General features: G+C 67.2%; 55 protein-coding genes and 1 other RNA gene (2 of these 56 only partly in view). 22 read left to right on the top strand and 34 right to left on the bottom strand.

The genetic code is table 11. The features are described from left to right. Positions 1-626, bottom strand: the 5' portion of a protein-coding gene (locus tag ACQKIE_RS06465) for a murein hydrolase activator EnvC family protein (RefSeq protein ID WP_427457026.1). 547 nt of this gene lie to the left of the window's left edge; only the first 626 of its 1,173 coding nucleotides appear in the window; it begins with the start codon at positions 624-626; the stop codon falls past the left edge of the window. Positions 627-881: 255 nt separating this feature from the next. Between ACQKIE_RS06465 and gltB the strand changes: the two genes are divergently transcribed. From gltB to ACQKIE_RS06445, 4 genes are all read left to right on the top strand, one after another. Beyond that, positions 882-5,333, top strand: coding sequence for a glutamate synthase large subunit (gene gltB, locus ACQKIE_RS06460; protein ID WP_427457024.1), 4,452 nt, complete (start codon positions 882-884; stop codon positions 5,331-5,333). After that, the gene (locus ACQKIE_RS06455) at positions 5,330-6,769 is read left to right on the top strand and encodes an FAD-dependent oxidoreductase (protein WP_427457022.1); all 1,440 of its coding nucleotides are present in this window, start codon (positions 5,330-5,332) and stop codon (positions 6,767-6,769) included. Before gltB ends, ACQKIE_RS06455 begins: the two co-directional genes overlap by 4 nt. Positions 6,770-6,855: 86 nt before the next feature. Then, positions 6,856-7,614, top strand: coding sequence for an NRDE family protein (locus ACQKIE_RS06450; protein WP_427457020.1), 759 nt, complete (start codon positions 6,856-6,858; stop codon positions 7,612-7,614). 110 nt (positions 7,615-7,724) lie between these two features. Further along, positions 7,725-8,519, top strand: a complete 795-nt coding sequence (locus ACQKIE_RS06445; RefSeq protein ID WP_427457018.1) for an SDR family NAD(P)-dependent oxidoreductase — start codon at positions 7,725-7,727, stop codon at positions 8,517-8,519. 23 nt (positions 8,520-8,542) lie between these two features. Here ACQKIE_RS06445 and ACQKIE_RS06440 read toward each other — a convergent pair whose 3' ends face one another. Both ACQKIE_RS06440 and ACQKIE_RS06435 read right to left on the bottom strand, forming a co-directional pair. Then, positions 8,543-8,851, bottom strand: a complete 309-nt coding sequence (locus ACQKIE_RS06440) for a hypothetical protein (protein ID WP_427457016.1) — start codon at positions 8,849-8,851, stop codon at positions 8,543-8,545. Next, positions 8,848-9,249, bottom strand: coding sequence for a YchJ family protein (locus tag ACQKIE_RS06435; RefSeq protein ID WP_427457014.1), 402 nt, complete (start codon positions 9,247-9,249; stop codon positions 8,848-8,850). The genes ACQKIE_RS06440 and ACQKIE_RS06435 overlap by 4 nt, the downstream gene beginning before the upstream one ends. 337 nt (positions 9,250-9,586) lie before the next feature. Here ACQKIE_RS06435 and ACQKIE_RS06430 point away from each other — a divergent pair, with 337 nt between their 5' ends. Next, positions 9,587-9,811, top strand: a complete 225-nt coding sequence (locus ACQKIE_RS06430; protein WP_427457012.1) for a hypothetical protein — start codon at positions 9,587-9,589, stop codon at positions 9,809-9,811. Positions 9,812-9,872: 61 nt separating this feature from the next. After that, positions 9,873-10,283: a hypothetical protein gene (locus ACQKIE_RS06425; protein ID WP_427457010.1), complete on the top strand. Its 411-nt coding sequence runs from the start codon at positions 9,873-9,875 to the stop codon at positions 10,281-10,283. Between the two features lie 73 nt (positions 10,284-10,356). On the opposite strand, the gene ACQKIE_RS06420 is transcribed toward ACQKIE_RS06425, so the two are convergent. From ACQKIE_RS06420 to ACQKIE_RS06400, 5 genes are all read right to left on the bottom strand, one after another. Further along, positions 10,357-10,893, bottom strand: coding sequence for a lipocalin family protein (locus ACQKIE_RS06420; RefSeq protein WP_427457008.1), 537 nt, complete (start codon positions 10,891-10,893; stop codon positions 10,357-10,359). 59 nt (positions 10,894-10,952) lie between these two features. Continuing rightward, positions 10,953-11,501: a HutD/Ves family protein gene (locus tag ACQKIE_RS06415; protein WP_427457006.1), complete on the bottom strand. Its 549-nt coding sequence runs from the start codon at positions 11,499-11,501 to the stop codon at positions 10,953-10,955. Then, complete coding sequence (gene dinG / locus ACQKIE_RS06410) at positions 11,498-13,594, bottom strand: ATP-dependent DNA helicase DinG (RefSeq protein WP_427458393.1); 2,097 nt, start codon at positions 13,592-13,594, stop codon at positions 11,498-11,500. Before dinG ends, ACQKIE_RS06415 begins: the two co-directional genes overlap by 4 nt. Positions 13,595-13,661: 67 nt before the next feature. Beyond that, entirely contained in the window at positions 13,662-13,949 is a 288-nt protein-coding gene (locus tag ACQKIE_RS06405) for a DUF2188 domain-containing protein (RefSeq protein WP_427457004.1), read from the bottom strand. Between the two features lie 91 nt (positions 13,950-14,040). Continuing rightward, entirely contained in the window at positions 14,041-14,637 is a 597-nt protein-coding gene (locus ACQKIE_RS06400; protein ID WP_427457002.1) for a DNA-3-methyladenine glycosylase I, read from the bottom strand. 71 nt (positions 14,638-14,708) lie between these two features. On the opposite strand from ACQKIE_RS06400, the gene ACQKIE_RS06395 reads away from it, so the two are divergent. Next, a complete protein-coding gene (locus ACQKIE_RS06395; protein WP_427457000.1) occupies positions 14,709-15,665 on the top strand; it encodes an ABC transporter ATP-binding protein in 957 nt (318 codons plus the stop codon). Beyond that, positions 15,662-16,423 (top strand): ABC transporter permease, encoded by a 762-nt coding sequence (locus tag ACQKIE_RS06390; RefSeq protein ID WP_427456998.1) that lies wholly within the window; start codon positions 15,662-15,664, stop codon positions 16,421-16,423. The genes ACQKIE_RS06395 and ACQKIE_RS06390 overlap by 4 nt, the downstream gene beginning before the upstream one ends. 57 nt (positions 16,424-16,480) lie before the next feature. Here ACQKIE_RS06390 and ACQKIE_RS06385 read toward each other — a convergent pair whose 3' ends face one another. Further along, positions 16,481-16,987 (bottom strand): DUF1993 domain-containing protein, encoded by a 507-nt coding sequence (locus ACQKIE_RS06385; RefSeq protein ID WP_427456996.1) that lies wholly within the window; start codon positions 16,985-16,987, stop codon positions 16,481-16,483. Positions 16,988-17,098: 111 nt separating this feature from the next. Between ACQKIE_RS06385 and ACQKIE_RS06380 the strand changes: the two genes are divergently transcribed. Continuing rightward, a complete protein-coding gene (locus tag ACQKIE_RS06380; RefSeq protein WP_427458391.1) occupies positions 17,099-17,797 on the top strand; it encodes a VIT1/CCC1 transporter family protein in 699 nt (232 codons plus the stop codon). 41 nt (positions 17,798-17,838) lie between these two features. Here ACQKIE_RS06380 and ACQKIE_RS06375 read toward each other — a convergent pair whose 3' ends face one another. From ACQKIE_RS06375 to ACQKIE_RS06360, 4 genes are read right to left on the bottom strand one after another with little or no spacing between them, the layout of a single operon-like run. Beyond that, a complete protein-coding gene (locus ACQKIE_RS06375; RefSeq protein ID WP_427456994.1) occupies positions 17,839-19,200 on the bottom strand; it encodes a diguanylate cyclase in 1,362 nt (453 codons plus the stop codon). A gap of 58 nt (positions 19,201-19,258) precedes the next feature. Next, positions 19,259-20,518 carry a TCR/Tet family MFS transporter gene (locus tag ACQKIE_RS06370; RefSeq protein WP_427456992.1) on the bottom strand — a complete coding sequence of 420 codons (1,260 nt, stop codon included), beginning with the start codon at positions 20,516-20,518 and terminating at the stop codon, positions 19,259-19,261. Positions 20,519-20,557: 39 nt separating this feature from the next. Beyond that, positions 20,558-21,739: a cation:proton antiporter gene (locus ACQKIE_RS06365; RefSeq protein ID WP_427456990.1), complete on the bottom strand. Its 1,182-nt coding sequence runs from the start codon at positions 21,737-21,739 to the stop codon at positions 20,558-20,560. Between the two features lie 50 nt (positions 21,740-21,789). Continuing rightward, entirely contained in the window at positions 21,790-22,134 is a 345-nt protein-coding gene (locus ACQKIE_RS06360) for an EF-hand domain-containing protein (protein ID WP_427456988.1), read from the bottom strand. Positions 22,135-22,229: 95 nt separating this feature from the next. Here ACQKIE_RS06360 and cysK point away from each other — a divergent pair, with 95 nt between their 5' ends. From cysK to ACQKIE_RS06340, 4 genes are all read left to right on the top strand, one after another. Continuing rightward, entirely contained in the window at positions 22,230-23,186 is a 957-nt protein-coding gene (gene cysK / locus ACQKIE_RS06355) for a cysteine synthase A (protein WP_427456986.1), read from the top strand. Between the two features lie 92 nt (positions 23,187-23,278). Then, positions 23,279-23,659, top strand: coding sequence for a hypothetical protein (locus ACQKIE_RS06350; RefSeq protein ID WP_427456984.1), 381 nt, complete (start codon positions 23,279-23,281; stop codon positions 23,657-23,659). A gap of 71 nt (positions 23,660-23,730) precedes the next feature. Further along, the gene (locus ACQKIE_RS06345) at positions 23,731-24,450 is read left to right on the top strand and encodes an IclR family transcriptional regulator (RefSeq protein ID WP_427456982.1); all 720 of its coding nucleotides are present in this window, start codon (positions 23,731-23,733) and stop codon (positions 24,448-24,450) included. A gap of 74 nt (positions 24,451-24,524) precedes the next feature. After that, positions 24,525-25,796, top strand: coding sequence for an MFS transporter (locus tag ACQKIE_RS06340; RefSeq protein WP_427456980.1), 1,272 nt, complete (start codon positions 24,525-24,527; stop codon positions 25,794-25,796). Here ACQKIE_RS06340 and ACQKIE_RS06335 read toward each other — a convergent pair. Beyond that, positions 25,775-26,947: a mandelate racemase/muconate lactonizing enzyme family protein gene (locus tag ACQKIE_RS06335; protein WP_427456978.1), complete on the bottom strand. Its 1,173-nt coding sequence runs from the start codon at positions 26,945-26,947 to the stop codon at positions 25,775-25,777. The genes ACQKIE_RS06340 and ACQKIE_RS06335 overlap by 22 nt on opposite strands. Next, positions 26,944-27,876: a dihydrodipicolinate synthase family protein gene (locus ACQKIE_RS06330; RefSeq protein WP_427456976.1), complete on the bottom strand. Its 933-nt coding sequence runs from the start codon at positions 27,874-27,876 to the stop codon at positions 26,944-26,946. The genes ACQKIE_RS06335 and ACQKIE_RS06330 overlap by 4 nt, the downstream gene beginning before the upstream one ends. Positions 27,877-28,133: 257 nt before the next feature. Here ACQKIE_RS06330 and ACQKIE_RS06325 point away from each other — a divergent pair, with 257 nt between their 5' ends. The 4 genes from ACQKIE_RS06325 to ACQKIE_RS06310 are packed head-to-tail and all read left to right on the top strand — an operon-like array spanning position 28,134 to position 33,399. Continuing rightward, complete coding sequence (locus ACQKIE_RS06325) at positions 28,134-30,815, top strand: TonB-dependent receptor (RefSeq protein WP_427456974.1); 2,682 nt, start codon at positions 28,134-28,136, stop codon at positions 30,813-30,815. Between the two features lie 32 nt (positions 30,816-30,847). Beyond that, positions 30,848-31,588, top strand: coding sequence for an SDR family NAD(P)-dependent oxidoreductase (locus ACQKIE_RS06320; protein WP_427456972.1), 741 nt, complete (start codon positions 30,848-30,850; stop codon positions 31,586-31,588). Positions 31,589-31,597: 9 nt separating this feature from the next. Then, on the top strand, positions 31,598-32,509 hold the full coding sequence (locus ACQKIE_RS06315) for a 2-dehydro-3-deoxygalactonokinase (protein ID WP_427456970.1): 912 nt from the start codon (positions 31,598-31,600) through the stop codon (positions 32,507-32,509). Beyond that, entirely contained in the window at positions 32,506-33,399 is an 894-nt protein-coding gene (locus tag ACQKIE_RS06310; protein WP_427456968.1) for an SMP-30/gluconolactonase/LRE family protein, read from the top strand. Before ACQKIE_RS06315 ends, ACQKIE_RS06310 begins: the two co-directional genes overlap by 4 nt. Here ACQKIE_RS06310 and ACQKIE_RS06305 read toward each other — a convergent pair. The 11 genes from ACQKIE_RS06305 to ACQKIE_RS06255 form a co-directional block, all read right to left on the bottom strand. Next, entirely contained in the window at positions 33,364-36,156 is a 2,793-nt protein-coding gene (locus ACQKIE_RS06305; protein ID WP_427456966.1) for an AAA family ATPase, read from the bottom strand. The two genes, ACQKIE_RS06310 and ACQKIE_RS06305, sit on opposite strands and share 36 nt — an antisense overlap. Continuing rightward, the gene (locus tag ACQKIE_RS06300) at positions 36,149-36,838 is read right to left on the bottom strand and encodes a hypothetical protein (RefSeq protein ID WP_427456964.1); all 690 of its coding nucleotides are present in this window, start codon (positions 36,836-36,838) and stop codon (positions 36,149-36,151) included. The genes ACQKIE_RS06305 and ACQKIE_RS06300 overlap by 8 nt, the downstream gene beginning before the upstream one ends. Continuing rightward, positions 36,831-38,141, bottom strand: coding sequence for a hypothetical protein (locus ACQKIE_RS06295; RefSeq protein WP_427456962.1), 1,311 nt, complete (start codon positions 38,139-38,141; stop codon positions 36,831-36,833). The genes ACQKIE_RS06300 and ACQKIE_RS06295 overlap by 8 nt, the downstream gene beginning before the upstream one ends. A gap of 2 nt (positions 38,142-38,143) precedes the next feature. Further along, positions 38,144-38,740: a GTP cyclohydrolase I FolE gene (folE, locus tag ACQKIE_RS06290; protein ID WP_427456960.1), complete on the bottom strand. Its 597-nt coding sequence runs from the start codon at positions 38,738-38,740 to the stop codon at positions 38,144-38,146. Between the two features lie 91 nt (positions 38,741-38,831). Further along, positions 38,832-40,280, bottom strand: coding sequence for a DNA recombination protein RmuC (gene rmuC, locus ACQKIE_RS06285; RefSeq protein WP_427456958.1), 1,449 nt, complete (start codon positions 40,278-40,280; stop codon positions 38,832-38,834). Between the two features lie 72 nt (positions 40,281-40,352). Further along, positions 40,353-41,009, bottom strand: coding sequence for a ribose-5-phosphate isomerase RpiA (gene rpiA / locus ACQKIE_RS06280; RefSeq protein WP_427456956.1), 657 nt, complete (start codon positions 41,007-41,009; stop codon positions 40,353-40,355). Then, positions 41,006-41,449 (bottom strand): EVE domain-containing protein, encoded by a 444-nt coding sequence (locus ACQKIE_RS06275; RefSeq protein ID WP_427458389.1) that lies wholly within the window; start codon positions 41,447-41,449, stop codon positions 41,006-41,008. The genes rpiA and ACQKIE_RS06275 overlap by 4 nt, the downstream gene beginning before the upstream one ends. Before the next feature lie 11 nt (positions 41,450-41,460). Further along, the gene (locus ACQKIE_RS06270) at positions 41,461-42,072 is read right to left on the bottom strand and encodes a 5-formyltetrahydrofolate cyclo-ligase (protein ID WP_427456954.1); all 612 of its coding nucleotides are present in this window, start codon (positions 42,070-42,072) and stop codon (positions 41,461-41,463) included. A 107-nt stretch (positions 42,073-42,179) separates the two neighbouring features. After that, positions 42,180-42,362: non-coding RNA, 6S RNA (ssrS, locus tag ACQKIE_RS06265), on the bottom strand. An 8-nt stretch (positions 42,363-42,370) separates the two neighbouring features. Further along, the gene (locus tag ACQKIE_RS06260) at positions 42,371-42,679 is read right to left on the bottom strand and encodes a cell division protein ZapA (protein ID WP_427456952.1); all 309 of its coding nucleotides are present in this window, start codon (positions 42,677-42,679) and stop codon (positions 42,371-42,373) included. Between the two features lie 8 nt (positions 42,680-42,687). Then, positions 42,688-42,912, bottom strand: a complete 225-nt coding sequence (locus tag ACQKIE_RS06255; protein ID WP_427456950.1) for a TIGR02449 family protein — start codon at positions 42,910-42,912, stop codon at positions 42,688-42,690. Positions 42,913-43,005: 93 nt separating this feature from the next. Between ACQKIE_RS06255 and ACQKIE_RS06250 the strand changes: the two genes are divergently transcribed. Then, a complete protein-coding gene (locus tag ACQKIE_RS06250) occupies positions 43,006-43,572 on the top strand; it encodes a UPF0149 family protein (RefSeq protein WP_427456948.1) in 567 nt (188 codons plus the stop codon). Beyond that, positions 43,569-44,861: an aminopeptidase P N-terminal domain-containing protein gene (locus ACQKIE_RS06245; protein WP_427456946.1), complete on the top strand. Its 1,293-nt coding sequence runs from the start codon at positions 43,569-43,571 to the stop codon at positions 44,859-44,861. The genes ACQKIE_RS06250 and ACQKIE_RS06245 overlap by 4 nt, the downstream gene beginning before the upstream one ends. A gap of 1 nt (position 44,862) precedes the next feature. Here the strand turns inward: ACQKIE_RS06245 and pepQ are convergent, their stop codons facing one another. The 8 genes from pepQ to rph all read right to left on the bottom strand — a co-directional run bounded on the left by pepQ (position 44,863) and on the right by rph (position 52,594). Beyond that, a complete protein-coding gene (gene pepQ, locus ACQKIE_RS06240) occupies positions 44,863-46,185 on the bottom strand; it encodes a Xaa-Pro dipeptidase (protein WP_427456944.1) in 1,323 nt (440 codons plus the stop codon). A gap of 80 nt (positions 46,186-46,265) precedes the next feature. Then, positions 46,266-46,919 (bottom strand): hypothetical protein, encoded by a 654-nt coding sequence (locus tag ACQKIE_RS06235; protein ID WP_427456942.1) that lies wholly within the window; start codon positions 46,917-46,919, stop codon positions 46,266-46,268. 16 nt (positions 46,920-46,935) lie between these two features. Next, positions 46,936-47,286, bottom strand: coding sequence for a PilZ domain-containing protein (locus tag ACQKIE_RS06230; RefSeq protein ID WP_427456940.1), 351 nt, complete (start codon positions 47,284-47,286; stop codon positions 46,936-46,938). After that, positions 47,283-49,493 carry a DUF1631 family protein gene (locus ACQKIE_RS06225; RefSeq protein WP_427456938.1) on the bottom strand — a complete coding sequence of 737 codons (2,211 nt, stop codon included), beginning with the start codon at positions 49,491-49,493 and terminating at the stop codon, positions 47,283-47,285. Before ACQKIE_RS06225 ends, ACQKIE_RS06230 begins: the two co-directional genes overlap by 4 nt. A gap of 112 nt (positions 49,494-49,605) precedes the next feature. Beyond that, positions 49,606-50,763 carry a radical SAM family heme chaperone HemW gene (gene hemW / locus ACQKIE_RS06220; protein ID WP_427456936.1) on the bottom strand — a complete coding sequence of 386 codons (1,158 nt, stop codon included), beginning with the start codon at positions 50,761-50,763 and terminating at the stop codon, positions 49,606-49,608. Beyond that, the gene (rdgB, locus tag ACQKIE_RS06215; RefSeq protein ID WP_427456934.1) at positions 50,760-51,353 is read right to left on the bottom strand and encodes an RdgB/HAM1 family non-canonical purine NTP pyrophosphatase; all 594 of its coding nucleotides are present in this window, start codon (positions 51,351-51,353) and stop codon (positions 50,760-50,762) included. Before rdgB ends, hemW begins: the two co-directional genes overlap by 4 nt. A 3-nt stretch (positions 51,354-51,356) precedes the next feature. After that, on the bottom strand, positions 51,357-51,866 hold the full coding sequence (locus ACQKIE_RS06210) for a GNAT family N-acetyltransferase (protein ID WP_427456932.1): 510 nt from the start codon (positions 51,864-51,866) through the stop codon (positions 51,357-51,359). After that, complete coding sequence (gene rph / locus ACQKIE_RS06205) at positions 51,863-52,594, bottom strand: ribonuclease PH (protein ID WP_427456930.1); 732 nt, start codon at positions 52,592-52,594, stop codon at positions 51,863-51,865. Before rph ends, ACQKIE_RS06210 begins: the two co-directional genes overlap by 4 nt. A 78-nt stretch (positions 52,595-52,672) precedes the next feature. Here rph and ACQKIE_RS06200 point away from each other — a divergent pair, with 78 nt between their 5' ends. The 3 genes in view from ACQKIE_RS06200 to ACQKIE_RS06190 are tightly spaced (at most 53 nt apart) and all read left to right on the top strand, a layout consistent with a single transcriptional unit that may run on beyond the window. Next, on the top strand, positions 52,673-53,536 hold the full coding sequence (locus ACQKIE_RS06200) for a YicC/YloC family endoribonuclease (protein ID WP_427456928.1): 864 nt from the start codon (positions 52,673-52,675) through the stop codon (positions 53,534-53,536). 23 nt (positions 53,537-53,559) lie between these two features. Beyond that, the gene (gene argS, locus ACQKIE_RS06195; RefSeq protein ID WP_427456926.1) at positions 53,560-55,314 is read left to right on the top strand and encodes an arginine--tRNA ligase; all 1,755 of its coding nucleotides are present in this window, start codon (positions 53,560-53,562) and stop codon (positions 55,312-55,314) included. A 53-nt stretch (positions 55,315-55,367) separates the two neighbouring features. Next, positions 55,368-55,723, top strand: the 5' portion of a protein-coding gene (locus ACQKIE_RS06190; RefSeq protein ID WP_427456924.1) for a M14 family metallopeptidase. 571 nt of this gene lie beyond the right edge of the window; 356 of the gene's 927 nt are visible here — the first part of the coding sequence; it begins with the start codon at positions 55,368-55,370; its stop codon lies beyond the right edge, outside the window.

Raw genomic sequence — 55,723 nt, 5'->3', positions numbered from 1 at the left:
CCACGCTGCTTTTCCAGCTCCGCGGCGCGCTTCTCCCGCTCGGCGCGGCTGGCCTCGAGCTTCTGCTGTTCGGCCGTGATGGCGGCTTCGACCTCCTGCAGGCGGGAAAGATCCGCGAGCAGCCCCCGAATACGCTCCACCCGGTTCTCCTGGAAGTAGCGGGAGTAGGCGAGGGCGCGGGAAATGCGGTTCACGTCCTCGTCGCCCAGCAGCAACTGGAGGTCCGAGCCGCGTCCCAAGGTGTAGGTGGCGCGGAGGAGGTCGCCGAGGGCGCCCTTCTGCTTGTCGAGTCCGGCCTGCATGTCGGCCCGCTGGGCATTCAGTTGCTCGAGGTCGTGCCGGCGCTGCTCCAGTTCGGCCTCGGTGTCCCGAACGGCCTTCGCCGCCGCGGATACCTGCTCGGCCTGCTTCGCCAGCGCGGCGTTGGCGCTGTCCCGGGTGTTGGCGGTCTCGCGCTGCTCGCGGGTCAAGGCCTCGATGTCCTTGCGCACGCCTTCCAGCTTCTGCCGCGCCTCCTGTTGCTCCGCCCGGGTCTTCCCGTCCTGCGCGGCCCGGGCCGGCGGGAGGTTGGCGAAACCGAGGAGCGTGAGGGCGAGGGCGAGCGGGAGACGTGGGAGTAGGCGCATGCCGCGATTATTACCTACCCGGGTGCCTTCTCGCTGGTATGCCCCCGGACCGCCGTCCCATCCCCTTTGCCGCAAGTGGTCTTTTCCTAGGCCTCGTAAGAATTCCGTTTAGACGTCCAAATGCTTTGACGCAGCGCGTCAATTGTGCCAAGAATGGGTCCGCATGTTCCACGCGTGTACGTGAAGGTCGGCCGTTCCAGGCCGCGGGGCCCCGTGCACGCGCTACCCAGCGAAACCCATGCCACGAGGAGGCGGATGGTGAAGCAAGGCATTCCGCGCCTCTACGACGAGGCGTTCGAACACGACAGTTGCGGCTTCGGCCTGGTGGCGCAAATAGACGGCCATGCCAGCGCGGCGCTGGTCGACACGGCGTTCGCCGCGCTCGCGAAACTCTCCCACCGCGGCGGCGTGAACGCCGACGGCATCAGCGGCGACGGCTGCGGCGTGCTCCTGCGCCGCCCGGTGGAATGGCTGCGCGCGCTGGCGAAGGAGGCGGGGCTCACGCTCGCCACGCACTTTGCCAGCGGTCTCGTCTTTCTCGATCCGGACGGCGACGATGCCGCCGCCCGCGTGCTGGAAGCCGAGCTCGCCCGGATGAACCTCCCCGTGGCGGGGTGGCGCGACGTGGATGTCGACCCATCCGCGTGCGGCCCGCTTGCCGCGTCGTCGATGCCGCGCGTGCGCCAGGTCTTCGTCGATTCGCCGGCGGATCTCGCGCCGGCCGCGTTCGAAGCGGCACTGTTCCGCGCCCGCCGCCGCGCCGAACTCGCGCTGTCCCACGACGCGCATTTCTACGTGGTCTCGCTCTCCGGCGAGGTCGTGGGCTACAAGGCCATGGCCGCGCCCGGGCACCTGCGCGACGTCTACCGCGACCTCAGGCATCCGGCGCTCGTCGCCGACGCCGTCGTCTTCCACCAGCGCTTCTCCACGAACACCTCGCCGCAGTGGCGCCTGGCCCAGCCGTTCCGCTTCCTCGCGCATAACGGCGAGATCAACACGATCCGCGCCAATCGTCGCTGGATGCAGGCGCGCACGTCGGTGCTGCGCTCCGAGCGCGTCGAACTCTCCGACATCGGCCCGCTCGTGCGACAGAAAGGCTCCGACTCCGAGAGCCTCGACAACGCGCTGGAAGTGTTGCTCATGGGCGGCATGGACCTGCTTGCCGCCATGCGCGTGCTGGTGCCGCCGGCCTACGCCGCGCGCGAGGACATCGACGAAGACCTTGCCGCGTTCTACGAGTACTACGCGCTGCACAGCGAGCCGTGGGACGGTCCCGCGGGCCTGGTGATGTGCGACGGCCGGTATGCGGCCTGCACGCTCGACAGGAACGGCCTGCGTCCGGCGCGCTGGTCGCTGTCCGACGACAACCACCTCATCGTCGCCTCCGAGACCGGTCTCTGGGATGTGCCGTCGTCGCGTATCGTGGCGAAAGGCCGTCTTGCTCCCGGCGAAATGATCGCGGTGGACTTCCGCGAGCATCGCCTGCTCCGCGACGACGACATCGATGCGATCAACCGCGCCCGCGCGCCCTTCCGCGACTGGCTGCGCCGCGGCGTCACCTATCTCGAGTCCGACCTGATCGACCCGACCCTCGCGGCCGAGCCCCTGCCCGCGGAAGAGCTCCGCCGGTACCAGAAGCTCTACGGCCTCTCGCGCGAGGAATGCGAATCCGTGCTGAAGGTGCTCGCCGAAACCGAGGCCGAAGCCACCGGTTCGATGGGCGACGACACCCCCATGGCCGTGCTGTCGCGGCAGATCCGTCCGCTCTTCGACCGCTTCCGCCAGGGCTTCGCGCAGGTGACGAATCCGCCGATCGATCCGCTGCGCGAGCGGCTCGTGATGTCGCTGGTGACGCAGATCGGGCAGGAGCGCAACATCTTCGACCTGGGGCCGGAGAACGCGAAACAAATCCTGCTGAATTCGCCCATCCTGTCGCAGCGGAAGCTGCGCCAGATCCTCGCCACGCCCGCGTATGCCGACACGCCGCGTATCGACCTCATGTACGGCGCGGACGAAACGCTGGAACAGGCACTGCGGCGCATCTGCGACGACGTCGAAGCGGCGGTCCGCCGTGGCGTGCAGATCGTCTTCCTCAGCGACCGCTACCCACGCCGTGACCTCCTGCCGATCCACGCGCTGCTCGCCACCGGCGCGGTGCACGCACGCCTCGTCGATACTGGCCTGCGCTGCCAGTGCAACATCATGGTAGAGACGGCCACGCCGCGCGATCCGCACCACTTCGCGTGCCTGCTCGGCTTCGGCGCCACGGCGATCTACCCATGGCTCGCGTACCAGAGCCTCTTCGACATGGGCCGCAGCGGACACATCCGCAATGGCGAAGGCGCGCCGCGCGAGATCGGCCGCAATTACCGCCGCGGTATTCGCAAGGGCCTCCTGAAGATCCTCTCGAAGATGGGTATCTCCACGGTCGCGGGTTATCGCGGTGCGCAGCTCTTCGAGATCGTGGGACTCGCCCCTGACGTAGTGGCGCTGTGTTTCCCGGGCACGCCGTCGCGCATTGGTGGCTCCGGTTTCGCGGACCTCGAGCACGAGCAGCGCCTGCTCGCCGCCGAGGCCTGGGACGAGGCGCAGGCATTGCGCGCGGGCGGGCTCTACAAGTACGTGCATGGCGGCGAGTTCCACATGTACAACCCGGACGTCATCGCCAGCCTGCAGGTGGCCGTGCGTACCGGCGATTGGGCCGATTACGAAACCTACGCCCGATACGTCGACACGCGCCCGCCGTCGGCGCTGCGTGACCTGCTCGTGCCGCGCGCGGGGACGCCGATTCCCCTGGACGAGGTCGAGCCGGTCGAGGACATCCTCCGGCGCTTCGATTCCGCGGGCATGTCACTGGGCGCGCTCTCGCCCGAGGCGCACGAGGCGCTCGCGATCGCGATGAACCGCCTCGGCGCCCGCAGCAATTCCGGCGAGGGCGGTGAAGATCCGTCACGCTACGGCACCGACCGCGCATCGAAGATCAAGCAGGTGGCGTCGGGCCGGTTCGGCGTGACGCCCGCGTACCTGGTCAACGCCGAGGTACTGCAGATCAAGATCGCGCAGGGTGCGAAGCCCGGCGAGGGCGGGCAGTTGCCCGGCCACAAGGTGGACGCCACCATCGCGCGCTTGCGCTACGCGAAGCCCGGGATCGGACTCATCTCGCCGCCACCGCACCACGACATCTATTCCATCGAGGACCTGGCGCAGCTCATCCACGACCTCAAGGAAGTGAATCCGCAGGCGCTGGTGTCGGTGAAGCTCGTATCGCACGCGGGCGTCGGCACCGTTGCCGCCGGCGTGGTCAAGGCGGGCGCGGACCTCATCACCGTGTCCGGCCACGACGGCGGTACTGGCGCAAGCCCGCTGACGTCGATCAAGTACGCAGGCACGCCATGGGAACTGGGTCTTGCCGAGACGCAGCAGACCCTGCGCCTCAACGACCTGCGCGGGCGCGTTCGCCTGCAGACCGACGGCGGCCTGAAGACGGGCCTCGACGTGATCAAGGCGGCCATGCTCGGCGCGGAGAGTTTCGGTTTCGGCACGGGGCCGATGGTGGCGCTGGGCTGCAAGTACCTGCGCATCTGTCACCTCAACAACTGCGCCACTGGCGTCGCCACGCAGCACCCGGTGCTGCGCCAGAAGCACTTCCTCGGCCTGCCGGACATGGTGATGAACTACTTCCGCTTCGTCGCGGAAGACGTGCGGCGGCACCTCGCGCGCCTCGGGGTGCGCTCACTGGCGGAACTGATCGGACAGTCCGAACGACTGGAACAGCGGGACGGCGTCACCCCTGTGCAGGAGCGTCTGGACCTCTCGCCGTTGATCGGCGAGGACGGCCTGGGCACCGAGGTGGACTTCGCTTGCACCTCGACGCGCAATCCCATGCGTGACGCAGCCACACTCGCGAACCGCATCGCTGCCGACACCCGGCTCGCCGTCACGGACGGTCTTGGTGGCACCTTCCGCTATCCCATCGTCAATACCGATCGCGCCATCGGTGCGCGACTGTCTGGCGATGTGGCGCGTCGCTGGGGCGACGCCGGCATGGCCGACAGGCCGCTCAACCTGCACCTGACGGGTGCGGCGGGGCAGAGCCTCGGTGCGTGGAATGCCGGCGGCGTGCATATCGACCTCACCGGCGAAGCCAACGACGGCGTCGGCAAGGGCATGGCCGGTGGCCGGCTCGTCATCCGTCCGCCGGCCGACTCGTCGTTTGCCAGCCAGGATGCGTCCATCATCGGGAACACGTGCCTCTATGGCGCCACCGGCGGCGAACTCTTCGCGGCGGGGCAGGCGGGCGAGCGCTTCGCGGTGCGCAATTCGGGCGCCCTGGCCGTGGTGGAAGGCGCGGGCGACCACTGCTGCGAATACATGACCGGCGGTGTCGTCGCGGTGCTTGGCCGCACGGGTCTCAACTTCGGCGCGGGCATGACCGGTGGCTTCGCCTACGTGCTCGACGTCGAGCGCAGCTTCGTCGATTGCTACAACCACGAACTGGTCGACATCGTGCGCATCTCGCACGAAGGCATGGAACATTACATGCAACACCTGCGACGGCTCATCGCCCGCCACGCGGAACTCACCGGCAGTGCCTGGGGTGCCCAGGTCCTCGGCGACTTCCGTGGCTTGCTGCAGCGCTTCTGGCTCGTGAAGCCCAAGGCGGCCAGCCTCGACGCGTTGGCTGAAGAACTGCGGAGTGCGGCATGAGCGCGAAGGATTTCCGCTTCCTCGACATCCCACGGCAGACGCCTCGCACGGTGCCCGTCGCGGTGCGCGTGCTCGGTTACGGCGAGATCTCCGGCGATTTCGCGCCGCCGGATGCGGCTGCCCAGTCGGGGCGCTGCATCGACTGCGGCAACCCGTACTGCGAACATGCGTGTCCCGTGCACAACTACATCCCGAACTGGCTCAAGCTGGTGCAGGACGGCCGCCTCTTCGAGGCCGCCACGTTGATGCACGAAACCAACCCGCTCCCGGAGATCTGCGGCCGCGTCTGTCCGCAGGATCGTCTCTGCGAAGGCGCATGCACGCTGGAGCAGGGCGACTTCGGCGCGGTGACGATCGGCAGCGTCGAACGTTGGGTCACCGACGAAGCCATCCGCCAGGGCTGGCGCCCGGACCTGTCCCGCGTGCGTGACACCGGCGCCCGTGTCGCGATCGTCGGTGCCGGCCCCGCGGGCCTCGCCTGCGCGGATCGCCTGCGTCGCGCGGGCATCGCCGCGGACGTCTTCGACCGCCAGCATGAGATCGGCGGTCTCCTCACCTTCGGCATTCCGCCGTTCAAGCTCGACAAGACCGTCGTGCGCACGCGCCGCATGGTCCTCGAAGGCATGGGCGTCCGCTTCCACCTCGGCGTGGAAATCGGCCGCGACATCGGCTTCGACGAATTGCTTGCGGACTACGATGCCGTCTTCGTCGGCACCGGTGCCTACACCTACGTGGACGGCAGGCTGGAAGGGCGCGAGCTGCGCGGTGTACACGATGCCTTGCCGTTCCTCATCGCCAATACCGAGCGGCTCCTGCGCGATGAGCCGCCGGCCCCCGACTACGACCTCGCCGGCAAGCACGTAGTGGTGCTGGGCGGCGGCGATACCGGCATGGACTGCAATCGCACGGCGATTCGCCTCGGCGCGGCGTCGGTCACCTGCGTGTATCGCCGCGACGAACCGAGCATGCCCGGCTCGCGGCGAGAAGTCGGCTACAGCCGGGAGGAAGGCGTGCGCTTCCTCTTCCAGCGGCAGCCGGTGCGGCTTGTCGACGGCGGCGATGGCCGCGTGCAGGCCGTCCGCGTGGTAGAGACGCAACTCGTCGAAGATCGCCATGGGCGGCCGTATCCGCAAAACGTCGAGGGCAGCGAAACCGACCTCCGCGCAGACGTGGTGATCCAGGCCTTCGGCTTCCAGCCCAGCCCGCCGGACTGGTGCGACGCCTTCGGCATCGACCGCGACCGTAGCGGCCGTATCCTCGTCGGCGACGAGGGCAGGCTGCCGTTGCAGACCAGCCACCCGCGTGTCTTCGCCGGCGGCGACAACGTCCGTGGCGCGGACCTCGTCGTGCGCGCCGTCTACGATGGGCGCGAAGCGGCGGCATCGATCGCGCGGATGCTGGCGGCGAAGAAGCTGGACAGCACCGTCGCCGCCTGAGCCGGACGGGAACCACCGACCCCGGCTCTTGGCTTCGCTCCTCCCGGCACCCACAATGCGTTCATGCTCTCCCGGGCCACCACCCCATGTGCCTGATCGCGTTCGCCTGGCAAGCCCATCCGCGCTGGCGCCTCGCCCTCGTCGGCAACCGCGATGAGTTCCATGCGCGTCCCACGGCAGCGCTGGCATCCTGGGACGAGTCACCGCAGGTCGTCGCCGGGCGCGATCTCGAGGCGGGCGGCACGTGGGCCGGCGTCGGGGCGCACGGGCGCGCCAGCGTCATCACCAACGTGCGCGACCTCACCGCGGACCACAGCGGCATGTCGCGCGGCCTCCTGGTGGCCGACTTCCTCGGCTCGACGGTGTCGGCACGCGAGCACGCGATCGAACTGATGGGCAGCGCGGGCCAATACCGGCCCTTCAACCTGCTCACCTTCGACCGCGACGACGCCTACTACCTCGGCAACCATCCGCACGCGCGGGCGCAACCCGTCGAGCCCGGCGTGCACGGGTTGAGCAATGCGGACTTCAACGCCCCCTGGCCGAAGACACGCGCACTCGTGCAACGCCTCGAATCATGGCTCGCGGCGGGCGGCGATGATGACACCGACGCCCTCTTCGCGATGCTCTCCGACCAGGGCCGCTGGCCCGACGACCTGCTCCTGGACACGGGCATCGGGATCGAACGCGAGCGCTTTCTCTCCAGCGCCTTCATCGTGGGCGAGCATTACGGCACGCGAGCCAGCACCCTCATCCTCGTCGATCACGACGACCGCACCACCATCGTCGAACGCCGCTTCGGCCCCCACGGCGTCCCCGAGGGCGAGACCCGCCTGGACGTCTAGCGGATTCCCCCGTTGCCGGGCCAAAGCCTTTTGCCCCAGGCGCAATTGAATCACCCCCCTCACGCCCCGACGATCAAGAGGGCATTCCTTTCCCTGTTACGGAGCTCCTCATGCACATCGACCTCAGCAAGCGCAGCGCCATCGTCACCGGTTCCACCGCAGGCATCGGCCTGGCCATCGCCACCGGCCTCGCGAAGGCAGGTGCGTCGGTCGTCATTACCGGCCGCACCCAGGCCCGCGTGGACGAGGCCATCGCCAGCGTGAAGAAGGCCGCGCCGAACGCGAAGGTCACGGGTGTCGCCGCCGACCTCGGCACCAGCGAAGGCGCTGCCGCGCTGATCAAGGCGGTCCCCGATACAGACATCCTCGTGAACAACCTCGGCATCTTCGAACCGAAAGACTTCTTCGAGATCGACGACGCCGAGTGGAGCCGCTACTTCGACGTGAACGTGATCTCCGGCGTGCGCCTGTCGCGTCATTACGCCAAGCGCATGGCCGAGCGCGGCTGGGGCCGCGTGCAGTTCATCTCCAGCGAGTCGAGCATCCAGCCGCCGCCGGAGATGGTGCATTACGGCGTGACCAAGACGGCACAGCTCGGCGTGTCGCGTGGCCTTGCGGAAGTGCTCGCCGGCACCGGCGTCACGGTCAACGCCGTCCTCCCCGGCCCGACCTTGTCCGAAGGCGTGAGTGAATTCTTCGGCAAGATCGCGAAGAACGACGGCAAGACGCAGGAGGAAGTGGAGCGCGACTTCATCCAGACCCACCGCCCGACGTCGCTCATCAAGCGCCTTCTGAGCGTCGACGAAGTGGCGAATGTCTCCGTCTTCCTCGCGTCCGAAGAAGCCTCCGGCACCACGGGCGCATCCTTCCGCGTCGACGGCGGCGTTGCCCGCCTGATTCTCTGACCGCGCGCGGCTCCTGCCTTTCCTCAATCCCCAACCTGGCAAACGATGCGCGCAAACGCTCCATCGCCCCGTTGAAACTCCGGCCGGGGCGAATGGAACTGCCGATCGCTCAGGGTGACCGACGTCACCTTGTCCATGCGAAAGAACTTCCATCCTTCCGACGCGCCGGACGCGCTGGCACCCGCGACCTGATATGCGCTAAGCAAGCGATCTCCCGCATGGTCGTCGCCATACACATAAGGTTGCACCAGCCGCTCCGCTCCACCGTAATCGACGACAAGTAACCGCATCGAATGGATCGCTTCGCAGATGGTTTCCTCGAAGCGACTCACGATAGGTCGCCGTCGACGTAATACCATCGTCCGTCCTCACGCACGAAGCGGCTGACTTCGTGCATGCGCTCGGCGCTCCCGCCGCCCATGCGCAAACGGGCGACGAATTCGACGATGGCCGTGCCGGGCGTGGCGTTCTCGTGCCGTTTCACGGCGAGGCCCAACCAGGTCGGCTTCGGGGACTGCGTCGAGAGACCGAGCGATACCGGACGTGTCGTGGGATGCCATGTGGCGAGGAGGTAATCCTCCAGACCGAGGACATAGGCGCTGTAGCGGGAGCGCATGAGCGCCTCGGCGGTGGGTGCCGCGAAGCTGTCATGCCATTGGCCGCAACACGCGGCGTACGAGGTCTTGCCGCCACATGGGCACGATGGGGAGGGAGAGCGGCTCGTTGTCACATTCGGATAGGAGGCGTTATCGGACGTAGGTAAGGGATTTACTCGACGCGCACTTAATGCGCTTGGGGAGAGCCTAGCATCCTCGGCCAAAAGGAGCATTGACAATTGTAAATCCGGCACTTAAGTTCTGGGTATCTTCGGCGCAAGGCCGACGGATACAGAGGGAAAAGGATTGTTCGATCATCAGTCGTCGGCAGCTGCCGCGTGCAGCTTGCTGTCTGCAGGATGCCTTCCCCTGCGCCGTGAGTCGAGCCGTTCTGGGTAGTGGCGACCGGCACCTGACGTACGTCGCCGCGCCGCGGACGACGGAGGCTTTCAGCTCGCTTGGGATTTTGATATGTCGAAGACGAACGGTCGTCGTCGCGGATATGTGCGCGTTCTATTTGCCTTGGTCGTGATGCTGTTCGCCTACCAAGGATGGGCCCAGACCGCAGCGAATCCAGAAGACGAGTACAAGAAGCGTGTCAAGGTGGATGAGGAGATGTCGCCCCTTGGTGACAATCCATTCGATTCAAACAAGTCGATGATAAAGCGCCACATCTACAAACCGCTTGGGGACTAATGATATGCGCCCTAGAAATCTTGCGTTCTTAGTCTCTCTGTCTATGATTGGTCCGGCAGCCGTGAAAGCAGATGAATCACCCTCACTATTTATCAGCCAGAAAGATGGTGCTGTATATGTTGTGCTTTCGAATCTTGGAAATCAAAGCATAAAGGTGCGCCGAGACTATCTTCTTGATCGCCTATTCGGGAACTTGCTCTTCGACATCCGGCGCAAGGGCAAGACGTTTCCGGAAACAGCACATATCAATCCGGAGATGCCTACTGAAAGTACTTACCTAGTGCTTGCGCCGGGTCAGATTGGTGGTCACGTTGTTGATCAGTGGCTCATCAAAGCTGCCTATTCGCTTTCCAGCGGATGCTATACCGTCTCCGCCGTCTATCGGGACAGCATGGCAAAGGATTTCTCGGCGTTTGATGGCGAATTGAGGTCCAATTCCATTGAGCTCTGCTTCAAGGACGCAAATATGTAGATAGAAGCTCATTGCAGCCGAGATGCCAGCATTTTTTTGGGGAGACGTTGTCGCATTGATTGCTAAAAAGAGCTCAGTTGACCTCGCCTGACATCACCAGCGGGGTCAGGTCATAGCCCATGGCGACAGCCCTATCCTTAAGCGACGCAAAAATTTTCCCCTCTATCGACGCTGTGCGGGACAGGATCCACAGGTACTTTTGCCCTGGCTGGCCGACCATGGCCCATTGGTAGTCCTCGTCGAGCGCGATGACCCAATAGTCAGCCCACACCAGTGGCAGCCATGAGAGCCAGGCCGGTGCGAAGCGTACCTCCAGCTTCCCTTGAGCGAATGGCTCCGGGCGTCTTGCCACGCCGTCGCTGGCGATGCGTTTTCCTTCGGCCGTGGTGCATTCATTGTGTACCGCCACCGTTCCGTCCGGACGGAGCGTGTAGGTCGCAGTGACCCCGGCGGCGCACTTCCGCTGGAAATACATCGGCAGCCGGGCGATTTCGTGCCACGTGCCGGCGTAGCGTTCCAAATCGAGGTGACTGACAGCCGTCACCGGTGACGTGGCGATGGGGCCGGTCGCTGCCATCGAGACGGTGAGGGCCTTGGATGCGTCGCGCATGGCTGAATTCCGTTGGGACGACCTCCTACGATGCGCATGAGGGGTGAACCTCGTTTGAATCAGGCGTCGTGGAGCGCGATGCGAACCAGTAGCGCCACGGAGTCGACATGCAGTTCGATGGAGCGTGGCGTCAGGAACGTATCGCCCTGTCCAACGGCAAGACCGTCGATCACGGCCGTCCCGCGAGCCACGTAAAGCAGCGCCGCGTCATCGACGCTCAGCCGATTCGGCCCATGCACGACATCCACCGCACCGCCAGCCTTCCCGCGCCGAACCATCAGATTGAAGTCGCGCGTGGCCCCACCCGCAAGCGCGACGTCGACCTGCGCTTCACCGGGAAACGCGAACGGCACGCACGGCGTCGTCAACGCATGCTCGCGCTCGCCATCCAGTGTCATCGTGAAGCCGTCACCGTCGAGCAGGACGATCGTCCGGTCGATGCCGGGAAAACGCGAGAACGGCGACGCCGTGTCGACATCGGCGATGCTCACCCGCCAAAGGAAATCGTCCATGGTGGCGCCCGGCGGTTCAACCGCGATCTCACGCGTGATCCCGAGCCCGTTCTTCCACGGCACGGCTTTCAGTTCGTCGAAACGAACGATGCTCATGCGACGCGCTCGATCTCACGGGCGAACGGAGGCAGCGCGCGAAGCATGCCCGTGCCATAGCGCTTCGTGATCACGCGGCGGTCGAGAAGTACGATGCGGCCGGTATCGGTCTCCGTGCGGATCAAGCGACCGCAGTACTGCGTGAGTAGCCGTGTCGCGTCCGGCACGCTCACCTCGATGAATGGATTGCGTCCGCGCGATTCGAGCCATTCCGCATACGTGGCACCGACGGGATCGGTCGGCACCGCGAAGGGAAGCTGCGTGACGACAACCGTCTCGCACAGCTTGCCAGGAAGGTCGAGGCCTTCACCGAACGACGCGAGACCGAACAGCGTGCTGCCCTTGCCGGCCTCGATGTCCGCGCAATGCTCGGCGATCAGCTGCGACTTCGACAGCGAGCCCTGCGCGCGCACCTTGCGCACGAACTCGATGGGCAGGATCTGCAGCACGCGGTCGAGTTTCGCGCGTGACGTGAACAACACGAGGTTGCCCGCGTTCCAATCCAGGTGTTTTGCCAGCCACGCCGACACTTCCCGCGCATGCCCTTCGCGATCGTCGGGCAACGCGTTCAACGCGGGGACGGACAGCGTGGCCTGCCGCTCGAGGTCGAACGGGGAGGGCAGGCTGATCGTCACGGCCTCGTTAGGCAGGCCTACCGAGTCGGCGAAGCCACGGAAGTTGCCGCCGGCGCTGAGCGTCGCTGACGTCATGACCACGGCGGACGCGTTGTCCCACAGGACGCTGCGCAGCAGACCGCCGGCGGAGACGGCCGAGGCGTGGCACACCAGCTGCTGCTCGGGCGTCATGCTGACCCAGCGCGCGAGCGGCGGCGCGTTTTCCCGGTCGTCCGAGGACCATGCGTACCAGGTGCGCACCTGGCGATCGAGGCGCTCCAGCGCGACGCCGAGTTCGCGGGAGAGGGCTTCCTGCGTCGGACCGCCGGCCTCCATCTCCACCACCGTGCGGCGCACCGTGCGCAGCCAGCGCTGGATGTCCTTCGTGATGAGGTGCAGGTGTTCCGCGTGCATCCGCCAGTTTTCGGGAAGCTGGCCCAGGGACGCGCGGAACACGGGTTCGGTCTCGCTCGACGAGGGCGTCCACGACAGACGGATCTCGCGCTCGATCTCTTCCAGCGCGTTCGACATCAGGAGCATTTTCTCGTCGCCCGCTTCCAGCGTCAGGTTGCCGATGCTTTCCTTGTCCGTGAGCGAGTAGGCCCCGTGGATCTGGTTCTGCAGGCGGCCGATGCGACGCACGGCGGTCGCGAGGTGCACGTCGGCCGCGCCGCGATCGATCGCCTTGCCGGGCACGTGGTGGGCCTCGTCGAAGATGTAGAGCGTCTCTTCCGGCTTCGGCAGGATCACGCCGCCGAAGGTGTCCTCGTCGCGCGGCATCGTCAGGTCAGCCAGTACCAGGTCCTGGTTCGCGACGACGATGTCCGCGTCACCGATGGCGCGGCGGGCGACGAAGAACGGGCAGGCGGCGAAGGCACCGCACTTGCGTCCGGTGCAGCCGCCCGCGCTGGTGGTGACCATGCCACGAACGAGGTCAGACAGCGGTTCCGGGCTGGTGTCGATGTCGCCGTTCCACTCGTGCGATTCGAAGGCCTTGCCGAGCTTCTCGATAGCCTTGGTGTCCCGCTCGGCCGGCGGTCGCGACCACAGCGCCAGGTCCGCGTCGAATTCGAACCCGCCTTGCGCCGATGGCTCGGCACCGGCCATGCGCAGGTTGCGCGGGCAGAGGTAACGCGCACGGCCCTTGGCGAGCGCCACCTTGGCCTCCACGCCGCAGAGGCTGAGGTACTGGGGGATGTCGCGCTGGACGAGTTGCTCCTGCAAGGCGACGGTCGCCGTGGCGATGACGAGCTTCTTCTTCTGGGCCCGGGCCACTTCGAGGCCGGCGATCAGGTAAGCCATGGACTTACCAGTGCCGGTGGGCGCTTCGATCACCGCGGCGCCGGCCGGTTCGGCCAGGGCCTTGGCCACCTCGGCGATCATCTTCAGCTGCGAGGCGCGCCCACGGAACCCCGCAAGGCCGTCCTTCAGCCGCGCATAGGCGGCGCGGATCGCGGCTTTGGTGTCGTCGGTGAGCATCGGCGGGCGCAGGAACGGGTGAGGCAACCTTGCAAGGTTACCTTATCGGCGTCTCACCCCACGAACCTCAGGCGTGCCGGCGGTTCATCCCGGCGGGCGGCGTGCCCGTGCCGGCCACCAAGCCGGCCACGACGTAGTTGTGCTCCATCCAGGTGCCGTCGGCCTGCTGCACGTGGATCTCGACCGGGCGGCCGAGTTCGGCGGACAGCGCCGGCGCGATGGCCTCGGCGCCCGCGATCGCGGCGTCCTGTGACGGATAGGACTCGGGAAAGGGCGATGCCGCACGGCGCACGATCCACGGTCCCTGTGTCGATTCGCTGTACGGAATGAACAGTTGGGCGGAACTCGAAGCCATGGAACCCTCGCGAAGGCAGGTGTACCAGACGATGGGGGCCGCTGATGCGGCCCCTGCAACCCACGCTACGCTGCGCGATCTGAAAAAGCCGTTAAGCCTTGCGTGACAAGGGTTTACTGCCGACTTCGGCCCGCTGGAAGCAGGCCGGCGCATGGCTGTTGATCAGGCCGGTGGCCTCCATCCAGGCGAAGACGATGGTCGGCCCGACGAAGGTGAAGCCGCGCTTGCGCAGCGCCTTGGACACCTCCCCAGAGAGCGGGCTGTTCGGCGGCACCGGCCCTTCCCAGAGGATCGGCTGGTTGCCGACGAAGTCCCACGCGAAGCGGGCGAAGTCCTCACCGGCCTCGCGCATCGCGAGGTAAGCCCGGGCGTTGCGGATCGTCGCTTCGATCTTGCTCCGCGAGCGGATGATGGCGGCATCCGCCAGCAGTCGCGCCACGTCGTGCTCGCCGTACGCCGCGACACGATCCGGATCGAAGCTGTCGAAGGCACGGCGAAATCCGTCGCGACGAGCGAGGATGGTCCGCCACGACAGTCCCGCCTGGAACCCATCGAGCACCAGCTTTTCCCAGAGCTTCCGACTGTCGCGCTCGGGGACGCCCCATTCGCGGTCATGGTAGTCGCGCATCAGGTCGTCGGCGTCGCCCCAGGGGCAGCGGACCCGGATTTCGTTCGAGGGCACGGTCATCGGCGAAGCCTCGCACCCATGCGCGTTCGGGTCTACCATCGCCCGCTTACCCACCGGACACGCGGGTTCCCATGCCACCCCTCGACGCAACGACTTCCCTGCCCGACGCCATCGTCGCCGTGCACGGGCTCTCCAAGACTTACAAGACCGGATTCCAGGCACTCAAGCGCGTCGACCTCGAGATCCGGCGCGGCGAAATCTTCGCCCTGCTGGGGCCGAACGGTGCCGGCAAGACCACCCTGATCAGCATCGTCTGCGGCATCGTCAACGGCAGCGAAGGCACGGTGACCGTGGACGGGCACGACATCGTGCGCGACTACCGCGCCGCGCGGGGACTCATCGGCCTCGTGCCGCAGGAGCTTTCCACCGACGCCTTCGAAAGCGTCTGGGCGACGGTGAAATTCAGTCGCGGACTGTTCGGCAAGTCGCCCGACCCGGCGTACCTGGAAAAGATCCTGCGCGAGCTGTCGCTGTGGGAAAAGAAGGACGCGAAGATCATGACGCTCTCCGGCGGCATGAAGCGCCGCGTGCTGATCGCGAAGGCACTGGCGCACGAACCGCGCGTGCTCTTCCTCGACGAGCCCACCGCGGGCGTGGACGTGGAGTTGCGCCACGACATGTGGCAGATGGTCCACCGGCTGCGCGAGTCCGGAGTGACCATCATCCTCACGACGCACTACATCGAGGAAGCGGAGGAGATGGCCGACCGCATCGGCGTCATCAATCGTGGCGAACTGGTGCTGGTGGAAGACAAGCACACGCTGATGCGCAAGCTGGGCAAGAAACAGCTGTCGCTGCAGCTGCAGAATCCACTGGAGGCCGTCCCGGAAGGGCTCGGCGAATGGCCGCTGGAACTTTCCGCCGACGGCACATGCCTTACCTACACCTTCGATGCGCAAGGCGAGCGCACCGGTATCGCCGAACTCCTGCGCAAGCTCGGCGCATTGGGCATCGACTTCAAGGACCTGCACTCGAGCGAGAGTTCGCTCGAGGATATCTTCGTCAGCCTGGTGAGGAACCGCGCATGAACCTCTACGCGATCCGCGCCATCTACCGCTTCGAGATGGCCCGTACCTTCCGAACGCTGATGCAGAGCATCGCCTCGCCGGTGCTGTCGACCTCGCTGTACTTCGTGGTGTTCGGCGCCGCCATCGGTTCGCGCATGGGCGACGTGGGCGGCGTGAGCTACGGGGCCTTCATCATCCCCGGCCTGATCATGCTGTCGTTGCTCAACGAGAGCATCTCCAACGCGTCCTTCGGTATCTACATGCCGAAGTGGGCGGGCACGATCTACGAGTTGCTGTCGGCACCCGTGTCTTACGTGGAAGTGGTGCTGGGTTACGTGGGCGCGGCGGCGACGAAGTCGGTGATCCTCGGCCTGCTGATCCTCGTGACGGCGCGCCTCTTCGTCGCTTACGAGATCCAGCATCCCTTCTGGATGGTGGCCTTCCTGCTGCTTACGGCGGTGACCTTCAGCCTGTTCGGTTTCATCATCGGCCTGTGGGCGGACGACTTCCAGAAGCTGCAGGTGGTCCCGTTGATGGTGATCACGCCGCTGACCTTCCTGGGTGGAAGCTTCTATTCCATCTCGATGCTGCCGCCGGTCTGGCAGAAGATCACGCTGTTCAACCCGGTGGTGTACCTGGTCAACGGGTTCCGCTGGAGCTTCTACGGCACGGCGGACGTCGATGTGGTGGTCAGCGCGGGCGCCACGGTGGGCTTCCTGCTGGTTTGCCTTGGCATCGTCTGGTGGATCTTCCGGACGGGGTGGAAGTTGAAGTCCTAAGCCCCGCCGGAACCGCTGGGCCCGCGCGAACGCGGAGCCCAGCGGTGTGGCCGCGCCTTACGGCTTGCCGATGAAATCCATCTTGCCCAGCGCCACGCCCGCGCCGCGCAGGATCGCGTACGCCGTGGTCGTGTGGAAATACACGTTCGGCAGCACGAAGCCGAGCAGGTAATCCTGGCCACGGAAGTGCATTTCGCCGGTGCGCATCTGCAGGAGGATGTCGCGGTCTTCGCTGCCGTCGATCTGTTCCGGCGTGAAGCCCTTCAGCATGCCGATCACGGTGTCGATGCGCTTCTGCAGGTCGTCGAACGTCGTCTCGTTGTCGTCCATCTTCGGCACGTCCTGGCCAGCGAGGCGGAAGGCGGCGCCCTTCGCCATGTCGGTCGCGATCTGCACCTGGCGGACCAGCGGGAACATGTCCGGAGTGATGCGCGTGTGCAGCAGCACTTCCGGCGTAATGTTCTTGTCGGCCGCGTGGGCGGCGCCCTTGGCGAGGACGCTGGACAGATTGGTCAGCGCGCGGACGAGGACGGGCACGCAGATCTGGTACATGGAGATGGACATGGGGTCGTGGGCTCTTTGTCGTCATGGGCGGCCGGTCGGCCGCGGGCGCCGTATTGTGCGGTGTCGTCGGTCGCGCGTCGACGGCCGTGCCGGTAGGATGGGGGCATGATCTTGCGAACGCGCCACCGCGAACGGCACCGGCTTGACCGCATCGGTTGGTTGCGCGCCGCGGTGCTCGGGGCGAACGACGGCATCCTCTCGACAGCCAGCCTGCTGGTCGGCGTCGCTTCGGCCGCGCAAGCAGGCCCGTCGGACATCATGATCGCCGGCGTGGCCGGGCTGGTCGCCGGCGCCATGTCGATGGGTGCGGGCGAATACGTGTCGGTGAGTTCGCAAGCCGACAGCGAAAAGGCCGAACTTGCCCTCGAATCGCGCGAACTGCGCGAGGATCCGACGGGCGAGCACAAGGAGCTGACCGAGATCTACGTTCGTCGCGGACTCGACCGCGACCTCGCGCACCGCGTGGCGGAGCAATTGATGGCGCACGATGCGCTGGAAGCCCATGCACGCGACGAGCTGGGTCTCTCCGTGACGACGGCTGCGCGTCCCTTGCAGGCGGCCGCCGCCTCCGCGGTGAGCTTTGCCAGCGGTGCGATCCTGCCGATCCTCGCCGTGACCTTGTCGACACGGGAACTCGCCGCGCCGGTCACGGTGATGGTCTCGCTGGTCGGGCTTGCGATACTCGGTGCGGCCTCGGCGGGGATGGCGGGCGCGCCCGTCGTGCGTGGCGTGGTGCGCGTGCTGTTCTGGGGCGCGCTGGCGATGGCGCTGACGGCGGCGGTAGGCCACCTCTTCGGCGTCGCCGCGTAGGAGCCGCTTAGCGGCTCCTACCGGGATCGCGTCGCGCTGGGTCAACCCGCGACGCAGCGATTCCGGCCGCCGTTCTTCGCCGTGTACAGCGCGAGGTCGGCGCGGTCGAACACCGACTGCGGCGTATCCCCCGGCTGGAACTGGGCGAGGCCGATCGACGCGGTGACGCGCACCGGCTGGCGACTGGCGTGGAAGGCGAGGTGCTGGATCTTGCCGCGCAGGCGCTCGCACACCTGCAATGCTTCCGGTTCGTCCGCGCCGTCGAAGATCACGATGAATTCCTCACCGCCGTAGCGCGCCACGAAATCGCAGGGCCGAACGTGCTTCAGCAGCGCCTGACCGATGATGCGCAGGACGGCATCGCCCGCCGTATGGCCGTAGGTGTCGTTGATGCTCTTGAAGTGGTCGATGTCGATCGCCGCGATGCTCACCGGCCGCGACGTGGCTTGCCAGTTTTCGTACACCGTTTCGATCCGCTTTTCATAAGCGAGGCGGTTCGGCATGCCGATCATCGTATCGGTCTGCGCGAGCTCGTGTTCGCGTTCGAGCGAACGCTGCAACGTGTTGCGTTCCGTCTCCAGCTGCTCGATGCGCTGGCGCATCTTTTCGGCACGTTCGCGGTAGGCGGTAAGGCGGGCGCCTTCGCGATCGCGGAAATCGCGGAAGCAGAGCGCGATCGTATCCAGGCTGCGATTCACCCGTTCGCGCAACTCGTGCGCGTCGTCGATCTCGAGCGCCGCTTCGCCGAGCAGGCGCATCTCGTGCGCCACGGAGGCATCGAGTGCCTGGCCGTTCGACTCGCCGGTGGACTGGTCCGCCAGTTCGCGCGACATGTACTGGCTCATCTCGTCGAGACGGCCGGTGACGTGGCGAAGCACGACCTGCAAAGCGTCGATCTCGCGCTGCAGGCCGATACGCTGTTCGTTGATCAGGTCGGCGAGGCGGTCGCCGCAGGCGGCGAGGGCGACGAGGTCACCGGCATCGGCCACCTGATGGCGCAGGTCGTGTGCGCGGTCCGCCAGTCGTGGCAGGACCACGATGCGATCCACCAGCCGGCTTAGCGACGATTGCACGGACGACCCGTGTTCCGTGCGCTGCGGGCGACCGATGGAGATCGAGCGTTCCTGGTAAGAGGCCGGCTGTTCCCCGAGCGCATGGATCGCCTCGGACAGCTCATTCACCAGTGGCTCGAGGGCAATCGGCTCCATCGGCCCGACAAGCGCGGCGGAAAGGCGTTCGATATGCGGATCGACGTCGTCGTGCGCGCCGTGGGCGACGCGACCGAGGCAACCTACCAGCTGGCGCAGGAGCGATTCCGCGGTGCGCCATTGCGCCTCTTCACGGGTCAGTCGCTCCACGGCTTCGTGATACTTGCTTTCCCAGAGCTGGTTGTCCAAACGCACGCCCCGACCGTCGCGTCAGTTGCCGATTTGGAGCACATCATACGATGAAGTCTGCGAATTAGCTCACGTTTTCAGGGGCCATTGCGGGCTCGCGTTCACCCCGCGTGGCCCGTGCCGCCACGACGATACCGACGGCGACGAGGGCGGCGGCGAGGAGGAATGGCATGCCCGCGATGTGCAGCGTGCGAGCTGGATCGATCCAGAAGGCGAAAATCTGCGCGAACAGGTAAGGGCCGAAGATGCCGGCGAAACTGCCCAGGCTGGTCACGCCACCCTGCAGGCGGCCCTGCTCGTCGGGTGCCACGTGCCGCGTCATGATCGACTGGATAGGTGGCCCCGCGAGGCCCCAGAGGGACATGAGCGGAATGCCGATGAGGAACGCCCAGCCGGTGGATGCCAGTCCCATCACGGCGAAAGCCGCGGCGCCGAAGACCAGGCCGGCCAGCATCACCCGACGCTCCCCGAAGCGGCCCACGAGGCGGCCGGTCAGGAACGCCTGCACCGTTCCGTCGCAGGCGCCGACCAGGGCGAGCACATAGCCGACTTGTTGCGGCCCCCAACCGTAACGATAGTCGGCGTAGAGCACGAACACCGTCTGCAACACATAGTGGGCGAGGTAGAACGTGAACATCACCACCGAGAGCCCGAACACCTGCGGGTTCCGGCGCAGGAGCTTCATCGCCCCCAGGGGATGCGCGGTATGCGGTTCGAAACGCGCCGCGCGCTTCGCCGGAGGCAACGATTCCGGGAGGATGAAGAAGCCATACAGGAAGTTGGTCAGCGCGAGTCCCGCGGCGAGCCAGAAGGGCAGGCGCAGGTCGATCCCGCCGAGGAAGCCGCCCAGCGCCGGGCCGATGATGAAACCGATCCCGAAGGCGCCGCCGAGCATGCCGAATGCGGCGGCGCGCTTCTCCGGCGGCGTCACGTCGGCGATATAGGCATTGGCGGTCGTGAAGCTGGCTGCCGTCATCCCGGAAATGATCCGCCCGACGAACAACAGCCACAGCGATGGCGCGATCGCCATGAACACGAAGTCGAGCCCCAGTCCGAGGTTCGACAGGAGGATCACCGGTCGACGTCCGAAACGATCGGACAGCGCGCCCTGGATGGGCGAACAGATGAACTGGACGATGGCGAACACCGTGCCGAACACGCCCACCCACCACGCCGCGTTCGACACCGTGCCGCCGGTCATCTGCTCGATCAGGTGCGGCAGCACGGGAATGATGATGCCGAACGCCAGGATGTCGATCAGCACCGTGACGAAGATGAAGATCACCGCGGCACGGCGTACAGGGGTATGCGTCTGTGTTTCCATCATTCCGTACCTTACTGGCGCCCCTGTCGGGAGGCGTCGTCAGACAAGTTGTTTCAGCCTCGGGGCCACGATGGGCACCGTGAGCATGGTGCTCGCCACCGCCATCAGCAGCAGCGCCGTGAAGGTTTCGCTCGTGATCACGTGGCGGTCGAGCAGGATGTTGACGAAGATAATCATGATCAGCGCCTTCGTCTGCAGAAGCCAGCCGATCGTCCACGCATCGCCACGCGCCCACCCGAGCAGCTTGCCGGCCACGCCGACGCCCGCGAGCTTGCCGCCCACCGACGCGACGAGCAGCACGCCGGCGGCGATGAATACGGCCGCGCCACCGATCGACCAGTTCGTGCGAAGGCCGGTGGAGAGGAAGAAGACCGGCATCATCACCAGCAGGACGTGCTGGCGCAGCTTGTCGAGGTGCTCCAGCGTGAACCAGTCGCGCTCCATGACCGCACCGGCGAGGAACGCGCCCACCATGTAGTGCAGGCCTGACCAGTCGGCCCCGTAGCCGCAGACCACGAGCCAGATGAGTCCGACGTACCAGCGATCGGATTCCTTCAGCCGCCGCATCAGCCGGCGGAACAACCAGGCGGCGACCGCGAAGCCGGCGAGGAAGGCAGCCTGGTGACCCACGCGCTGCCAGTCGAGCAGGATGATCGCGAGGACGCCCCAGATCGCCACGTCGTCGAGGCTGGCGTAGCGCAGTACGCGCATACCCAGGGGCTCGCGCAGGATGTCGAGCTTTTCCAGCAGGAGGATGAGGATCGGCAGCGCCGTCACCGCGCAGGACATGCCCACGCCCAGAACGAATTGCCACGGGGCGGCGGCATCGCCCATCCAGCCATCGCGCCAGGCGAGCATGCCCACGGCGGCCGCGCAGCCGACGATCAGCGGCCCGGCCAGCGCCAGTCCCGCGGTCGTGCCGCATTCGCGGCGTCGGCGCCAGACCTCGTGCAGGTCCAGTTCGATACCGGCGAGCCACACGAAGACCATGACGGCCCACCAGGCGATACCGTTGAGCGCGCCGATGACCGGCGGGGCGAACACCACCGCGTAGTAATCGGGGAACACCTTGCCCAGTACACCGGGCCCCAGCACGATGCCGAAGATGATCTGCACGACGACCAGCGGCGCCCAGTAGTCGGTCCGGAACACACGCCAGACAAGGTATGGCACGCCAAGGATGATCGCCATCGCGACCAGGAACATTTCAGTCGTATTCATGGACCCTCCCCAGGGAGCGCCGAGCATAGCCGAAACGCGTGGCGGCGCACCTACTGCGGGGGCTGCGAAAGCTCCTTCGCGTTCAAGCTGCCGTCGTGGTTCCGGTCGAGCTTGTGGAATTGCTGGATGAGGTTCCGCTGGAAGGCGTCGAGGTGAACCGCGCGCGCGCCGGGACGCATGGGGCCGTCATTGGCATCCAGCACGCCGTCGCCGTTCACGTCCATGCGCAGGAACCCCTGGCTCATGTAGCGAACGTATTCCGCCTCGTCGATGCGGCCATCGCCGTTACCGTCCATCCGACTCAGGTATTCCCCCGGCGTACGCGGAAAGTCCTGGGCGGACACGGGCGCGGCGAGCGCCAACGCGGCGAGGAGGGCAAGGGGACGTGGGGTCATGGGCCGGCAGTCTGCTCGATCGTTGGCCGTTTGTCGCGCCGCGTCGCGCAGGAGTACCTTTGCCTTCTGGCAGGCCCGACCCAGGAAACGCATCCATGATCCACGACAGCATCCTCGACACCATCGGCCGTACCCCGGTGGTGCGCTTGCACCGCGTTGCGCCGTCCCACGTCACGCTCTACGCGAAGGTGGAAGCGTTCAATCCCGGTGGGTCGGTCAAAGACCGTCTCGCCATCGCCGTCATCCTCGACGCCGAGCAGAAAGGACTCCTCAAGCCCGGCGACACCGTGATCGAGGCTACCTCCGGCAACACCGGCGTGGCCCTCGCGATGGTCTGCGCGGCGAAAGGCTACAAGTTCGTGGCAACGATGGCCGATAGCTTCTCGGTCGAACGGCGCAAGCTGATGCGTGCCTACGGAGCCAAGGTCATCCTCACCCCCGCCGCCGAGCGCGGCAGTGGCATGGTGCGTCGCGCCGAGGAGCTGGCCGCGAAACACGGCTGGTTCCTGCCCCGGCAGTTCCAGAACCCGGCCAACCCGGCTTACCACCGCAATACGACTGCCGCCGAGATCCAGCAGGACTTCGCCGGCCGCCGGCTCGATGCCTTCGTCACCGGATGGGGCACCGGCGGCACCCTCACGGGCGTGGGCGAGGTGCTCAAGGTGGCCCGGCCCGAGGTGAAGATCGTGGTCGCCGAGCCGGCCGTGGCGTCGATGCTGCAGGACAAGCCCTGGTCGCCGCACAAGATCCAGGGCTGGACGCCGGACTTCGTGCCCGACGTGCTCAACCGCGCGATCTTCGATGTCGACGTGCCGGTGGACGAAGTGGTGGCCCGCGACACGGCCCGGCGGCTCGCGTCGGAAGAAGGCCTGTTCGTCGGCGTATCGGCCGGCGCGACGGTGGCGGCGGCGTCGAAATATGCCGAGGGTGCGGAGAAGGGCAGCGTCATCCTCGCCATGCTCCCGGACACGGGCGAACGTTATCTTTCGACCTTCCTGTTCGAGGGCGTGGAGGAAGGCTCGGACGAGGCGTGGCTCAACAGCCTGGGCTAATGCAGCCGTCATGCTCGCCTTACGTCGGCACTGCGTTCCCATCACGCTCGAACCGTCACGGTGGCCCCTTGAAACGAAGGAGGCCACCTGTCATGACATTTTTCCGTAGCAAGAGCATCGGTGAGGAAATGCTCGGTCGCGCCCATCGCATCGCCGGCGCGACGATGGGCAGTCACCCGCGCGAAGCGTTCGGTGCAGCCCGGGAATATGCCGGCCGTGCCGGCGCGCTGGCCACCGACGCCTTTGGCGGCGCCAGCCGCGGCGTGCGCCGCCATCCCGGCCTGAGCATCGCGATCGGCGTGGGTATCGGCGCGATCGTCACCGCTTGCCTGCTCTCGCGTCGCCGCTGGCACGCGCACGACGACTACGACGAGCATGATCCGACGCGCCAGCGTCCGACCAACAGCAGCGGCGACGCGCTGGACGGCTCCGGTGAGGACAACCCGGTGCCGGGTGAGACGGGGTTGTACTGACGCTGGGGCCCTGTCAGTGCGGGGATGCGTAACGCTCGCGCAGGGCAGTAGGTACGGCTACTCTGTGCGCCATGCGTGCCAAGCCCAACGCCCAGCCCAACCAGAGCTTGATCGACGGCATCCTGACCCTGCAGGCGCTCGCCTCGGCGCCGGAGCCGATCGGATGTCGTGAGCTCGCCCGCCAGTTGGGGGCGAATACCACGCGCGTGAACCGGCTGCTCAAGACGCTGGCGTACATGGGCATCGTGCGGCAGACCTCGGATCGCAAATACGCGCCGGGCGCGGGCATGCATGTGCTGGCCGCGCAGAGCCTGTTCGCCTCGGGGCTCATCCGGCGTGCGCTGCCCGAACTGGAACGCTTGCGCCGCTTCGGCCATACCGTGGCCATGGGGGTGCTGTGGAACGACAACGTCAGTTACCTGTTCCACGCGCCGCCCGGCATCGAGGCCGCGCGCGGCTTGGGCCGCATCGGCCTGTTACCTGCGACGACCAGCGGTATCGGCATCGTGCTCCTGGCGCAATTGACGGACGACGAAGTGCGCGAGCTCTATGAAGACAAGGACATCCCCATGTTCCCCCAGGGGGTGGAGAGCTTGCTTGCCACGCTGGAGAAGACCCGCCAGCAGGGCTACGCCCGCGTGCACGTGGCCGACGAACGCGATCACCACATCGTGGCGGTGACCACGGGCGTTCCGGTGATCGCGGGGCTCGCCATGTCCGGCTGGATTCCCGAGAACGCAACGGCCGAACTGGTGGATGCGCTCCGCGCAGCGGCCCTCGAGATCGCCTGAGCCCTGCCGCAGCGCGAATTGACCTGTTGCTATTTTAGTAATAGCTTCGGTCGACCGTAAAAGGGGGGCGAGGCATGGCGGACGACACAGGGGAGGCGAAGCCCGACCGCTTGCGCTGGGTGCTGCTCGCCCTGCTGTTCGTCTCCACGGTGATCAATTACCTGGACCGCCAGGCGCTGTCGATCCTTGCCACCACCATCCAGGCGGACCTCGGCATGAGCGATTCCGCGTATGCGCACATCGTGCAGGCGTTCCTCGTGGCCTACACCGTCGCGTACCTGCTGGCCGGGCGCATCACGGATTGGCTAGGTTCGCGCGTGGCGTTGGCGTTGTTCGTCGCGTGGTGGTCCGTCGCCAACCTGCTTACCGGCATGGCACGTAGCGCGTTCGAGCTAGGCGCGGCGCGCTTTGCGCTGGGCCTTGGCGAACCCGGCAATTACACGGTCGGCACCAAGGTGGTATCGGAGCGCTTCAAGCCTTCAGAAAAGGGCCTGGCCTACGGCATCTACACCGCAGGTGCGATGGTGGGCGCGACCCTCGCGCCGCCGCTGATCGGCGGCGTGGCGCTCATGTACGGGTGGCGCTCCGCGTTCGTCGTCACGGGCGCGGCCGGGTTGCTGTGGATGGCCGGCTGGATGTGGTTCCATCCGAAGGAACCGCGTCCGGCGAAGCTGCCCGACGCGGAGCCCGAAGCGACGCGCTGGGGACGCCTGCTGCGCGATCGTACCTTGTGGACCCTGGTGCTCGCGCGCGCCATCGCCGATCCTGTCTGGTACTTCTATCTGTTCTGGTTTCCCAAATACCTCAACGACGTGCGCGGCATGTCGCTGGCCGCTGTCGCATCACTTGCCTGGGTCGTATACCTGGCCGCCGACGTGGGCAGCATCGGTGGCGGTGCCATTTCGAGCGCGCTCGTGAAGCGCGGCATGGCACCGGCGCGCAGCCGCCTCGTCGCGATGGCGGGCGCCGCGATCCTTGCTCCCGTTGGCCTGGCGGCTGCGTTCGAGCCTGCGCTCTGGCTACTGTTTTCAATCGGCTCGGCCGTCGCCTTCGCCCACCTCATCTTCCAGATCAACATCAGCACGCTGGTGGTCGATCTGTACCCGAGCAGCTATGTCGCCACCGTCTCCGGCCTGATTGGCGCAGGGAGCGCGTTGGGCGGAATGCTTTCCGCGCAGGTCGTGGCGGGTCTTGTGTCGTCAGGGCATTTCGATCGCAGTTTCGTCCTGATGGCCACGCTGCACCCCATCGCGTTTGGTGTCGCGTGGCTGGGGGTGAAGTTGGCACCGCGATCATCCGCCACGATCGTCGCGGTGCCTGCCACTCAGGTCGCCAGTTCGGCGTAATCCCAGAAGCGCTGGCCTGGGCGAGCGCCAAGGCCAGGCCCGGAAGGCAGCACGTAGTGGCCATCGACATAGGCCATGTCCGTTTCGAGCAGCTGCAACGAGCGCGCGAATACCGAGTGCTGCCATTCATGGCGCCAGAAGCGCGGCACCGTGCTCGACATATGCAGGCTGGCAGCGAGGAACAAGCCGGTTCCCACGGTCGCGTGGGGCGCCATCGTGACGCCTGCGGCGTCGGCAAGCGCGGTGATGCGGCGGTACTGGGTGATGCCGGCATGCCCCATCTCGGGCTGGATGAAGGCGATGCTCTTGCGGTTCAGGCGCAGCCGCGCGTCATGCTCGGTGTACCACTCCTCGCCGGCGGCGATGGGCACGGGCGAGCGCTGGGCGAGCCACGCAAGACCATCCACGTCCTCGGGCTTGATCGGCGCTTCGGCAAAAAAGGGACGGTAAGGCGCGAGTGCCTCGGTCAGCGCCAGCGCACCCGCCGGATCGAACTTCCAGTGCAGGTCGACCATCAGCAGCGCGTCATCGCCCAGCGCCTGGCGAAGGGCGGCTACTTCCTCGACGATGCCTTCCGTGCTTACCGCCGTATGGATCTTGAACGCGTCATGCCCTTCCTTCTGGAAGCGAACGGCCATCTCGACGCGTTCCTTGAGGTTGCCTGCCGGAAGGCCGGAGAGGTAACCCGGAATGCGTTCCCGCCGGCGTTCGCCGAGCATCTGCCACAGCGGTACGTCATGCGCGCGGGCGCGCAGGTCCCACAAGGCGATATCCAGGGCGGTGATCGCGTCGACATGGAAGCCGGAGGTACATCCACGCACACGCATCAGCCCGTACAGGTCGTCCCATATGGCCTCGACGTCCTCGGGATCGCGCCCGGTCAACTCGGGAACGAGCAGGTCGTTGATGATCTCCGTGGTCGCGCGCGGTGCGCAGATGCCGTAGGTCTCCCCCCAGCCTTCGCTGCCGTCAGCGCACGTGATACGCACCGCGATGGAGCGGTCGACCGAGGGATAGATGGTGCCGTTCCCCTTGCGCACCACGTACCCGCGCTCGTTGATCCGCTCGCCAGGACCCAGCGGACCGAGGTACGGCGTATCGCGCGGCACCGTGACGATGAAGGTTTCGACGTGGTCGACGGGGCTGGTCATGGGGCCTTTCTCGCCTGGTTGTTCGGCACGCGGTCCAGCGGGAGGATATCGGCGATGCGCGACAGCAGGTCGTCGAGCTCGCGCTGGTCCCACGCGTCGAGCGCCGGGCCGGGAGCGCGGACGTGATCGGATGCGATGATGCCACGTCGCAGCAACACGGCCTTCGTGAGCCGCCAGCGGAATACCGCCTGCATGCTGAGCAGCGGCAGCGTGCGCTCGAAAAGATCCCGTGCACCGTCGAGATCGCCGCGGGCATGGCGTGTCAGCATCTCGACGTGCACCTCCGTGACCTCGCATGCCGGCATGGTGCCGGTCGCCCCGCGCTGGAGTTCATCGATCACATAGCGCGCGCCCGCACCGCCGAACACGGCTTCGACGCCAGCGCCCGTGGCTTCCATCAGCGCCGTGATGCGATGGCCCGAAGGCTGCGTCTCTTCCTTGACATACCGAATGCCTGGTACAGCGCGTGCGAGCGCCGCGACCTGCGGCACACCCAGGCCTACGCCCATCGGCGCAGGTGCGTTCTGCAACATGATCGCGACGCCGGAGGCTTCGTGGATGTCGTTGAAATAAGCCGCCATCGCTTCGGGATCCCCGGCATGCTCGTGCGGCGTAAGAATCATGGCTGCCACGGCCCCCGCGGCGGCGCCGGTCGTAGCCAGCTGTGCGGCGACCGCCGCGTCGGAGTGGCTGGCACCGACGATGAACGGCACACGGCCGTCGATCCATTCTCCAAGCTGCGCCGTCAACTCGAGGCGCTCGTCCACGCTGAGCAAGTCGTACTCGCTCGCAAGGCCGGGAAAGACCACGCCCGCCGCGCCCGCGTCGATGATGTAGTCGAGCACGCTGCGCGTACCGGCAAAGTCGATCGCGCCGCTCGCGCGGAAGATGGTCGGGACGATGGGAAAGACACCAGCCAATTGCGTCATGCGCGGTTTTCCTTGGGCGTCGAACGACGGGAGACGTGACGTGCGACGCGCTTTTCATGCTGCTTTGCAGCAGCAAACATGGTGCGGTCGCTCTTGCGTGCTCCGTTATATTGCTATAATAGTTACAACATGCCAAGCGGAACCGCGCTGGCAGATAGCGAAACACACCAGCGACATTCGTGCGGGCGACGGGGAAAAAGTGGGGCCGCCAAAGCGGCTGCTTTCCCCGGGGCTCACTACCTCGGGGGAGGAAAAACATGGTTCTTGCTCGGCGTTCCATCCTGTCGGCCCTGATTGCACAGGTCCTCTTCGCATCCGTACCGGTCGTTGCTCAAACAGCAGCACCGTCGACGGGGAATCAGGCGGCGACGCCGCCAGCGCAGGACTCGGTCAACCTCGAGGGGGTCACCGTTTCCGGCATCCGGCAGAGCCTGGAGAAGTCCCGCGACCTGAAGAAAGATTCCGCGCAGATCGTCGACGCGATCGTCGCGGACGACATCGGCAAGCTACCGGACTCCAATGTCGCCGAATCGCTCGGGCGAGTCGCCGGCGTGCAGCTCGAGCGCGGCATGGGCGAAGGCAGCAACATCCTGGTACGCGGCTTGAGCCAGAACGTGTATCTGTACAACGGCCGCGAGATCTTTGACGCCACCGGCCGCGGCGGCAACGGGCTCGACCAGCTCAACACCTCCACGTATGGCCTGCTGACGCTGGTCCCCTCGCAGGTGATCTCGCGCCTGTCGGTCACCAAGCTGGCCAGCGCCGACCAGGTCTCCGGCGCGCTCGGCGGCATCGTCAATATCGAAACGCGCATGCCCTTGAATGCCGACGGCGACCAGAACGTCGTCAGCGTCTCGGGCACGTACAGCAAGCTGGCGCGCAAGGGCGGCGGCGATGGCTTCGCACTTCTCTCGGGGCGGAACAAGGACGAAACCTTCGGTGCCATGGTCGCGGCGACCTACAGCCACGCCACGGTCGTGCAGCAGGGCCTGGATACCTTCTCGGGCTACTCGCAATTCACCGACAGCGCCGGCGTGAAGCACTTCGGCAGCACCGATATGCGCGCGCAGAACATCGACGACGACCGCAGCAAGAAAGGCGTGAGCGCCGTGCTTCAATGGCGGCCGACGCCCGGCGTCGAGATCGTGGGCGATACGTTCTACTCCAAGCAGACGGCGGATCGCGACCGCTACTGGCTCGCGTTCAACCCCAGCGCGGGCCTGAGCAACGCGACGTACTCGAACCACAACATCCTCGTGGCGGGCCGGGCCACGACGCCTGTCCAGGCGAATACCGAAATCGCCGATGTCGAAGCCGATGTGTGGTCCACTGCGCTACGCGGCAGCTTCCACGCGGGCGACCACCTCGATGGTTCGGCCGAGATTTCGTACAACCGCTCGAAAGCCGAATACCGCCAGAACTACATGCGACTGCAGCCAAGAGCCGGCATCACCTCCGTGATCGATTACGACCTTCGCTCGGGCAACTTCGGCAGCTTCAACATCGGCGGAGTAAACCTGGACGATCCGAACCAGTTGGGCATGTCCATCCTGTTCGACAACGATTATCGGGCGAAGACCGATGCGCCGGCCGCACGCACCGACTGGGTCTGGAACTTCGATGGCGATCACTGGCAGTCGTTGTCGTTCGGTGCCCGCGCGACCAGGATCAAGAGCGACCAGGATCCGTTGCGCGCGGATATCCGCCCCGCCGGCGGGGTGCCGGCGACGGCGCTGGCCGATTACCTGCGTGTGTATAGCAACAACGATTTCATGAAAGGTGAGTTCGATGGACTGCCGCGCAGTTTCCTGGGCAGCTACCGCTCGGTCTTCAAGGGCTGCGATGCGTTTACCGACATCCCCGCCATCAGCCAGAACGCGCAGTGCCTGGATGGACGGAATAATGCGCTTGCCTATGCCGGCACGTTCAGCATCGAAGAGAAGTTCACCGAGGCGTATACCAAGGCCGACTGGAGCTTCAACGCGGGCAGCATGCCGGTATCGGGTAACTTCGGCGTGCGCTACGTGCAACGCGAGCTGGATTCGAGCGGCAACCTGATCACCGGCACCGGCCAGGCCAACCCGACCGATTACCGCAGCACCACCCGGGAGTGGCTGCCGTCGTTCATCGCCAAGTGGGAGATCACCGACCAACTGCTCGTGCGGGGCGGTGCCGCCCGTGTCGTCGCCTTTCCCAACACCGAGGATCTGAACAACGGCGTGTCGCTCAACAACACCGCCGTATTCGTCAACGGGGTGCAGGTGACGCCGGGAACGGGCAGCGGTGGCGCGCCGGGCTTGAAGCCGTTCAAGGCCGACCAGTACGACCTGTCGCTGGAGTACTACTACAACGATGCCGGCATGGTCTCCGCCGGCCTGTTCTACAAGGACGTGTCGACGTTCATCGTGCAGAGGCAGAGCGCGGAGACCATCGGCGGCGTGAATTACTTCATCAACCGCAAGGTCAATGGTGATTCGGCGAAGGTCCAGGGTGCCGAGTTGCTGGCCCAGGTACCTTTCACCTTCCTGCCCGACCCGCTCGATGGCTTCGGCATGGTGGCCACCTACACGTACATCGACTCCAACACGCCGGTCAAGGACGTGAACGGCAGCTCCCTGACGTTCCCTGGCCTGTCGAAGAACAACTACAACCTGATCGTCTACTACGAGAAGGGCCCCTTCAGCTCGCGAGTCGCCTATAACTGGCGCAACCGATACCTGGTGGGCCTCTCCACCGCCGCCACCGGTATCTACAACGATACCTACAAGGACCTGGCGGCCTCGGTGAGCTACAACGTCACCCCGCAGCTCTCGCTGCAGGTGGAAGCCACCAACCTGCTCAATAGCCGCCAGCGCACCTTCGATGGTTTCGAGGAAGGCTTGCGCACCAATGTGATATACGGGCGCAACTACATGGCCACGGTGACCTGGCGTTTCTGATCCAGGACCGTGCACGGGAAAGGGGCGTTCGCTTGAACAGCAAGGCATGGGCGGGGAAAGTCGCCGTCGTGACGGGTAGTGGCAGTGGCATCGGCGCTGCCGTCGCCCGCAGGCTGCGCGAGGAAGGTGTCGCGGTGGCGGGGCTGGACCTCGCGCCTTCATCGGATGTTTCGTTGTCGCTGAGCGTGGATCTTCGCGACGATGCCGCGGTGCGTGAGGCGGTGGAAACGTCGTCGCTGGCATTAGGGCGCGCCAGCATCCTCGTCCATTGCGCCGGGATCAGCCCACCGGGCTCGATCCTGGACGCGGACGATGCGCTGTTCCGCGACACCTACGAGACGAATGTGATCTCGGCGGTGCGCCTGTTGCGATACCTGGTACCGGGTATGCGCGACGCGGGTGGTGGGTCGGTGGTGCTTACGAGCTCGATCAACGCACGCTTCGCCACACCGACGCTGGCGGCGTATGCAGCCAGCAAGGCGGCGCTGGAATCAGTCGTGCGCACCGCCGCCCTCGAGTTTGCGCCATGGCAGGTGCGAGTGAACGGCGTCGCTCCCGCTTCCATCGACACGCCCCTGCTTCGTGCGTCGTTTGATCGGGACGATGACCCGATGGCGGCGCGCGAGCGGAATGTAGGACGCCATCCGCTGGGAAGGCTCGGCACGGCGGACGACGTCGCCGCACTCGCGGTGTTCCTCGCCAGCGACGCCAGCGCGTGGATGACCGGTGGCATTTATCCGATTGATGGCGGCGCGTCGGTAACGCGTCGCTAAGGGACTTTCATGGCGCGCGACTTTATTGCGATCAACTGGGGCAGTTCGAACTTTCGCTCCTTTCTCCTGGATGACGAAGGCGCCGTACGCGATGCATTCGCCGAGCCCGCCGGTATCGCGTCGCTCGACCGGCCCGGCATGGAGGCGCAGATAGCGCGGCTTGTCGCCCGTTGGCCAGCTGCCGGGATGATCTATGCCTGCGGCATGGTCGGATCGAACGTGGGTTGGGACGATGCCGGCTACGCCGAGTGCCCGATCGGATTGGATGAGCTGGCCCTCCGGCTTCACCCCACGACCATCGCCGATCGTGCGCTGCACATCGTGCCCGGGCTGGCATGTCGCCGCGCGGCGGACAACGCGCCCGACATCATGCGTGGGGAAGAAACCGAACTGTTCGGCCTGCTCAGGGCAGGTCGCCTGCCGCAGGCCGGCATCGTTGCGCTACCCGGTACCCACGGCAAGTGGGTGCGGATCGAAGGCGGCAAGGTGCTGGAGTTCATGACCGCGATGTCGGGTGAGATCTTCGACCGGCTGACGGCCGCGGGCATGCTCGCCTCCGTTGTCGCGGCACCTGCCTCGGCAAATGCGGCATTCGGCGCGGGGGTGGACGCCGGGTTCGCGCGCCAGCCGGGGCTGGGCACGGCATTGTTCGGCGTCCGCGCAAGGGTGATTCGCGACGAGCTTGCGCGGGACGACGCGGCGTCGTACCTGCGCGGACTGTTGATCGGCTCCGAGATCGCCGATGCACGCTCGATCTATGCCCTGCAGGGCCCGGTTACCCTGGTAGGCGCCGCACCGGTTTGCGCGCTGTATGCCGCGGCTCTTGCGCACGTCGGCATCGGCTCGCATACCGTGGATGCCGCCGACGCTACGGCGCAGGGCTTCGCCGGCATCCACACCGCGCGCCGCCAGCTCGCATGAGCGCCGCCCGGCTCGTCGCCCAGCCACGCGCCCTCGTCGGCGAGTCGGTGCGGATGGATCGCGAGGATGTCATCTGGCTTGATCCGCCGGGGCGCCGCCTGTTGCGCTGGAGTCCGGGCGACGGGCGCTTAAGCGAGGTACCACTCGCTCATGCGTTGTGGTCATTGGGCCAGCGGCCGGACGGTACGTGGGTGGGTGCAGGCGAGGACCGCTTCTTCGCGGTCGATGTCCACGCCGGCACGCTCACGCCCGGGCCGCTTGCGCCCCTGGCCCCCGGCTGCCGGTTCAACGATATGACCGTAGATGCGCAAGGCGGCCTCTGGGTCGGCTCCATGCATCGCGGTCTGCTTCATGCCCGAGGCGGATTGTTTTTCGCCGCATCGCCCGACGCCGAGGTGGTGCGTGTCGCCGAAGGGCTGGGAGTCGCTAACGGGATGGCCTTCGTGGCCGGCGGGGCGTGCCTGCTTGTCGTCGATACGTTGAGCCGCACCTTGCTGGCGTATCCGCGGCGGGGTGACGATCCGTCACTCGACGAGCCCACCGTGGTCACGGATTTCCTCACCGCGCCCGGCAAGCCTGACGGCATGGCGGTCGCGCCGGACGGCGCCGTGTGGGTGGCCATGTGGGGTGGCAGCTGCATCCTGCAACTCGCCGCCAACGGCGCGGCGGAGCGAATGGTTCCCATCCCCGCGCCGCACGTCGGGAGCCTTGCATTCGGCAACGACGGTATCGCCTACGTATCCACCTCGCGCGCGCGCCTTACCGAGGCGATGTTGGCCGACCATCCGGGCTCGGGTGGGCTCTTCGCCGTCGACACGCGCGCCGGCGTCCCTGCGAAAGCAGGGGCCGGCGACTCAGGCGGCGTTCGAGCGGCGGCGCAATACCGCTAGCGGCTGCGCCCAGGTCGCCCCCGGTCTCCGCTTGCTCGTCACCAGAGTCAGTTCCGACGGCTGGAACACGTTGATGTTGTGCGTCGCCGGCGTGGTGAGGATGTACTGCGCGCGCGTGCTCTTGAGGAACGCGCCTACCTTGTCGATGTTGAAGATGTCGAGGTGGGCGAAAGGCTCGTCGATGAAGACGAAGCCGCCGGGACGGTCTTCGTCGCGCATGAGGGCGACGAGGAGCAGCAGCGACTTCATCACCTGTTGCCCGCCCGACGCCTCGCCATCGTCCATGCCGATCCAGCCCTTCTTGTCGAACTCGAAGCGCACGTGCAGTGACGCGGAGGCCAGGGCGAGGTCGTCGTTGCTGAGTTCCGGCAGGTCCACGTCCACGCCGATACCGGCAAGCTCCGCGAGGACCTTCAGGTTCTTCGCGTAACGACGCACGGTGTTGCGCAGCACCTGGATATAGGCGCCACGGGCTTCGTGCGTGATGCGCGACGCGCGGTCGAGGTGCAGGCGGCGCTTCTCCAGGTCGTGCTTCAGGCCCTCGTGGTCCGAGAGCAACTTTTCGCGCAGGGCGAGCACACTCGGATCCTGCTCCCAATGCCCCTCGTCGAGGCGGCGCTCGACGCGCTCGATCTCGCGACGTACCGCCGCGGGCGATTCGTAACGTTCGCGCAGGACCGCGGTCGCGCCGCGACCGCGCAGGTGCAGCGGAACATGCGCGCGCTTGCCGCGGAATGCCTTGAGCCGTTCGATCTGCTCGCCGCGCAGCTGGTGGTGCTGCCGCACGGCGTCCGCCAACTGTCGTTGCACGTCGCGCTGTTCGCGCGCGGCGTTGTCGCGCGCGTTCGACGTCTTCAGGCGCTTCTCGCGGACCGCCTCGTAGTGATTTTCCGCTGCCACATGGCTGTCGGCGGTGCGTTGCACGTCCTCGCGCAGGCGTGCCTGCTGCTCGCGTGCTTCCGCGAATTCGTCGGCGCGATCGGCCAGCTGGCTGCTGGCGCTGGCGCCGCGCAGCACCGCCTCGGCATCGCTGGCGCGGGCGAGGGTGTCCTTGCGTTCGCTCGCGATGTCGCGCAGCCGGCTTTCGATATCGCGCAGTTTCGCCTCGCCGTCGCGTAGCTGGCGCTCGCGCGCGGCCGAGCCGAAATACATGTCCTCCACGCCCAGGTGGCGCCCGCCGCGACGTTCGCGGAAGTAGCCCTGAGGCGTGATCCAGTCCTGTTCGCGACCGAAGCGGGATCCTTCGGCCACGTCGTCCACGCGGCGAATGCGGTCGAGGTTGCGCAGCAGCCAGTCCGGCGCGGCGGCGGAAAACGCCACCACTTCCAGCAGGGAACCGCGGGTGGCCGTTTCCGCCGGCGCGCGATCCGCGACGACGAAGTGCTTATAGCGATGCTGTTCGCCGAGCTTCCACGCCTTCTCGCGATCGCGCGGATCGTCGAGGAGGACGACATGGCGATATCCGGCCAGTACGGCCTCTACCGCCGGCTGCCAGCGCGGCTCCACGATTTCGACGATCTCGCTGAGCATGCTGTGACGGATGCCGGCTTCGTCGAGCGCGCGGCGGAAAGTCGCTTCGAAATCCGGTGTATAGCGGCGGCCGCTGCGCCAGGCCGCCAGCTGGCTCGTCAGCGTGGTGAGCTCCTGGCGCAGGCGTCCTTCCTCGGCCTGCAGCTGGTTCACCCGGGCGCGCGCGTCGCGCGCGACGTCGGCGAGGCGTTCGTGGTCGGCGCCACCCTGGGTGGCGACCATCTCGCGCAGGCGTGCCTCCTGCTTGATCAGCAGGTCGTTCTGCGCGAGCTCCGCACGCGCGGCGTCCAGGCTCTTCTGCGTCTGCTGCCTGGCCAGGTCGGCCTCGTGTTGCTCGGCTCGCAGGACCTCGCCGTTGGCGTCCCACTCGGCCAGCTGGCGGGTGAGTTCGCCGTCGCGCCGTTCCAGTTCCGCCGCGCGACGTTTCACGCCCGTGAGCTGCGGCCGCGCACCGCGAATGCCCGCGCCGAGCTCGGCCAGTTCCGTCCGCGGGAGGATGTCCGACACGAGGTCGACCCGCTCGGTCTTCAGCGCGTTCCATTCCTGGAATGATCGCGCTCGCGCCTCGGCCTCCTGCAGGCTTACGCCGATGAGCGACAGCTGGTGTTCGAGGCCGTGCTGTTCGCGGTCGGCTTCCATCTGCTCGTTGCGCGCACCCTGGTAGTCGTCCAGCACCGCCTTGTCGCCGAACACGTCGAAGACGAGGTCGAGCAGTGCCTTCGGCGGCAGTTGGCAGAGCTTGTCCGTGGCGCCCTGCTCGAGGGTGAGCACGCGGCGGATCGCCTGCGACAGGCCAGCGCCCTCCAGGCGGACGCGGTACTCGCGCAGGCCGAGGAACTCGCCTTTCGCTTCGATCTCTTCGATACCCACGTCGCCGCCGAGCACGGCGTACTGGCGCGTCCACTCGCCGCCCTTCTTCTGGATGCGGCAGGCGAGGGTGACCTCGCGGTCCATCAGCGGAAAGAACGGCCGCTCGCCGCTTGGTCCGGGCGTGTTGCCCACGCGCGCGCGCAGCCACGCGAATGGCTTGCCGTTGTGGCGGAGGTAACTCTTGTAGTCGCGGTTGCCGGCGCAGTCGATGGTGAGCAGGGTGCGCAGGGCATCGAGCAGCGTGGTCTTACCCGAGCCGTTCGGGCCCACGACGGTGACGATGTTCGTGTCCAGCGGCAGGCTGAAGCGCTGCCAGTAATCCCAGTGCACGACCTCGAGGTTGCGAAAATCAAACATCGTCGTTCTCCTCGAGGTCGTCTTCCGTGTCGCCGGCCGATGCCATCCGCGCGCCCGCATCCGCCAGCAGGTCGCCCAGCGCCCCGTCGAGGATGCGTCGCGCGGTGCGCTCGTAGTCGAAGGCGAGATCGAGCAGCGGTCCTTCGGCCACCTCGCCCTTGCGGCGCACGATGAAGCCGAGGCGGTTCAGCGTGCCGAGGTTGAACCCGACTCGCGTCTTCCCGCCCAGCTTCTCGCCGAAGTCCGCCAGCAGGGTGCGCTCGGCGATGACCGGCGATATCGAAGGGTCGCGGGGGATGGGCTTTTCTTCCGCGAACATCTGGCTCTGCGACGCGGCGGTCTCCGCCTCTTGCCGCTCGACCTGGCGCTGCCGCTTCGGCAGCACGATCAGCGCCCAGATCACGACCAGCAGCGCCACGCCATCGCGATCGAGCTGCAGCGTGTTCGATATCCAGCTGTCGCTGCCGCCGAAGACGGCGCGCTCGCTCTTCCTCGCGACGGCGAGGCCGATATACGCGGCGTAGGGGTGCTCCCTCAGTTCGAGGCCCACGGCGTCGAGGCGGCGGTCGAGGTCTTCACGGAAGGCCTCGTCGAGCAAGGCCTTGCGTGCCTGCGCATCGTCGCGCGGCAGCCAGCGCTGCGCGAGCAGGCGGGTGACCAGGCTTGCGGTGTCGTCATGCATCGGTGGTGTCCTTCGTGGTGTCGCGCGGACGAAGGCGTCCGGCGCTCACCAGGGCGATCTGGGGCAGGTCGGTCTCGATCAGGCGCGCCTCGATCTCGAGCGCGAGCGGCAGGCGCGCGAGGTCGGCGGTACCGCCTTCCAGCGCCGCCGACTCGGGATCGCCCAACAGTCCCAGCAGCGAGAGCCGGTAAGCGGAGAGGGCGTAGTCGTCGCCGACGAGGGTCGCTTCGAGTTCCAGCGGCGCGGTGACGGCGGCCAGCTCGGCGTGCCAGTCCTCGAGGAAGCGCAGGTCTTCCTCGTCCATCGGCAGGTCCGCCGTGTCGGGCGGCTCTTCGGCGCCGGGCAGGGTGGTGCTCTCCGCCGCCAGGCGCTCGCGCTCGAGCAGCTCGAACTCCGCGACGTCCAGCGCGATCTGGTCGTGGATGAAGGGCGCGGGGAGGGGCAGCAGCAACTGGCCGTCCTCGAACGACGCCAGCGTGTCGATGTCCTGTGCGCGCAGCCAGCCCACCAGGTCGGATGACGACAAGCCGGTGCGACCGAGGTGCACGCGGTGCTGGTCGATCTTGTTGAGCTCGCGCTGGAACGTGCCGGCCTGGCGGAGCAACGCACTCTGGGCGCGTCCGACGGCTTGGGCAAGACGGTGCGCGGCCGGCTCGAGGTCGTCCTTCTCCGTGATGGCGGCGACCACCTCGGTGCCTTTCTCCACCCAGGTCCATACCGAGTCCAGGCGCTCGGCGGCGCGGCGGATGCGGTGTTCCGAGCCGGACAGCACCGCCCGGTCGAAGTCTTCCTTCAGCTCGGTGAGGCGGGAGAGGAGGTGGCCGAGTTCGTCCACCGAGACGCGGCCCACCGCCTGTCCCGCCGCGAGCTGCGCCGTGAGGTAGCCGAGCCCGTCGTCGTCATCGTTCTCGAATTCGAGCATCGCCGCGAGTGCGGCCAGCGCCTTGCGGCCGGAGGGCCCGACGCGGTAGCGCATCGTCTCGCTGTCGTAGACGAGGAGGTCGTGGTCCTTCAGGCGCTGGACCACGGTCTCCAGCTTCACCGGATCGACAAAGGCGAGCTGGTCGCGGATCTCCTGCGTCGTCCATTCCGTCGCGTGCGTGCGGCCGCCCAGCGTGCGCAGCACGAGCAGGCGCAACAGCACCTGCGCCTCGCCGCCATGGAAAAGCGCCGAGAACGTGCGCAGCAGGCCGCGCCCGCGCAGGAGCGGAAAAACCATGGGCAGGTCTTCCGCGACGACGCCGTCGCGGAACAGGTCCTGCAGGCGCTCGTCGTGGATGGTGGTGTCGGTCGGTCCGGTCAAGGTCAGCGACGATCGACGCCGACGAAGCGGAGGAACTCGCCGCGCGTGCGGGGATCCTCGCGGAAGCTGCCCAGCATCTGGCTGGTGACCATCGACACGCCGCGCTTGTGCACGCCGCGCGTGGTCATGCACTCATGCGTGGCGTCGATCACCACGCCGACACCGCGCGGGCGCAAGGTGTCCTCGATGCAATGGGCGATCTGCGCGGTCAGCTTTTCCTGCACCTGGAAGCGACGGGCGAAACCGTCGACCACGCGGGCGAGCTTGCTGATGCCCACCACACGGTCGGTCGGCACGTAGCCCACGTGGGCGCGGCCGATGATCGGCGCCATATGGTGTTCGCAGTGGCTCTCGAACTCGATGTCGCGCAACACGATCATCTCGTCGTAGCCTTCGACTTCCTCGAAAGTGCGGCGCAGGTAGTCCGCCGGATCCTCGTCATAGCCGCGGAACCAGTCGGAATAGGCCTTGACCACGCGCTTCGGCGTGTCGAGCAGGCCTTCGCGCTGCGGATCCTCGCCCGCCCACAGCAGCAACGTACGCACGGCCTCCTCGGCCTGTTCGCGGCTGACCGGACGGGACTTGGCGTCGTCGCTCATCGGAGCTGGTTCCTTCGGGGTGCAAACCCTCATTGTACCCCTTCCGAAACGGCGGGAGCCGCTATAGCGGCGAGAAGCGGGACCTTCCCTGCTAGTCCTCGGCGGGCTCCGTGGTATCGGTATCGTCCAGGCCCGGCACGATGTCCAGCAGGGCCTGGGATTCATCTGGTCCCAGCGACTCCACGCCGCGCAGCTTGCGTTCGATAGCGCGGGTGCGCACGCCGGCGGTGTCGATGCTGTTGCGCACGGTATCCAGCTGCTTGCGGGTCTTCTCCAGCACGGTGGCGAACTTGCCGAACTCGTTCTTCACCGCGGCGAGCACGTGCCAGACCTCCGATGAGCGCTTCTCGATCGCCAGCGTGCGGAAGCCCATCTGCAAGCTGTTGAGGAGCGCGGTAAGCGTGGTCGGGCCGGCGACGGTGACCCGGCATTCCCTCTGCAACTGGTCCGACAGCCCGGGCCGGCGGATCACTTCGGCGTAGAGGCCTTCTGTGGGGAGGAACAGGATGGCGAAGTCCGTGGTGTGCGGCGGAGCGATGTACTTGGCGCGGATGCGCTTCGCTTCCTCGCGCACGCGCAGCTCCAGCGCCTTGCCGGCGAGGTGCGCGCCGTCGGCATCCGCGGCGTCCTGCGCGTCGAGCAGGCGCTGGTAGTCCTCCACCGGATACTTGGCGTCGATAGGCAACCAGACGGGACTGCCGTCCTCGGTGCCCGGCAGGCGGATGGCGTACTCCACGCGTTCCGCCGAGCCAGGCACGGTCGCCACGTTGGCGGCGTACTGCTCGGCGACGAGGATCTGCTCGAGCAATGCGCCCAGTTGGACCTCGCCGAAGGTGCCGCGGGTCTTCACGTTGGTCAGCACGCGCTTCAGGTCGCCCACGCCGGCCGCCAGGGCCTGCATCTCGCCGAGGCCTCGCTGCACGGCCTCCAGCCGCTCCGAAACGAGCTGGAACGACTGGCCGAGGCGGGTTTCCAGCGTTGCCTGGAGCTTCTCGTCCACGGTGGCGCGCATCTGCTCGAGCTTCGCCGCGTTGTCCTGCTGGATGGCGCCCAGGCGGGTCTCCAGCGTGGCGCGGACTTCGCCGAGGCGCTTCTCGTTTTCACCGGTGAGGGCGGCGAAGCGCTGGTCGATCAGCTCGCCGAAACGCTTGAGCGTGAGCGCGGATTCCTCGCGCGTCTTCCGCGCATCCTCGGCCAGGCCCTGGCGGAGCGTTTGCAGGCCGATGTCGGTGCGCTCGGTGAGCTGGTCGAGACGGCGGCCGAAGCCCTCGATGCGCTCGTGCTGGCGCTCCGCGGCGATCTGCAATTGCTCCTGCACATGACCGCGGAACTGCCCGAGGCTCTCGCCGAGTTCGCCGCGGCCCGCGCGTTGTTCCTCGCGGATGAGCGCTTCGAGCCGGCGGGTGTCGTCACGCAGCGTGTCGAGGCGGGCGGCGTGGCCGTCGTCTTGCCTCCCCTTGGTGAGGAGGGCGATCAGGAGGCCGAGGCAACCGAGGCCGACCAGCAGCAGGACGATGAGGAGGATGGTTTCGAGCGTCATGGAGCGAGGTTACCCGATCGTGGCGGGTCGGCTCCCACCGAGCAATCTGCCGCAGTTTGGTCGCCGAGGGTCTCAGATCTCGCGATTGCCCACGATGACCACGTCTGCGGGGCGTTTCGCGAACAACCCGACGGCGACGACGCCGACGATCTGGTTGAGGTCGGCTTCCAGTTCCACCGGATTGGCGATGCGCCACCCGTGGACGTCGAGGATCCAGTTGCCGTTGTCGGTGACGACGCCGTCGCGCCACACCGGCTGTCCGCCGCGGGCGACGATCTCGCGGGCCACGTGGCTGCGCGCCATCGGGATCACTTCGATCGGCAGGGGGAACGCGCCCAGCACGTCGACCTGCTTGCTCGCATCGATGATGCAGACGAAGCGGTCCGACGCGGCGGCGACGATCTTCTCGCGCGTGAGCGCGGCGCCGCCGCCCTTGATGAGGCGCTTGTGCGGATCGCACTCGTCCGCGCCATCGACATAGAGGTCGAGCCGGCCGGCGGCGTTGAGGTCGATCACGTCGATGCCGAGCTTGCGCAGGCGCTCGCTGGACGCCTCGGAACTGGAGACGGCTGCCTTGATCCTGTCGCGGTACTGGCCGAGCTCGTCGATGAAGAAATTCACCGTGGAACCGGTGCCCACGCCGATGATGCCGTTCTTGAAGGCGCCGTCGCCCACGTAGCGGAAGGCGGCGGTTTCCGCCGCGAGACGCTTCTCGTTGTCCTGGCTCATCGTTTTTCCAGCGTGAGGATGAAGTCCCAGTCGCCCTTCGCCACCGGCATCACGGAAAGGCGGTTGCCCTTGCGCACCAGCGGCATGTCGGCGAGTTCTTCGTAACCCTTCAATTCGTCGAGGGAGATGTTCCGCGCGAGCTTGCGCTCGAACTTCACGTCGACCAGCATCCAGCGCGGCTGCTCGCGCGTGCTCTTCTCGTCGTAATACTTGGACTTGCGGTTGAACTGGCTTTCGTCCGGATAGGCGGGCGACGCGACCGAAGCGATGCCGACGATGCCGGGCACCTCGGTATTCGAGTGGTAGAAGAAGATCTTGTCGCCGACTTTCATGCCGTCGCGCATGAAGTTGCGCGCCTGGTAATTGCGCACGCCGTCCCAGGCCTCGACGCCCTTGCGCTGCAGATCGTCGATCGAGAAGGTGTCCGGCTCCGACTTCATGAGCCAGTACTTCACGCGTCGCCGCCCGTGCAGTCGATCAGTTCCTTGTCGGTCGCGATGTAATCGAGCGGGATGTCCCACTCGGCGGTCTCGATCGCGTCGATTTCCTGGAAGTCGTAAGCCACGCCGACCAGCAAGGGCTGTGCCGGGCGCTTCTGCCCGCGCAGGAATTCGAAGCTGCGGTCGTAATACCCGCCGCCGAAGCCGAGTCGATTACCGCGCCGGTCGAAGCCGAGCAGGGGCACCAGCACGAGGTCGAGCTTGTCCGCCTCGACGATGCGCTCGGCGGCCTTGGGCTCGGGAATGCCCATTTCGTTGGCTTCCACGTCCTCGCCCGTGGTCCACGGCGCGAAGCGGAGCCTGCGCTTGCCACCCCATTTCGTGACGACGGGGAGGTAGAAGGTCTGGCCGCGCTCGGCCATCGGTGCGATGGCCAGGTTGAGCGGCAGTTCGCCGCCGGTGGCCCAGTAGCCGGCCACATGGGTATCCGTGAGGAATTCCGGCAACTGCTCGAGCGACTGGCGCAGCCCCTGGGCTGCCGCGACGCGCTCGGCCGGCTTCAACTGGCGGCGGCGTTGCGCGAGGTCGGCTCGCAGTTCACGTCTCTCGGGAAGCTTTGACATGGTCGTTCAGCTGAACGGCACAGGCAAGGTCGCCGTCGAGCCGCCGCACCCGGTGCCGCGGGTCCGACGCTGACCGGCCCTGGGGGCCGGTCGGCTGGAATGGAGAGGCGTTCTCCGCGATGCCGCTGCGCACCAAACGACCTTGATCCAAAGGATCAGGTGGGAGGGCTACGCAACTTCGAGGCTTTCCGTACGAGGCGGACATGCACAACAGTCGCGAAAAGCCGACCCGGGGTCGTATGTAGGAACAAGGCAAATGTAAAGTGCGCTGGCGAACACCGCAGGGAACGCCTGTCGCCTATTTTACCGATGCGTCGAGCAGACCATCAAGCTTTCTTCGCAGGGCGGCCAATCCGTCGGTCAGCACCTGTTCCTGGGAGTCGTGCTCCTTGCGCAGCGTGAGCAGTTCGTGAGCGATGCTCACGGCCGCCAGCACGGCCAGGCGGTCGAAACCGGGCACTTTTGCATTGGATTTCAACTCGCGCATCTTCCCGTCGAGGAATTGGGCCGCGGCGATCAGGCCGGGGCGCTCCTCGGGGGCGCAGGCGATATGGAACTCGCGATCGAGCAGGCGCAGGGAAACCGGTTCACTGGCGGTTGCATTCATGTGACGGATCAGCCCGTGTTCTCGAGCGCCTTCAGGCGCTGGATCATCGCTTCCACACGGCTACGCGCCTGTTCGTTGCGTGCCATGAGTCCCGCGCGTTCGTTCGCCAGCTGTTCCTGGCTGTGGCGCAGGCTGCGGTTTTCCTCGGAAAGGCGGCGCACGGTGTCGACGAGCCGGTCGAGCGTGGCGCTCAAGGCTTCCAGTTCGGTCTTGAAGGCATCCGGGGTCGTCATGCGCGGACTATAACAGGAGGTCCGGGCTTGTCGGCAGCCCGTGAAGTACGCCCTCTGCATTAGACTTTGGTTCCACGCCCGAGGAGTACCGCCATGCCGGCCAACCAGACCGTCGACCCCGAAGACATCGCCGAACTGATCGGGCGTTGCAAGCTGGCCACCTCGGTCAGCGAATTCCACGGCTCGCTGGTGGGTTACATCAGCGCGGGCGGGCGCTTCTCGCACGGTTCGGTGCTGGACGCCCTGCAGATCGAGCCCGACCCGGCGCCGAGCGCGGACGAGCAGGCCATGCTGGCGCGACTGCGCCACCAGACGGAAGCGTGGCTCGCCGATACCGACCTTACCTTCGGTCCCTGGCTCCCCGAGGAAGACGCGCCCCTGGCCGAGCGCGCCGAAGGACTCACCGAATGGACCCGCGGCTTCCTCGGCGGTTTCGGCCTGGGTGGCACCGCGGAGACGGCGAAGGCACTGAGCGAAGACGCGCGCGAGGTGCTGAAGGACATGGCTACCATCGCCGCCACCGAATTCGTGCTCGACGAGGACGTGGAGGGCGACGAGGAGTCGCTCACCGAGATCGAGGAATTCGTCCGCGTCGGGGCGCTCCTGCTCCACGCCGAGGCCGGCGGCCGGAACGAACCGGCGAGCGACACGCTGCATTGATCGCCGCGACGGAATACGCCCGGCGTCGCCGGGAGCTGATGCACATGGCTGGCGAGGACGCGGTGCTGATCCTCGCCGCCGCCCCGGAACGCATGCGTAACGCGGACGCGCCCTGGCCTTACCGGCAGGACTCGGACTTCCACTACCTCACGGGTTTTGGGGAGCCGGACGCGGTGCTGGCCCTGCTTCCCGGCCGTGCCCACGGCGAAAGCGTGCTGTTCTGCCGGGAGCGGGACGCGGATCGCGAGCGCTGGGACGGCGAGCGCATGGGCACGGACCGCGCCGCGCGCGAACTGCGCCTCGACGACGCGTTCCCGATCGACGACATCGACGACATCCTGCCCGGCATGATCGAAGGCCGTTCGCGGGTGTATTGCCACTTCGGGCAAGAGCCCGATTTCGACGCCCGTCTGCTCGCCTGGATGCGCCGCCTGCGCACCGCCCGCGGTGGCGGCGTCGCGCCCAAGGACCTCGTGGCGCTGGGCCACCTGCTACACGACCTGCGCCTGTTCAAGTCGCGCGACGAACTGGCGCTCATGCGGCGCTCGGCCCAGGTGGCTGGCGCCGCGCACCTCGCGGCGATGGCGATCGCCCGTCCGGGTGTGGCCGAGTACGAAGTGGAGGGCGAGATCCTGCGCAGTATCCGGAGCCAGGGTGCGGTACCGGCGTTCCCGCCGACCGTGGCCGGCGGCAGCAACGCCTGCATCATGCATTACCAGGCCAATCGGGCGACGCTGAAGGAGGGCGACCTCCTGCTCATCGATGCCGGTGCGGAAGTCGATTGCTACGCTTCCGACATCACCCGGACCTTTCCCGTGGGCGGGCGATTCAGCCGCGAGCAGCGCGCCCTCTACGAAATCGTGCACGAGGCGCAGCTCGCGGCGATCGATGCGGTGCGACCCGGCCGTTCCTTCGGGGAGGCCCACGAGGTCGCCGTGCGGATCATCGCCGAAGGCCTCTGCGCCGTCGGCATCCTGCGCGGCGGCGCCGACCGCGTCATCGCCGACGGCAGCTACAAGGCGTATTTCCCCAGCAAGACCGGCCACTGGCTCGGCCTGGACGTGCACGACGTGGGCGACTACCGCATCGACGGCGAGCCGCGCATCCTCGAGGAGGGCATGGTCGTCACCGTCGAGCCGGGCATCTACATCCCGCCGAACGACAAGCGCGTGGACGAGCGCTGGCGTGGCATCGGCATCCGCATCGAGGATGACGTCGCGGTGACCAAAGGTGCGCCGGACGTCATGACCGCGATGGTGCCCAAGGCCCCGGAAGCCCTGGAACGCTAAGTCAGAGCAACGCGAATGCGTCGCGCGTCAGGTTCTCCGGCTCGCCCGTCGTGCACACCACGTCGTCCTCGATGCGGATACCGCCGTACTTGCGGAACGCATCCACCTTCGCCCAGTCGATGTCGCCCGAGAACGGCTTGTCCTTGAGTTCGGCCAGCAGCATGTCGATGAAGTAGATGCCCGGCTCGATGGTCACCACCATGCCCGGCTCCAGCTTGCGCGTGAGGCGCAGGTAGGGATGTCCGTCGGGCTTGGCGATCGTGCCGCCCGTTTCCGCCGCCTGGAAGCCGGCGACGTCGTGCACTTGCAGCCCGATGCCGTGGCCCAGGCCATGCGGGAAGAAGGCGGACGAGACGCCGGACTCGACGGCGCTTTCCGGGCTCATGCGGATGAAGCCGTGGTCGCGCAGGACACCGGCGAGCACGTGGTGCGCGTGCACGTGCAGGTCGGGATAGCTCTGCCCCGCGCGAACCTTCGCCACGAACGAGCGCTCGGCCGCGTCCACCGAATCGATCAGCTCCTGGAAGTCAGTCGCATGGCTGCCGGCATACGTGCGCGTGATGTCGCTCGCGTAACCTGAGGCGCTGGCGCCGGCGTCGATGAGGAAGGAGCGGCTTTCGGCCGGCGCACGGCGGTCGAAGTTCGTGTAATGCAACACGGCGCCGTGCTCGTTGAGACCCACGATGCTGGCGTAAGGCAGCTCGGCATCGATCTGGCCGACGGCGGTCAGGTACGCGAGGTGGATGCCCAGTTCGCTCTCGCCCTGACGGAAGGCGCGCTCCGCGGCGCGGTGGCCGCGCGTGCCGCGGCGGCTGGCCTCGCGCATCAGCTCGAGCTCGTACGGTGTCTTGTACGCACGGTGGTAGTGCAGGTGGTCGATCACCGCGGGCGGATTGTTGGCACAGACATCCTGCAGGTTGCAGTACTGGTCGCCGATGATGGCGCAGCGCGACAGCGTGGCCGGCAGTTCGGCGATGGCGTCCGCGGGCTTGCGCACGACGACGATGTCGAAGTGGTCAACCCAGTAGCCCGAGGGTGCTTCCGGCACGACATGCCAGTAGTCGCGCGGCTGCAGGAAGACCAGCTTGGGCTTTTCACCCGGCGTGTAGACGAGCCAGCTCCCCGGTGCGTCGACCAGCGGCAACCAATGCTTGAAATGCGGATTCGTGATGAACGGGTAGTCCTGGTCGTCCAGGAACTTCGTGATCGGCCGGCCGGCCGGCACCACGAGGTGCTCGAACCCGCCCCGGGCCAGCGCGGTGTCGGTGCGCTCGCGCAAGGTGGCGAGGTGCTGGGGGTAGAGCGCGGCCAGCGCGTCGTTCATGGGAATCTCCGGGGACGTGGGGCAAACGCCAATGGTGCGCCTCCGCGATGCCGGAGCCAAGCCTGCTATCCCAAAGGGACTCAGGCCTTGGCGAACACCACGGCGTAGTCGCCCGCGATGTCACCCAGCCGGTGGCGCAGGATCGTTGCCGCGTATTCGTCGCCACCCAGCAAGCCCCGCAAGTGCGCGCCGTAAAGCGTGATCGCGAAATGTCCCACCGCGAAGTCGTGTCCGGGCGAACGCCAGAGGTGCAGTGGCGTCCAGGTGGCGCAGGAAGGGCAGGCCACGTACGCCGAATCGGGAGCGTCGCACCACACGATGAGCGCTTCCTCCAATGCTTCGCTGCCTTCGTCGCCGAGCGACAAGGCGCCTTGGCATTCGGGGCAGCGGATGGTGAAGCCACCGTCGTAGCGGCAGAAGATGCCATTCTCGCGACCGCCGTCGAGGAGGTGCGCGCCGCCGTGGCCATCTTCGCCCCAGCGGTGGCCGCTGGCGTGCAGCCCGATGGCACGGATGCCGGTCTCGGCGACGAAACGTTCGTCGAGCACGCGGAACCTCGGCTCGTCGTCGTCGCTCGGAAGCGCCGCGATGGTGCCGTCGCCGACCAGGTGCCGGTACAGGTCCGTGGCGGCCGCGGCGGCATCGTCGCGTTCGAGTTGCGTGTCGACCAGGATGGTGGTGGCATCGCTCATGACGAGGGATGGTGGGCTTCCGCCGGGGGCATCGTAAAGCATGGTCGGTGGCTTCCGTTCAGTCCGCGGGTGGTCCGATCCATTCGTCGATGGCACGTACGTCGTCTTCGCCGGCGGAGACGATGCGGTAGCCGGACCAGAAATGTCCCGCCGATGCCGCCGGTTCGTGCCATTGCTCCTGGATGCCGATCTCGACCCGATGTTCGCGGTGCTGCGCGTCAGGCAGCGTGAAGGCCACCTGGTACACCCCGCCGTGGACGGGTGCACCCGAGACCAGCAGCATCGCGCCGCTCGTGGAAAGGTTACCGAGCTGGCCGATGACCTGCTCATTCTTGAAGACGTCCACCACCGGAATGGGCGCGGTGGCGCGCTTGCGTTGTGCGCGGCGCTGGTCGGACGTGTCGTTCATGCGTGGCCCGCCATGCGTTCCATGACGCTTTCACGGCGCAGGTTGCGCGCGACGGCGCGCCACGCCCGGTCGACGATCGACATCCGCTGCTCCTTCCATTCGCGTACCTCGCCGCTGGCGATCAGCCGGGCGAGGCGGGTGAGATCGATATCCTCGGTGCGTCCGCCGCGCTGGTTCACGAACAGGCAGCGGCCGGTGCCGGGCGAGAACCAGGCCAGCTTGCGCAGCGCGATGTCGCCGTCCGGCTGGATGAACTCGAACCAGGTGCCGAAGCGCAGGCTGGCGAACCCGTCGTAGATCGCCCGTGCGGCCGGATCGAGGGGCGTGGGCTGGACCGGCGCGACCGCTTCGCCATGGGCCGTGCCTTCCCCGAGCCGTGGTCGCTGTTTCAGCCGCAGCGCCACGTCCGTGGGCGTGAGGCCTTCCTCTTTCTGACTCCCCGGCGGTTCGAAGACGCCGGCCGCGACCTGCGCGGCTTCGGCCGCATGCATGCCGAGGTGCTCCAGCCCGCGCTCCACGTCCTGGCGCAACTTCTGCGGATCGGCGACGGGCCGTCGACCCAGCAATTGGTCCGTGACGCCCATGCAATACAGGAACGCTTCGCCGTTCTCGCCGCCGCGGAGGATGTGCAGGGCGAGCACGTCGGCCCAGGTCCGCTCGAGCAGGATGCGCAGCACGCCGCGCGGCGCCGCGCCACGCACCATGTGCTCGTTCATGATCTCGGTGGCGCGCTGACGCGCGCGCTCCAGGCGGTCGCGGCCCTCCATCGCCTCGATCTGGCGACGCTCGGCGACGTGCGCCTTGCGCGAGAGCAGGGCGATCTGTTGCTCGATGTCCGCGCGCCACGTGGGATCGATGACCTGCGCATGGCTGGCCTCGACCACGAGGCGCTCCAGGCGGTCGACCAGCCCGGCATCCGGCTCGCCTTCCTTCGGATCGAGCCAGTGCTGCGCCGCCTCGCCGACCGTGTCCAGCAACTGGCGCGCGGGATGCTCCGCCTGGTCGAAAAAGCCGCGGTCGTTCACCGCGGCGCGCAGCATGGGCCACTGCAGGCCGCCAAGGACCGCGCGACCCGGGCTGGCCGCCGCGAGTTGCTGGCCGAGGCTCTGGAACAGCATGGCCGTCAGTTCGACCGTATCGCCTTGCTCGATCGTGAGCTCGGCGGGCGGCGACCCGGCGGGCCGACCGAGGTTGAGCTGGTGGATGAGTTCGTCGCGCAGTGCCTGTGCGCTGCGGATCTCGCGCTGCGCGGCATCGGCCACGTCGGTGACATGCCCTTGGAGGGCGAGCAAGGCCGTCTGCAATTCGTCCTCGGAAGCGAGCCGGCCCGGCGCGAACCCCGCCCCGCGGCCACTCTGTACGCGGCTGGCCAGCAACGCGCGCAGGCCTTCGAGCACGCCGATGTGTCCTTCGACCGTCGCCGTCGTCGCGCCCGTGCCGGCCACGGCGTCGGTTGTCGTCTCGGCCGGTTTCGCGCGGCGCTCGTTGGCGGGCGTGGCGGCGATGCGCACATTGGGATACACGCGGAACCCGGGCAGGACGCCGCGCGTACGGAAGTGCTCGTTCAATGCGCCATAGAACGCTTCGCCGCGGCCGAGCACATGCGTGTCCATGGCCTGGAACAGCAGCAGGCGGTGCGGATTCACCAGCGGCATCGGCGCGACGGCGGCATCGAGGGCGGCCGTAAGCGCGCGCGGTCCGGCGGGAAGCGCTTCCCCGTCGAGCGGTGCCGTGCCCGCCAGCACGGCGAGCCGGTAGCCCAGTTCGAACAGGCTGCTGGCGCTGCGCGCTTCGCAACGGGCCGCCATGCTCGCCAGCGCGTCGGCCTGCTCCTGTTCCTCGGGGTCCACCAGGCTCAGGCTGAGGGTGAGGTGCTCGCCCGCGGCGCCGGACTTCCCGGCATGGGGTTCGCCCAAGCGGCGAAAGCGATCCGAGAGGTACGCGGCGAATCGATTGCGGAATCCGGGTCCTTCGCGTTCGGCGATCAGGCGGCTTTCGAAACAGGATTGTTGTTCGAGGTGGTTGCGACTGGCTTCCGCGGCGGCGAACAGGCGGCGGTCGAAATCGCGCAATGCTTCACGCAGCGGCATGTCCAGCCAGGTCAGGCACAGCGACAGGCCCTGCTGTGCTTCGCGTTCGGCACGCGGCGACAGGGCGACGGGATGCGGTCCCGTCCGGCCGTACGGCGGCTGCGTGCCTCCACTCATGCGATGAGGTCCTCCACGACCCTGCGGTCACGAGTTTAGGTGCCGGTATGGCGCCCGCGCCAGCGACCAAGCGGCTCGCTTATGGCTTAGGGCGATTGGAATAGGCGCGCTTTCACGCCATGAACGATTCGATGACGTCGTTCAGGAAACGCTGGCCTAGGGGCGTGGTTTTCAGGACCGCCGGGTCGTCGACCAGCCACCCGCGGGTGACGCAGGTGGCGCGCGCCGAGGCGATGGCCTCCTGGGGCAGGCCCGTCCGCTCGGCGAAATCGCTTGCTGGCACGCCGTCGATCAGCCGCAGTGCGTTGAGCATGTACTCGAACGGCAGGTCCGCCGGGGCGACGAGACCGTCGCCGCCGATCCGGGCCAGTTGGCCGGCACTCGCCAGGTAGGCAGCCGGCAGGCGGTTCTTCCACCGGCGGCGCACGCCATTCGTGTCGCTGATCTTGCCGTGCGCGCCGGCGCCGATACCGAGGTAATCGCCGAAGCGCCAGTAATTGAGGTTGTGCGCGCACTGTCGGCCGGGCCGCGCATAGGCCGAAACCTCGTACTGCCCGTAACCGGCACTGGCCAAGCGCGCCTCGCAGGCCTCCTGGATCGCCCAGGCCGCGTCGTCGTCGGGTAGCGGCGGAGGATTCGCGGCGAAGGCGGTGTTCGGTTCGAGCGTGAGCTGGTAGTGCGACACATGCGTGGGCGCGAGCGCGACGGCGCGCTCCACGTCATCGAGTGCACCGGCCAGGCTCTGCGTCGGCAACGCATACATCAGGTCGATGTTGATGTTGTCGATGCCAGCGTCCTGCGCCTCGCGCACAGCATTCGCGGCGTCGTCCGACGAATGGATGCGTCCCAGGCGGCGCAGCTTGTCGTCGTCGAAACTTTGCACGCCGAAGGAAATGCGGTTGACGCCGGCGGCGAGATAACCGTCGAAGCGGCCATGCTCCACCGTGCCCGGATTCGTCTCCAGCGTGACTTCGGCAGCCGCCGCGAAGGGCAGGCGTTCACGCGCGCCGTCGAGGAAGCGTCCGACGAGTTCGGGCGAGAACAGGCTCGGCGTGCCACCGCCGAAGAACACGGTTTCGACGGGGCGCCCGTGCAACGCCGCGCCGAAGTCGCGCAGGTCGGCGTCGAGATCGGCGAGCAAGGCGTCGGTATACGCCGCGTAATCGGGCGTGCCGCGCACGCCGTGCGAATTGAAATCGCAGTACGGGCATTTGCGCACGCACCAGGGCATGTGCACGTAAAGCGACAGCGGCGGCGGCGAAAGGCTCATGCGATGCCGGGCAGACGCGCCTTGAGCGTCGCCAGCGCCTGTCCGCGATGGCTCAGCCGATTCTTCAGGGCCGGCTCGAGTTCCGCCGCGGAGATGTCGTGGCCCTCGGGCAGGAACAGCGGGTCGTAGCCAAAGCCGCCGGTACCGCGCTCCGCCTCGAGGATGCGGCCATGCCAGCGCCCCTCGGCGATCAGCGGCGCGGGATCGTCCGCATGGCGCAGCAGCACCAGCACGGCGATGAAATACGCCTGGCGCCGTTCCGCCGGCACGCCGGCGAGTTCGCGCAGCAGCTTCGCCCTGTTCGCGGCGTTGTCGCCGTGCGTTCCCGCATAGCGTGCGGCATAAAGACCGGGTGCGCCGCCGAGGGCGTCGACGCAGATGCCTGAGTCGTCCGCAAGGGCGGGAAGGCCGGTGATCCGCGCCGCGTGTCGCGCCTTGATCAGCGCGTTCTCGACGAAGGTCAGGCCCGTTTCGTCGGCATCGTCGACGCCTAGCGCCGTCTGCGGGACGAGTTCGACGCCGCTGCCCGCGAGCAGATGTTCCAGTTCCACCACTTTCCCGGCATTGCCGGAAGCGAGCACGATGCGCATCGCTCAGACTCCTCCGGCGAATTCGGGCGCGTAGTCGACACGACCGCCATAGCCGGCGAGGCCGTCCACGGTGAGCGCCAGTACCTGGAACGCGTTGCCGCCTTCGAATGCATCATGGAGCCCGTGCGCGGAGGCCTTGGCGAAGCCGAAGCCACCGTAATACGCCGGAGAGCCAAGCACGAAGATCGCCCGCGCGTCGCGCACGAAGCAGGCGCCGATGCCTTCCTCGATCAGGGAGCGGCCGACGCCCTGGCGCTGGTGGTCGGGGTGCACGGCGATCGGCGCGAGTCCGAGCGCCTTCCCGTCGTCGCCTTTCTCCACCGTGACCGGCGAAAACAGCACATGGCCCAGCACCGCGTCGGCGTCGTCGACGGCGACCAGCGAGATCGCGTCGCGACCGGCCTGCACCAGCCGCCTGACGAGTCCGGCTTCCGCTTCCCGGCCGAAAGCGGCGCGGTGGACGGCGAGGATGGCCTCGAGGTCGGCGGCGGTGGCGGCGCGGACCTCGCTCACGGCGTGGCTTCCAGGGCGGCACGCTGCGCAGCGACCAGCTCCGTGATGCCCTTGCTGGCGAGGTCGAGCAGGGCGTCCATTTCGTCACGGCGGAAGGCATGGCCCTCGGCCGTTCCCTGGACCTCGATGAAGCCGCCGCCGTCGTTCATCACGACGTTCATGTCCGTGTCGCAGTTCGAATCCTCGGCATAATCGAGGTCGAGCACGGGCACGCCGTTATAGACGCCGACCGAAACGGCGGCGATGGCGCCGAGGATCGGATTGCGCTTGATGGCGTTGCGCTTGGTGAGGGTCGCCACCGCGTCGACGAGGGCCACATAGGCCCCCGTGATCGCCGCCGTGCGCGTACCGCCATCGGCCTGGATCACGTCGCAGTCCAGGGTGATCACGCGCTCGCCGAGGGCGGCGCGATCCACGCAGGCGCGCAGCGAGCGGCCGATCAGGCGCTGGATCTCCATGGTGCGGCCACCCTGGCCGCCGCGCGCGGCTTCACGCTGGGTCCGGTCGGTGGTCGCGCGAGGCAACATGCCGTATTCGGCGGTGACCCAGCCCTCGCCCTTGCCGCGGAGCCACGGCGGCACGCGCTCCTCGATCGACGCGGTGCAGAGCACCTTGGTGTCGCCGAAGGAAACGAGCACGGAGCCTTCCGCGTGGCGGGTGTAATGGCGTTCGATGCTGACGGCGCGCAACTGGTCGGCGGCGCGCCCGCTAGGACGGGTAAGGGTCATGTGGGGCCTGATTTGGGCACGGGCGGTGGGTCAGTTTACCATTGCGCCCTTTCCCGACGCGCGAGCGCGAGGCAACCGATGATCCGCAGCATGACCGCCTATGCCTCCGCCGAGGGCAACGGCCCCTCGGGCACGCTCACCTGCGAGCTGCGCACCGTCAACCACCGTTACCTCGAGATCAGCCCGCGCCTGCCCGACGAAATGCGTGGCTTCGAAAGCGCCTTGCGCGAACGCATCGCCGCCCGCCTTTCGCGCGGCAAGGTGGACGTCACCGTCCGCCTGCGCGCGGAACCGGGCTCGGGAGAGGGCCTGCGCGTCAATGGCGCGGTGCTCTCGCGCCTGTCCGACCTGGCGCTGGACCTGGAACAGCGCTTTCCGCGCATGCAAGTGCAGTTCACCGAGCTCCTGCGCTTTCCGGGCGTGCTCCAGCAGCCGGAGGCGGACGCCGATGCCCTGCAGGCCGCCCTGTTCGACGTCCTCGATCGCGCGCTCGCGGCGCTGGGCGACACGCGCGGGCGCGAAGGCACGAAGCTCGGCGAGATGCTGCGTGAACGCCTCGATGGCATCGACAAGATCGTGACCGACGTCCGCGGCTGGCTCCCCGAGATCCGCACGGCGCTGCGCGCGCGACTCGAGTCCCGCCTCGCGGACATCCGCCAGCCGGCCGATCCGGGCCGCCTCGAGCAGGAACTCGTGCTGCAGATCACCCGCATGGACGTGGATGAGGAACTGGACCGCCTGGCCACCCATATTTCCGAGGCGCGCCGCGTGCTGGCACTGAAGGAACCGGTGGGACGCCGCCTCGACTTCCTCATGCAGGAATTCAACCGCGAGGCGAACACGCTGGGCTCCAAGTCGGTCGACTCGCGCACCACCAACGCCGCGGTCGAACTCAAGGTGCTGATCGAGCAGATGCGCGAGCAAGTGCAGAACATCGAGTGACCGTGACTTCCTGGATTCCCGCCATGCCGTCGTCCGCCGACGCGACCCTGTTCGCCCATGTCGATCGCCTCCTGGCCGACGCCTTCGCCGCATGCGGCTTCGACACGGAGGGTGTGCGCGCCGTGCCGGCACAGCGCCCGGAGTTGGGCGACCTGCAATGCAACGCCATCATGGCGCTCGCCGGACGGTTGAAGCGTCCGCCACGCGAGTTGGCGAGCGCCGTCGCGGAGCGACTCGGTACGCTCGACGACTTTGCCGAGGTCGGCATCGCGGGACCTGGCTTCATCAACCTCAGGCTGTCCGACGGTCTCCTGTCGCATTTCGCCGCAGCGCAGGCCGCCGCGCCGCGGGGCGGCATCCTGCCGCAATCGCCGGAGACGATCGTCATCGACTTCGGCGGCCCCAACGTCGCCAAACCGCTGCATGTCGGTCACCTGCGATCGCTGGTGTTGGGCGAAAGCCTGCGGCGGATCCTCGCCGCGCAAGGCCACCGCGTGATCGGGGATGTCCACCTCGGCGATTGGGGCCTGCAGATGGGCATGCTGATTTCCGAGGCCCTCGTGCGCTGGCCCGAACTCGCCGAGGACGGCCCTTGGCGCGACGATCCGCCGTTCGACATGCAGACCTTGCAGGAGCTCTACCCACGCGTGGCCGCGGCGTGCAAGGCGGACCCCGAGCGGATGGCGATCGCGCGCGCCGCGACGGCGGAGCTGCAGTCCGGCAGCGAGCGCCACATGCGAATCTGGGAAGCCGTGCGCCGGGTGTCGCTGGATGCGCAGGCGCGCGATTTCACGACCCTGGACGCTCACTTCGACGAACTGCTGGGCGAAAGCCACGTCCAGCCGCTCATTCCGGGGATGATCGCCGACCTTGTCGCACGCGGCGTCGCGGTTCGCAGCGACGGTGCGTTGGTAATCGAGGTGGCGAGGGACGACGACGAGTCGCCGATGCCGCCGTTGCTCCTCGAGAAATCCGACGGCGCGGCACTGTATGCCACCACCGATCTCGCGACGATCGTCGATCGCAAGGCGCGGCATCGTCCGGCGCGCATCGTCTACGTGGTCGACCAGCGGCAATCGCTGCACTTCGCCCAGGTGTTCCGCGCTGCGCAGGTGGCGGGATTCGCCGAGGGCACGACATTGGTCCACGTGGGCTTCGGCACCGTCAACGGCGCCGACGGCAAGCCGTACAAGACCCGCGATGGCGGCGTCGCGCAACTTCGCGACCTGCTCGCCGACGCGCTGGACAAGGCGCGAGCGCGGCAATCCACCGATGCATCGCCGAGCGACGCCGACGAGGCGTCCGAGCTGGCGGCCGCCATCGGCATCGCCGCCGTCAAATTCGCGGACCTGTCGACGTACCGCACCTCGGGTTACGTGTTCGATGCCGAGCGCATGGTCTCCTTCGAAGGTCGGACCGGCCCCTACGTGCAGTACGCGTGCGTGCGCATCTCGTCGATGCTCGAGAAGGCCACGCGGGAAGGTTTCGCCGCCGGCTCCATCGACGTGCGCAAGCCCACGGAGCGCCAGTTGGTGCTGCTGTGCGCGCGCTTCCCCGATGTCGTTGCGTCGGCGGCGGCCCGTTACGCACCGAACGAGATTGCCGACTTCGCTTACGACCTCGCGCAAGCCTTCAGCCGCTTCTACGCGGAATGCCCCGTGCTTGCGGCGCCAAGCGAAGGGGAACGTGCCTCGCGCCTGGCGCTGGCCGGATTGACGCGTGGCGTGCTGGCCGAGGCCCTCGACTTGCTCGGTATTCGCGTGCCCGCGCGCATGTAACCGCCGCGGCCTATCGCTACCTTCCAGAACCCTCCATTTCGGGATCGCTCGCCATGACCACGCCTTCGTCTTATCCCATCGGCACGCCACTGCATCCGTGGGGCGCCGCGGAAATCGCCGAGTGGCGCGCACGCCAGGTAAAGCGTCGCAGCTACGCGGACGAGGTCCTCCAGCCCATCGAGTCGCTCCGCGACCGCTTCGACGTGTCCGTCTACGGCGCGCTCGAGTACGCTGGTGAGTCCTTCCCGCTGCTGGCCGTGCGCAGCCGCGGCTGGCGCGACGATCTTCCCGTGATGCTCGTCACCGGCGGCGTCCATGGCTACGAAACCAGCGGCGTGCACGGCGCGTTGCAGTTCCTGCGCGACCATGGCGACGACTACACCGGCCGCGCGAACCTCCTGGTGGTCCC

The organism is Luteibacter sp. NPDC031894 (genome assembly GCF_050273135.1).
Taxonomy (GTDB): domain Bacteria; phylum Pseudomonadota; class Gammaproteobacteria; order Xanthomonadales; family Rhodanobacteraceae; genus Luteibacter.
This window is presented reverse-complemented; position numbering and strand designations above follow the sequence as displayed.

Excerpts from the sequence above, each read along its gene's own strand:
- gltB (WP_427457024.1), top strand. The coding sequence starts at position 882 with ATGGTGAAGCAAGGCATTCCGCGCCTCTACGACGAGGCGTTCGAACAC.
- ACQKIE_RS06455 (WP_427457022.1), top strand. The coding sequence starts at position 5,330 with ATGAGCGCGAAGGATTTCCGCTTCCTCGACATCCCACGGCAGACGCCT.
- ACQKIE_RS06450 (WP_427457020.1), top strand. The coding sequence starts at position 6,856 with ATGTGCCTGATCGCGTTCGCCTGGCAAGCCCATCCGCGCTGGCGCCTC.
- ACQKIE_RS06445 (WP_427457018.1), top strand. The coding sequence starts at position 7,725 with ATGCACATCGACCTCAGCAAGCGCAGCGCCATCGTCACCGGTTCCACC.
- ACQKIE_RS06430 (WP_427457012.1), top strand. The coding sequence starts at position 9,587 with ATGTCGAAGACGAACGGTCGTCGTCGCGGATATGTGCGCGTTCTATTT.
- ACQKIE_RS06420 (WP_427457008.1), bottom strand. The coding sequence starts at position 10,893 with ATGCGCGACGCATCCAAGGCCCTCACCGTCTCGATGGCAGCGACCGGC.
- ACQKIE_RS06415 (WP_427457006.1), bottom strand. The coding sequence starts at position 11,501 with ATGAGCATCGTTCGTTTCGACGAACTGAAAGCCGTGCCGTGGAAGAAC.
- dinG (WP_427458393.1), bottom strand. The coding sequence starts at position 13,594 with ATGCTCACCGACGACACCAAAGCCGCGATCCGCGCCGCCTATGCGCGG.
- ACQKIE_RS06405 (WP_427457004.1), bottom strand. The coding sequence starts at position 13,949 with ATGGCTTCGAGTTCCGCCCAACTGTTCATTCCGTACAGCGAATCGACA.
- ACQKIE_RS06400 (WP_427457002.1), bottom strand. The coding sequence starts at position 14,637 with ATGACCGTGCCCTCGAACGAAATCCGGGTCCGCTGCCCCTGGGGCGAC.
- ACQKIE_RS06395 (WP_427457000.1), top strand. The coding sequence starts at position 14,709 with ATGCCACCCCTCGACGCAACGACTTCCCTGCCCGACGCCATCGTCGCC.
- ACQKIE_RS06390 (WP_427456998.1), top strand. The coding sequence starts at position 15,662 with ATGAACCTCTACGCGATCCGCGCCATCTACCGCTTCGAGATGGCCCGT.
- ACQKIE_RS06385 (WP_427456996.1), bottom strand. The coding sequence starts at position 16,987 with ATGTCCATCTCCATGTACCAGATCTGCGTGCCCGTCCTCGTCCGCGCG.
- ACQKIE_RS06370 (WP_427456992.1), bottom strand. The coding sequence starts at position 20,518 with ATGGAAACACAGACGCATACCCCTGTACGCCGTGCCGCGGTGATCTTC.
- ACQKIE_RS06365 (WP_427456990.1), bottom strand. The coding sequence starts at position 21,739 with ATGAATACGACTGAAATGTTCCTGGTCGCGATGGCGATCATCCTTGGC.
- ACQKIE_RS06360 (WP_427456988.1), bottom strand. The coding sequence starts at position 22,134 with ATGACCCCACGTCCCCTTGCCCTCCTCGCCGCGTTGGCGCTCGCCGCG.
- cysK (WP_427456986.1), top strand. The coding sequence starts at position 22,230 with ATGATCCACGACAGCATCCTCGACACCATCGGCCGTACCCCGGTGGTG.
- ACQKIE_RS06350 (WP_427456984.1), top strand. The coding sequence starts at position 23,279 with ATGACATTTTTCCGTAGCAAGAGCATCGGTGAGGAAATGCTCGGTCGC.
- ACQKIE_RS06345 (WP_427456982.1), top strand. The coding sequence starts at position 23,731 with ATGCGTGCCAAGCCCAACGCCCAGCCCAACCAGAGCTTGATCGACGGC.
- ACQKIE_RS06340 (WP_427456980.1), top strand. The coding sequence starts at position 24,525 with ATGGCGGACGACACAGGGGAGGCGAAGCCCGACCGCTTGCGCTGGGTG.
- ACQKIE_RS06335 (WP_427456978.1), bottom strand. The coding sequence starts at position 26,947 with ATGACCAGCCCCGTCGACCACGTCGAAACCTTCATCGTCACGGTGCCG.
- ACQKIE_RS06330 (WP_427456976.1), bottom strand. The coding sequence starts at position 27,876 with ATGACGCAATTGGCTGGTGTCTTTCCCATCGTCCCGACCATCTTCCGC.
- ACQKIE_RS06325 (WP_427456974.1), top strand. The coding sequence starts at position 28,134 with ATGGTTCTTGCTCGGCGTTCCATCCTGTCGGCCCTGATTGCACAGGTC.
- ACQKIE_RS06315 (WP_427456970.1), top strand. The coding sequence starts at position 31,598 with ATGGCGCGCGACTTTATTGCGATCAACTGGGGCAGTTCGAACTTTCGC.
- ACQKIE_RS06310 (WP_427456968.1), top strand. The coding sequence starts at position 32,506 with ATGAGCGCCGCCCGGCTCGTCGCCCAGCCACGCGCCCTCGTCGGCGAG.
- ACQKIE_RS06305 (WP_427456966.1), bottom strand. The coding sequence starts at position 36,156 with ATGTTTGATTTTCGCAACCTCGAGGTCGTGCACTGGGATTACTGGCAG.
- ACQKIE_RS06300 (WP_427456964.1), bottom strand. The coding sequence starts at position 36,838 with ATGCATGACGACACCGCAAGCCTGGTCACCCGCCTGCTCGCGCAGCGC.
- folE (WP_427456960.1), bottom strand. The coding sequence starts at position 38,740 with ATGAGCGACGACGCCAAGTCCCGTCCGGTCAGCCGCGAACAGGCCGAG.
- rmuC (WP_427456958.1), bottom strand. The coding sequence starts at position 40,280 with ATGACGCTCGAAACCATCCTCCTCATCGTCCTGCTGCTGGTCGGCCTC.
- rpiA (WP_427456956.1), bottom strand. The coding sequence starts at position 41,009 with ATGAGCCAGGACAACGAGAAGCGTCTCGCGGCGGAAACCGCCGCCTTC.
- ACQKIE_RS06275 (WP_427458389.1), bottom strand. The coding sequence starts at position 41,449 with ATGAAGTCGGAGCCGGACACCTTCTCGATCGACGATCTGCAGCGCAAG.
- ACQKIE_RS06270 (WP_427456954.1), bottom strand. The coding sequence starts at position 42,072 with ATGTCAAAGCTTCCCGAGAGACGTGAACTGCGAGCCGACCTCGCGCAA.
- ACQKIE_RS06260 (WP_427456952.1), bottom strand. The coding sequence starts at position 42,679 with ATGAATGCAACCGCCAGTGAACCGGTTTCCCTGCGCCTGCTCGATCGC.
- ACQKIE_RS06255 (WP_427456950.1), bottom strand. The coding sequence starts at position 42,912 with ATGACGACCCCGGATGCCTTCAAGACCGAACTGGAAGCCTTGAGCGCC.
- ACQKIE_RS06250 (WP_427456948.1), top strand. The coding sequence starts at position 43,006 with ATGCCGGCCAACCAGACCGTCGACCCCGAAGACATCGCCGAACTGATC.
- pepQ (WP_427456944.1), bottom strand. The coding sequence starts at position 46,185 with ATGAACGACGCGCTGGCCGCGCTCTACCCCCAGCACCTCGCCACCTTG.
- ACQKIE_RS06235 (WP_427456942.1), bottom strand. The coding sequence starts at position 46,919 with ATGCTTTACGATGCCCCCGGCGGAAGCCCACCATCCCTCGTCATGAGC.
- ACQKIE_RS06230 (WP_427456940.1), bottom strand. The coding sequence starts at position 47,286 with ATGAACGACACGTCCGACCAGCGCCGCGCACAACGCAAGCGCGCCACC.
- ACQKIE_RS06225 (WP_427456938.1), bottom strand. The coding sequence starts at position 49,493 with ATGAGTGGAGGCACGCAGCCGCCGTACGGCCGGACGGGACCGCATCCC.
- hemW (WP_427456936.1), bottom strand. The coding sequence starts at position 50,763 with ATGAGCCTTTCGCCGCCGCCGCTGTCGCTTTACGTGCACATGCCCTGG.
- rdgB (WP_427456934.1), bottom strand. The coding sequence starts at position 51,353 with ATGCGCATCGTGCTCGCTTCCGGCAATGCCGGGAAAGTGGTGGAACTG.
- rph (WP_427456930.1), bottom strand. The coding sequence starts at position 52,594 with ATGACCCTTACCCGTCCTAGCGGGCGCGCCGCCGACCAGTTGCGCGCC.
- ACQKIE_RS06200 (WP_427456928.1), top strand. The coding sequence starts at position 52,673 with ATGATCCGCAGCATGACCGCCTATGCCTCCGCCGAGGGCAACGGCCCC.
- argS (WP_427456926.1), top strand. The coding sequence starts at position 53,560 with ATGCCGTCGTCCGCCGACGCGACCCTGTTCGCCCATGTCGATCGCCTC.